Below are 56,987 nucleotides of genomic sequence, written 5' to 3'. Positions count from 1 at the left end.
GCGGGAGCGGGCGCGGCAGGAGGCCCAGCAGCTCGAGGAGTCGGCGCGGGCGCACGCGGACGCCGTGCTCCGGGCCGCCCGGGCGCACGCCGACGCCGTACGCGCCGAGGCCGAGGAACGGGCCAGGCAGCGGCTCCTCGCCGCCCAGGCGGAGGCCGAGGAGCTGCGGATCTCCGTCCGCCGCGAGGTGAAGGCGAGCCGGGGCGAGGCCATGGCGGCGCTGCGCGAGATGCGGCAGCGCACCTCCGGGATGCTCACCGAGCAGTCCCGTGAGCACGCCGCCCGGCTCGCCGAGGCGGAACGGGAGGAGAGCGGGCGTCAGGCCGCGCTGGAGGCCGAGCACGCCCGGCGGCTCGAGGCGGCCGAGGCCGCGCTGGCCGCGGCCGAGCAGGCCCTCGCCGACGCCCGGGAGCAGGAGCGGCGGGCGCCGGAGGAGGCGCGGGCGAGGGCGGCCGAGGTGCTGGCCGAGGCCCGGCTGCGCGCGGACCGGATCGCCCGCGAGACCGAACGGGTGCTGCGCGAGCACGGCGAGATGTGGGACGACGTACGGGCCCAGATGGACACCGTGCAGAACAGCATCACCGCGCTGACCGGGCGGGCCTGGGCCGAGTAGGGCCCGCCCGGCGCAGCACGGACGGGCCGTCCGCCCCTCGGGTCAGCTCCCCCTCCGTACCGCCCCCGCCAGGATCCAGCCCTCCACCGACTCGTACTGGTGCCGCTGCTCCTCCGCCTTCGCCCGGCCGGAGGCCAGCGTGCCCAGCCAGCCGAACAGGAAGCCGAGGGGGATGGTGACCAGGCCGGTCGTGGTGAAGGGGAAGTAGTTGAAGTCGGCGTCGGGGAAGGCGGCCACCGGCGAGCCGGAGACGAGGTTGGTGCCCGGCATCAGCAGCAGCACCGCGAGGGTGCCCCCGATCAGGGTGCTCAGCAGGCCCGTTCGGGTGTAACGGCGCCAGAAGAGGCTGTAGACCAGGGCGGGCGCGATGGCGGAGGCGCCCAGGCAGAAGCTCAGCGTCACCAGCGGCTGGAGGCTGCGGTGCTGGACCAGCGTGGCCAGCAGGATCGTGGGAACGCCCACCGCCAGCGCCGAGAGGCGGGCCAGCGTCATCTCGCGGCGCGCCGGCATCTCCTGCACGCGGGCGGCGAAGACGTCGTGGGCGAGGGAGTTGGCGCAGGCCAGGATCATTCCGGCGACCGAGGCGAGCAGGGTCAGGAAGAGGGCCGTGGTGACCGCGGTGAACAGGAACGTCTCCCCGGTGGAGACGTCCGCCCCGAACGCGGCCCGCGAGCCCAGCAGATAGGCGGTGTTGCCCTGCGGGTCGGCCCGCGCGATCACCGTGCGACCGACGAGCGCCGTGGCGCCGAAGCCGACCACGGTGATGACGAGCACGAACAGCGCCACGCTCGACACCGCCCAGGACATCGACCGCCGCACCTGCCGCGCGCTGGAGGCGGTGTACGTACGCATGGTGATGTGCGGCAGGCACGCACCGCCCAGGACCACCGTCAGCTCGGCGGTGATCATGTCCAGGCGGGGGCTGGCGCCGCCCGCGAACTCGATTCCCGAGTGCAGGAAGGCATCCCCGACCCCGCTCTGCTGCGCCGCCGCGTGGAAGAGCGTGCCGGGGTCCCAGTCGAACCGTTGCAGGATGAGCAGGGCGACCACGGCCCCGGACCCCAGCAGCATCACGATCTTCAGGATCTGGATGAGGGCCGTTCCCTTCATCCCGCCGATGGCCGCGTAACTGATCATCAGCGCGCCCAGGCCGATCACACAGCCCGTCTTGAGCGAGTCGTTGGAGAAGCCGAGGATGAAGGCCAGCAGCTGGCCCGTCCCGGCCAGTTGCACCAGCATCAGCGGCACCAGCGCGGCGATGGTCACCGCGCACGCGGTCATCCGCACGGCCCGCCCCGGCATCCGGCGCGCCAGCGCGTCCCCCATGGTGAACCGGCCCGCGTTGCGCAGGGGTTCGGCCAGCAGGAACATCATCAGCATCAGCGACAGCGCCGTGCTCAGCGCCAGCACGATCCCGTCGTAGCCGCACAGGGCGATCACCCCGCCCGTGCCCAGCACGCTGGCCGCCGAGATGTAGTCGCCCGCGATGGCCAGGCCGTTGCGCATGGGGGACAGGGAGCTGTAGCCGGTGTAGAACTCGTCGAGGTCGTCCCGGTCCGGGCCGGTCATCACGCACAGCAGCAGGGTGATGGTGGCGACGCTGGTGAACGCCACCAGGGACATCGCCTGGGGCGGGCCGTTGAAGAGGATCACCGTGTCGCCCCCCGCCTGCTGTCCAGCTCGGCCTGCCGGCGTATGCGGTCCGCGATCGGGTCGACGTACCGGCGCGCGGTGTACTCGTACAGCGAGATCGCCAGCAGGGTGACCAGGAGCTGGGCCAGGGCGAGCAGCAGCCCGACCGGCAGTCCGCCCGGGCCGTCGCCCGTCATGAAGGACGGCGCGAAGGCGGACAGGACGAGGAAGAGCGTGAAGTACCCGAGCGCGGTGAGCGTGGCCACGCGCCGCTGCCAGCGGTAGGCGCCGCGCAGGATCCGCAGGTCGCTGTGGTGCCCGAGCGCCTCCCGCCGCGGCGACCGTCGCGCGTCCGGCTCCGGTGCGGGCGGGGACGGCTGCCAGGGATACGTGGCGTACGGCGGCGAGGGGTGCGCGGCGTACGGCGGCGAGGGGTGCGCGGCGTACGGCGTCGGCGGATACGTGCCGTACGGCGGCGAGGGGTCGTGAGCGGGGTGGGACATCCCGGGCTCCTCGAGTGGCGGCTCTGGAACAGAGGTGCGGGGTGGGAGGTGGCGTGGGGAGGGTGCTGCGGGTCACGCACGCTACTCGGCGCCCCGGAACTGCGCTGCGTTTTCGCCAAACTGAGTGGTCGGTATGCGCTTACTGCGCCGCCCTCGGCCCTTCCACCGCCCCGATGTCACATCGCGGGGGCCCTTCACCCTCTGGTCCCTGGAAACGCGGAAACGACGCAACGTGCGTCGCAGTGGCCGAAGGGGAGTCCACCGTGCAGAGCATCAGGAACATCGTCGTCTTCGGGGCGAACGGCCCCACCGGGCGGCTGGTCGTCGAGCAGGCGAGCGCAGCCGGGCATCATGTCACCGCCGTCACCCGCCGTCCCGAGGCCTTCCCGGTGCGGGGAGCCCACGTGCGGGTGGCCGAGGCGGACGTGCTCGACCCGGACGCGGTCGAGGACGTGGTGGCCGGGCACGACGCGGTGATCTCGGCGCTCGGCGTGCCGTTCGGCCGCGAACCGGTCAGCGTGTACTCCGCCGGTGCCACGCACCTGATCAGGGCCATGACCGCGCACGGCGTGCGCCGCCTGGTCGCCGTCACCTCCACGATCATGTTCGGCACGCCCGCGCCCGGCGAGGGCTTCCTCTTCCGCCGGGTGCTGGAACCGGCCGTGGCGCGGTTCATGGGACGCACGGTCTACGACGACATGCGGCGCATGGAGGAGATCGTCCGCCGCAGCGACCTGGACTGGACGGTGGTCCGCCCCGGTGGGCTGTTCGACGCGCCGCGGGTCAGCGACTACCGGACCGGCACGTCACGGCTGCCGGGCCGCTACACCGCGCGCTGCGACCTGGCCCAGGAACTGCTGCGGCAGGCCGAGGACCGGCGGTACGTGCACCGGTTCGTCGACGTACGCACGACGGAGGGCACCCCGAGCTTCGTCCAGCTGATCCGCAAGGAGGCGCTGAACAAGTGAGCGGGGCCCACCGGCGGGGCCTCACTCCTGCAGCACGGGGAAGCGCCGCGGCGCCAGCGTGAGCAGGACCGCGAAGGCCAGCGCCGCCGCGCAACCCGCGCCCAGGTAGACCGCGTGCACCGCGTCCGCGACGGCCCGGCGGGTCGGTTCGGCCGCCGTGCCCGCGTCCAGCGCCCGGGTCACCGCGTCCAGGTCGCTCGCGCCGCCCAGGCGCGCGGACAGCACGCCGTTGGCGACCGCGCCGAACACGGAGGCGCCGAGCGTCTGGCCGGTCTGGCGGCAGAAGAGGACCGAGGCGGTGGCCGTGCCGCGCTCCGACCAGCCGACCGTCGACTGCACGCCGACGATCAGCGGCAACTGGAACAGGCCGAGGGCCGCGCCCAGGGCGAGCATCAGCACCGTCGGCTGCCAGGCCGCACCCGGATACGGCAGGAAGGGGAACGCGAACAGGAGCACGGCCGCCGTGCCGATGCCCAGCAGCGCGGTGTTGCGGAAGCCGATCCGGCGGTAGACGTGCTGGCTGAGCGCCGCCGAGATCGGCCAGCTCAGCGTCCACACCGACAGCACGAAGCCGGCGGCCACCGGCGCCAGGCCGAGGACCGACTGGGCGTAGGTGGGCAGGAAGACGGTGGGAGCGACCATCAGCAGTCCCAGGGCGCCCAGCGCCAGGTTCACCGCGGCGATCGTGCGGCGGCGCCACACCCACCCCGGGATGATCGGCTCGGCCGCCCGCCGCTCGATCACCACCACCAGCGCGGCCAGCGCCCCTCCCGTACCGAACAGCGCCAGGGACGGTGCCGACAGCCAGGGCCAGGCCACGCCGCCCTGGACCGTCGCGGTCAGCAGGGCGCCCGCGCAGGCGAACACGGCCAGCGCGCCGGCCCAGTCGACGCGCGGGCGCGCGGAGCGCTCCCGCTCCGGCTCGTGCAGATGGCGGACGATCAGCCACAGCGCGAGGGCGCCGACCGGCAGGTTCACCAGGAAGATCCAGCGCCAGTCGGCGTACGCCGCGAGCAGGCCGCCGAGTGCCGGGCCGGCGATCGCGGACACCGCCCACACGGTGGACAGCCTGGCCTGGATCCGAGGGCGCTGCTCCAGCGGGTAGAGGTCGGCGGCGAGCGTCTGGACGGTGCCCTGCAACGCCCCGCCGCCCAGGCCCTGGACGACCCGGAAGGCGATCAGCGCGCCCATGCCCCAGGCGCCGGCACACAGCAGCGAGCCGAGCAGGAAGAGGGCCGCGCCCGCGACGAGGACCGGCTTGCGGCCGAAGGTGTCGGAGAGCTTGCCGTAGACGGGCAGCGTCACCGTCACGGCCAGCAGATAGCCGGAGAACAGCCAGGAGAAGAGGGTGAAGCCGCCGAGGTCGCCGACGATCTGCGGGACGGCGGTCGACACGATCGTCGAGTCCAGCGCCGCCAGCGCCATGGCGAGCATCAGCGCGGCGACGACGGCGCCCCGGCGGTCGGGCGCGGTGCGCCCGGTGGCCCGGCGCAGCGCGGATTCGGTGCTGCCCACGGCGGATCCTTTCCCTGTGCATCTATCTTCGGCGGACAGCTTCGCACTTGATCCTCACGTGGCGGGAGGGTGGAGGCTCGCTGGGCCGGTGGGTGGACGCGACCCTGAGACGAGGTCCACCCGTCGGTGGAGAGCCCCTAGGGGTTGCTCCGTACCTGGGGTCGGGGAGGGTTCGTACCGGCGGAGGACGAGAGGGCACCGGGGCCGTCCTTAACCTGGCTTTACGCCACTGAGGGAGCGGCACGGCACCGCCGGGCGGCGGCGCACCGCACCAACGGGGGTGGGGTTTTCCCCCGCAGAAGACGGGGCCCGGCACCAGCGCGCCGGAGCCTCACGCCGACCAGACTCATGGGCGTACCGAAGCACCTCGCTCGACAGACGGGCGAAGGCACGACCAACCGCTGACCGACATAGGAGACTTACCGTGACATCGGCTGTGACCATTCCCAGGCACGGGGGTACTGGAGGGACTACGGCCGTTGCCGCGCGGGCGCGGCAGGTCGTGAAGGCCTACGGGGCCGGGGAGACCCGAGTCGTCGCCCTCGACCACGTCGACGTGGACATCGCCCGCGGCCAGTTCACCGCGATCATGGGCCCCTCCGGGTCCGGCAAGTCCACGCTGATGCACTGCCTGGCCGGGCTCGACACCGTGACGAGCGGTCAGATCTACCTGGACGAGACCGAGATCACCGGGCTGAAGGACAAGAAGCTCACCCAGCTCCGCCGGGACCGGATCGGGTTCATCTTCCAGGCGTTCAACCTGCTGCCGACGCTGAACGCGATCGAGAACATCACCCTGCCCATGGACATCGCCGGCCGGAAGCCGGACCGGGCGTGGCTGGACCGGGTGGTCGAGACCGTCGGCCTGGCCGGGCGGCTCAAGCACCGTCCCAACCAGCTCTCCGGCGGTCAGCAGCAGCGGGTCGCCGTGGCCCGCGCGCTCGCCGCCCGGCCCGAGATCATCTTCGGTGACGAGCCGACCGGAAACCTGGACTCCCGCGCGGGCGCCGAGGTCCTCGGCTTCCTGCGCCGCTCGGTCGACGAGCTGGGCCAGACGATCGTGATGGTCACCCACGACCCGGTGGCCGCCTCCTACGCGGACCGGGTGCTGTACCTCGCCGACGGCCGGATCGTCGACGAGATGCACCAGCCGACGGCCGATCAGGTCCTGGACCGCATGAAGGACTTCGACGCCCGGGGGCGTACGTCATGACCGTCCTGAAGACATCGATGCGCAACTTCTTCGCGCACAAGGGACGGATGGCCCTCTCGGCGATCGCCGTCCTGCTGTCGGTGGCCTTCGTCTGCGGGACGCTGGTGTTCACCGACACCATGAACACCACCTTCGACAAGCTGTTCCAGGCGACGTCGTCCGATGTGTCGGTGAGCGCCAAGGGCGCCTCGGACAGCGGTGAGACGACCGCCGACGACGGCAAGCCGCCGGTCATGCCGGCCTCCGTGCTCGGCAAGGTGCGCGGGGCGCAGGGCGTGAAGTCGGCGGAGGGGACGGTCTTCTCGACCTCCGTCACCGTCGTCGACGGCAAGAAGGACAACCTGTCGCCCTCCAGCGGCGCTCCGACCATCGTCGGCAGCTGGAACGGCAACGACGCACGCACCATGAAGATCACCTCCGGTACGGCGCCCAAGGGCCCGGACCAGGTGATGGTCGACGCCGACACCGTCGACAAGCACCACCTGAAGCTCGGTGACGAGATCGGCGTGATCAGCGCGGTCGGCACGCACCGCGCGAGGATCTCCGGCATCGCCGCCTTCCAGGTCACCAACCCCGGTGCGGCGATCTTCTACCTGGACACCAGGACGGCGCAGCAGACGCTCGTCGGCAGGACCGGCGTCTACACCAACATCAACGTCACGGCCGCCTCCGGGGTGACCGACCCGCAGCTGAAGACGAACGTGCTCTCGGCGATCGGCACCGGCTACAAGGTGCAGACCGCCAAGGAGACCGCCGACGCCAACCAGAAGGACGTCGAGGGCTTCATGAACGTCATGAAGTACGCGATGCTCGGCTTCGCCGGGATCGCCTTCCTCGTCGGCATCTTCCTGATCATCAACACCTTCTCGATGCTGGTCGCCCAGCGCACCCGCGAGATCGGCCTGATGCGGGCCATCGGCTCCAGCCGCAAGCAGGTCAACCGCTCCGTCCTGGCCGAGGCGCTGCTGCTCGGTGTGTTCGGCTCGGTGCTGGGTGTCGGTGCGGGCGTCGGCCTCGCGGTCGGGCTGATGAAGCTCATGGGCCAGATGGGGATGCACCTGTCGACCAGCGATCTGACGATCGCCTGGACGACCCCGGTGGTCGGTCTGGTGCTCGGCGTCGTCGTCACCGTCCTCGCCGCCTATCTGCCCGCCCGCCGGGCCGGCAAGGTCTCCCCGATGGCCGCGCTGCGCGACGCCGGAGCCCCGGCCGACGCCAGGGCCGGGCGGATCCGGGCCCTGGTGGGCCTGGTGCTGACCGGTGCCGGCGGCTACAGCCTCTACCAGGCCGCGGGCGTCGACAAGGCGAAGGACGGCTCGCTCTGGCTGGGCCTGGGCGTGGTGCTGTCGCTGATCGGGTTCGTCGTCATCGGTCCGCTGCTCGCGGGCGGCGTGGTGCGCGTCCTGGGCGCCGTACTGCTGCGGGCCTTCGGGCCGGTGGGCCGGATGGCCGAACGCAACGCGCTGCGCAACCCGCGCCGCACCGGTGCCACGGGCGCCGCGCTGATGATCGGCCTCGCGCTGGTCGCCTGCCTCTCGGTGGTCGGCTCCTCCATGGTCGCCTCCGCCACCGACCAGCTCGACAAGACCGTCGGCACGGACTTCATCATCCAGTCCGACAACGGTCAGCTGGTCACCCCGCAGGCGGTCGAGGCGATCAAGGACACGCCGGGGCTGGCGCGGGTCACCGAGTACAAGTGGACCAAGGCCGACTTCACCACCCCGGACGGCAAGACCCTCGACGACACGGCGATCACCGCGGCCGACCCGACGTACGCGACGGACCTGCGCACCAAGACCGTCGCCGGGAATCTGAAGGACGCCTATCTGCCGAACTCGATGTCCGTGCACGAGAAGTTCGCCAAGGACCACGACATCCACCTCGGCTCGAAGATCGCCGTCGCCTTCCAGAACGGCTCCACGGCCCATCTGACGGTCCGCGCGATCACCAGCAGCGACGTCGTCATCGACCAGGGCGCGATGTACACGTCGATCGCCACGCTCGCCAAGCACGTGCCCGCCGACAAGATGCCGCTGGACCAGCTGGTCTTCGCCAGCGCCAAGGACGGGCAGCAGGACGCCGCCTACAAGTCGCTGAAGTCCGCGCTGCACGACTACCCGCAGTACACGGTGCGTGACCAGACCGACTACAAGCAGGCGCTGAAGGACCAGATCGGCCAGCTGCTGAACATGATCTACGGCCTGCTGGCGCTGGCGATCATCGTCGCGATCCTGGGTGTGGTGAACACCCTGGCGCTGTCGGTGGTGGAGCGGACCCGCGAGATCGGCCTGATGCGGGCGATCGGCCTCTCCCGCCGTCAGCTGCGCCGCATGATCCGCATGGAGTCGGTGGTCATCGCCCTCTTCGGCGCCCTGCTGGGCCTGGGCCTGGGCATGGGCTGGGGCGCGACCGCCCAGAAGCTCCTCGCCCTGGAGGGCCTGAAGGTCCTGGACATCCCCTGGCCGACGATCACCGGAGTCTTCATCGGCTCGGCCTTCGTGGGCCTGTTCGCCGCCCTGATCCCGGCGTTCCGGGCGGGCCGGATGAACGTGCTGAACGCGATCGCCACGGAGTAGCGACCGCGACGACGCCTCCGTGGACGGGGGTCACGGGGAAGCCCGGGGTCGGCAAGCCAGGAGGCTTGCCGACCCCGGGCTCGTGCATGTCGGCGACCCCGCACACCACTCGTGCCGGACACCTGTTCGACGGTCGAGGCGCTGTTCACAGCCCCACCGGTCCGGCTGCCGGCGTCGTAGGCTGAAGGAAGCCCGCCCCGCACCCGAGTCGGGCCCTTCGCGTTGCCCACGCCCTGCCACCCCAGGATGGAAAGCCCTCCATGAGCCTGCACGGTCTGCTCGACGCCGTCGTCAAGGACCCCGCCCTCGCGGAAGCGATCACCGCGGCCGCGGACGGCAACCGGATGCACGTCGACCTCGTCGGCCCGCCCGCCGCCCGCCCCTTCGCGGTCGCCGCCCTGGCCCGCGAGGCCGCCCGCACCGTGCTCGCGGTGACGGCGACCGGCCGCGAGGCCGAGGACCTGGCCGCGGCGCTGCGCTCCCTGCTGCCGCCGGAGAGCGTCGTGGACTACCCCTCCTGGGAGACGCTTCCGCACGAGCGGCTCAGCCCGCGCAGCGACACCGTGGGCCGCAGGCTCGCCGTGCTGCGCCGGCTGGCCCACCCGAGCCCCGACGACCCCGAGACCGGCCCGGTCTCCGTCGTCGTCGCACCGATCCGCTCGGTGCTCCAGCCGCAGGTCAAGGGTCTGGGAGACCTCGAGCCCGTCGCCCTGAGAACCGGCCGGACCGCCGATCTGAACGATGTCGTCGAAGCCCTCGCCGCCGCCGCGTACGCGCGCGTGGAGCTGGTGGAGAAGCGCGGCGAGTTCGCCGTGCGCGGCGGCATCCTGGATGTGTTCCCGCCCACCGAGGAACACCCGCTGCGCATCGAGTTCTGGGGCGACGACGTCGAGGAGATCCGCTACTTCAAGGTCGCGGACCAGCGCTCCCTGGAAGTGGCCGAGCACGGCCTGTGGGCCCCGCCCTGCCGCGAGCTGCTGCTCACCGAGGACGTACGCGCGCGTGCGCGCGCCCTGGCCGAGCAGCACCCGGAGCTTGGCGAGCTGCTCGGCAAGATCGCCGAGGGCATCGCGGTGGAGGGCATGGAGTCCCTCGCCCCCGTCCTCGTCGACGACATGGAGCTGCTTCTCGACGTGCTGCCCAAGGGTTCGATGGCCGTGGTGTGCGACCCGGAGCGGGTGCGCACGCGCGCCGCGGACCTGGTGGCGACCTCCCAGGAGTTCCTCCAGGCGTCCTGGGCGGCCAGCGCCGGTGGCGGCGAGGCGCCGATCGACGTCGGTGCGGCCTCCCTGTGGTCGATCGCGGACGTCCGGGACCGGGCCCGCGAGCTGGACATGATGTGGTGGTCCGTCTCCCCGTTCGCCGCCGACGAGACGGCGTACGACGGGTACGCCGACGGCGGCGGGGACACCCTCAAACTGGGCATGCACGCGCCGGAGACGTACCGGGGCGACACCGCGCGGGCGCTCGCCGACACCAAGGGCTGGCTGGCCGACGGCTGGCGCACCGTCTACGTCACCGAGGGGCACGGCCCGGCCACCCGCACGGTCGAGGTGCTGGGCGGCGAGGGCATCGCGGCCCGTCTGGACGCCGACCTCGGGGAGCCGTCCCCGTCGGTGGTGCACGTGGCGTGCGGCTGCATCGACCACGGCTTCGTCGACCCCGCGCTGAAGCTGGCCGTGCTCACCGAGACCGACCTGTCCGGGCAGCGCGCGGCCACCCGGGACGGCGCCCGGATGCCGGCCCGCCGCCGCAAGACCATCGACCCGCTGACCCTGGAGGCGGGCGACTACATCGTCCACGAGCAGCACGGCGTAGGCCGCTACATCGAGATGGCGCAGCGCACCGTGCAGGGCGCCACCCGCGAGTACCTGGTGGTGGAGTACGCCCCGGCCAAGCGCGGCCAGCCCGGCGACCGTCTCTACATCCCCACCGACCAGCTGGAGCAGATCACCAAGTACGTCGGCGGCGAGGCGCCCACCCTGCACCGGCTCGGCGGCGCCGACTGGACCAAGACCAAGGCACGGGCGAAGAAGGCGGTCAAGGAGATCGCCGCCGACCTGATCAAGTTGTACTCGGCCCGGATGGCCGCCCCCGGTCACACCTTCGGCGCCGACACGCCCTGGCAGCGCGAGCTGGAGGACGCCTTCCCCTACGCGGAGACGCCCGACCAGCTGACCACGATCGCCGAGGTCAAGGAGGACATGGAGAAGTCGGTCCCGATGGACCGGCTGATCTGCGGCGACGTCGGCTACGGCAAGACGGAGATCGCGGTCCGCGCCGCCTTCAAGGCCGTCCAGGACGGCAAGCAGGTCGCGGTGCTGGTCCCGACGACCCTGCTGGTGCAGCAGCACTTCGGCACGTTCAGCGAGCGCTACTCGCAGTTCCCGGTCAATGTGCGGGCGCTCTCCCGCTTCCAGACCGACACCGAGGCGAAGGCGGTCCTGGAGGGCCTGCGCGAGGGCTCGGTGGACGTCGTCATCGGCACCCACCGCCTGTTCTCCTCCGAGACGAAGTTCAAGGACCTGGGCCTGGTCATCGTCGACGAGGAGCAGCGCTTCGGTGTCGAGCACAAGGAGCAGCTGAAGAAGCTGCGCGCCAACGTCGACGTGCTGACGATGTCCGCGACCCCGATCCCGCGCACCCTGGAAATGGCGGTGACGGGCATCCGCGAGATGTCCACGATCACCACTCCGCCGGAGGAGCGCCACCCGGTGCTGACCTTCGTCGGGCCGTACGAGGAGAAGCAGATCGGCGCGGCGATCCGCCGCGAGCTGCTGCGCGAGGGCCAGGTCTTCTACATCCACAACCGGGTGGAGACCATCGACCGGGCGGCTGCGCGGCTGCGCGAGATCGTGCCGGAGGCCCGGATCGCCACGGCGCACGGCCAGATGTCGGAGTCGGCCCTGGAACAGGTCGTGGTCGACTTCTGGGAGAAGAAGTTCGACGTGCTGGTCTCCACGACGATCGTCGAGTCGGGCATCGACATCTCCAACGCCAACACCCTGATCGTGGAGCGCGGCGACAACTTCGGCCTCTCCCAACTGCACCAGCTCCGCGGCCGGGTCGGACGTGGCCGCGAGCGCGGCTACGCCTACTTCCTCTACCCGCCGGAGAAGCCGCTGACGGAGACCGCCCACGAGCGCCTCGCCACCATCGCCCAGCACACGGAGATGGGTGCGGGCATGTACGTGGCGATGAAGGACCTGGAGATCCGCGGCGCCGGAAACCTGCTCGGCGGCGAGCAGTCCGGCCACATCGCGGGCGTCGGCTTCGACCTCTACGTCCGCATGGTCGGCGAGGCGGTCGCGGACTACCGCCGCCAGCTGGAGACCGGCGAGATCGAGGAGGAGGCGCCGCTGGAGGTCAAGATCGAGCTTCCGGTCGACGCGCACGTCCCGCACGACTACGCGCCCGGCGAGCGCCTGCGGCTCCAGGCCTACCGCTCGATCGCCTCCGCCAACTCGGAGGAGGACATCAAGGCCGTCCGCGAGGAACTCACCGACCGCTACGGCAAGCTGCCCGAACCGGTGGAGAACCTCCTCCTGGTCGCGGGCCTGCGCATGCTCGCCCGCGCCTGCGGGGTGGGCGAGATCGTCCTCCAGGGCAACAACATCCGGTTCGCCCCGGTGGAGTTGCGCGAGTCCCAGGAACTGCGCCTGAAGCGCCTGTACCCGGGCACGGTCATCAAGCCGGCCGTGCACCAGGTCCTGGTGCCCCGCCCGAAGACGGCGAAGGTCGGCGGCAAGCCGCTGATCGGCCGCGAACTGCTGGGCTGGGTCGGTGAGTTCCTGGCGTCCGTCCTGGGCTCGTAGCCCCGTCCGGGCACAGGATACAAAGCATCGCCGATACGCCCCATCTGCGCCGTTTGCCTCCTCGCGCCCCGCCCGAGCCGCACATCTTCCCGATTACCGTGGGCACGGGAAAGACAGGCCCGGCACACGAAGGTGGGGCCGCACGGCAAGGGGAGGGCTCATGCGCGCAGAGGTGCGCCGGGGTACGGAGGGGCTCGCGAGGCACCGTGGCGGGGCGCGCCCTCTGCTGCGGGCCGGCGGCGTGGCGGTGTGCGCCGCCGTGGCACTGGTCAGCGGGTGCGACGGCGGCGCGAACAGCGGCAGTTCGCCGACGGGGAGCGGAGCGCCCGCCCCGGCGTCGGACGGACACTCCGTCAGCCCGTTGAAGAACCCCGACGGCACGAAGCCGGGCCTGGCGCCCCTGACGAGCGAGGCCGACAAGGCCGCGGCCCGCGCGCTCATCGAGTCGCTGTCGACGAAGGGGCGCGGCCCGAAGACCGGCTACGACCGGGACAGGTTCGGCTACGCGTGGATGGACACCGCGGACGGCGTCCCGTGGGCGCGCAACGGCTGTGACACCCGCAACGACCTGCTGAAACGCGACGGCCAGGACGTGCGCTTCCGCAAGGGCTCCAACTGTGTGATCGTCTCGATGACCCTGGACGACCCGTACACGGGCCACACGATCCAGTGGACCAAGTCGCACGCGACCACCGTCCAGATCGACCACGTCATGCCGCTGTCCTACGACTGGCAGATGGGTGCCGCGCACTGGACGAAGGACAAGCGCGAGCAGATAGCCAACGACCCGCTCAACCTGCTCCCCGTGGACGGCCCCGCCAACTCCGCCAAGGGCGACTCCGGCCCGGCGACCTGGCTCCCGCCGAGCAAGGGCATCCGGTGCGCGTACAGCGTGCGCTTCGCCCAGGTGTCACGGAAGTACGAGCTGCCGGTGACGCCGGCGGACAAGCGGATGATGCTGAAGCAGTGCGGCGCCTGATCAGTCGCCGAAGCCCTCAAGTACCACACGCAGGGCGTCGGCTTCGGCGGCCCGAGCGTGTCAGCGCGTTGTCGGCAGGCCGGACACGAACCGTGGGCCGTCCGCGCGGTGCTGGACCGGGAACGTGATCTTCAGGCCCTTGTCCTGGCCGGCCACCGACAGATGGGTGACGTACTGCAGGCCGAGGAAGGCCTTCTTCGAGCCACCGACGGAGACATGGGGGCGGGGCAGGTCCAGTTGCGCCGGGCCCGGCTTGCCGCCGCGGTTTCCGTCGAAGAACAGCACCCGCTGGTCGGTGAGGACCAGGTACATCGGGCGGGGCGTGACCGTGGCCATCACCGTGCCCGCGCTGAGCACGCCCACCACGGCGGCGGTCAGCGCCTGCTTGCGCACGGAGACTGTGCCGACGCCGGCCAGGGTGGTGAGCTCGACCCGTTCGCCCTGAAGCAGCAACGGAGCGGCCGCCTCCAGCAGTTGACGGGTGCGTCGGGCGTTCAGGGCCATGGGGACTCCGGACGAAGAGGAACAAGTCGAAGAGGTACAAGACGAAGAGGTGCAAGACGAAGAGGTGCAAGACGAAGAGGCAGGTGGCCGGTTCCTACCGGCCGTAGGGATACCCGTACGGCTGCCCCTGCACGGGCGCCGACGGGACCCCGTACACCTGCGGGGCGGCGGCCTCTGCCGCCCGCCTGTCGAAGACGGCGAACAGCAGCATCAGCGCCGCGACCAGCAGACACGCGATGAGGACCAGGCCGAACAGGGTGTCGTCGCTGCCCTCCGCGGGCATGAGGGCCACCCAGGTCACCGTGACGCACTCGTACAGCAGGAACGAGGCGAACGCCCCCCAGTCCGAGCCCCGGCCGCGGCGGATCGCCACGTACAGGAACGGCACCCACACCAGCAGGCCCAGCGAGCCCCAGGCCAGGACCAGCCAGGCGATCCGCTGGAGCCAGCCGGCTTCCAGACGCTTTTCCATCTCCACCCCCACTTTCGCCCCCCACGGCATTGCAGGGGGCAAGAGTAGGGCACGGTCAGGACGTCTTCTCCAGGGATGTGACGATCCGCTGCGTCAGCTTCTTCGCCGTGGCGGCGCCGTTGTCGTGGCCGTCCGTCGAGAGCACGCTGACGAGGTCGGTGCCGACGCGGGCGGCGACGAGCGTGGTGCCGTTCTCCCAGGAGGCGTCCGTCAGGGTGATCGTGCAGGCCTCGTCGCCCAGGCCGGGCGTGGCCCGGGCGGCGACCTTCACCTTCGTGTGGGTCTGGGGGTCGGTGAAGGTCGCGCAGGTGGTCGTCGCGATCGTCTTCACCTCCTTCAGCACGCTCGCCGCCGTCGTGCCGCGGAAGGTGTCGATCTGCTGGGCGATCTCCTCGGACGTGTTCTCGCTGACGTAGTCGCCCTGGGCGAAGGACACCCCGGTGACACCGGCGATGTCGATCCAGGACGTGCCCCCCAGCCGCGTGCAGTCGGGCTTCGCCGGGCTCTTGGTGGCCGGCGGAACGTAGGTGTCTCCGGTGTCCCGGGTGGCGTCGGGGTCGGAGGTGAAACCGGCCCGGAAGAAGGACGCCGGGGCGAGCGCCTTCTTCAGCTGCGCACCGGTGGGCAGGCCGGCGTTCGGGTCCGCGGAGTGGGACGGGGACGCCGTGGCCTTGGCCGAGGAGCTCTCGGTCGAGCCGCAGGCCGCCAGGGCCAGGGGGAGCGCGGCCACGGCGAGAACGCGAGCGGCGCGGGACGGGATGTGCATGCAAGTCCTTCTGAACGAGCCGTGGGGGTGGCCAGCGGACCCTACGACGCTCAGAAGGCACACAGATCATGCACAGGTCAGGGGTTCGTCAACAGCCGGTCAAGGCCGAAGGCCTGACGTCCCGGGAGTGAGAGTGCCGCTGCGGGCACAGATGTTTTTGCCGTTGCTTGTGATAGTCATGTGCTGATCCAAAGGCTCCGTTTCCTGTTCACAGGAACCACATCGGTTACTTTGCGATCCGCCTCAGGCGCCGGGGGAGTGTCCGCAGCCGGACGCAGGCGCCGTATCAGGGGGCTCAGCAACGTATTCCAGCGGACGTACGTCGCGCGACCGTCGCCGTACGCCGCATCCGACACGCACGCGTGCCCGTGCACGCACGCACGCGCGCGTGCACACAGCCACAGACAGGGGTGGGGATGGCCGAGCACCGGCAGTCCAGGAAGCGCAGGTACATCACGTGGGGAGTGGCCGGTGCCGCCGTTCTCGCGGGTGCCGGGATCGCGGCGCAGACCTCGATGGCCGCGACCACCTGGCCGGCCCAGAAGACGTTCACCGGACGCGCCTTCGACACCTGCACCGCGCCCTCGCTGTCCACCATGAAGGCCTGGCACACCGGCTACTACGGTGCCGCAGCCGTCTACGTCGGCGGCAAGAACCGCGGCTGCTCCCAGCCCAACCTGACCGCCTCCTGGGTGAAGTCGGTCAGCTCGATCGGCTGGAAGCTCATCCCGATCTACGTCGGCGCCCAGCCGCCGTGCCAGACCAGCTCCAACCCGGAGAAGCTCACCGCCTCCACCGCGTCCACCCTGGGTACCGGCGACGCCAACGACGCCGTGTCCAAGGCCTCCGCGCTCGGCATGAAGGCCGGCAGCGCGATCTACCTGGACATGGAGCCGTACGACATCACCGACAAGTCGTGCAACGACGCCGTGCTCGCCTACGTCCGCGCCTTCGACAAGCAGCTGCGCACCAAGACCTACCGCGCCGGCTTCTACGGCTTCACCAGCTCCAGCGCCAAGGCCATCGCCACCGCCACCAACAAGACCGACCTGCCCGGCAACCTCTGGTACGCCCTGTGGGACAAGAAGGAGACCACGACCACGGACTGGCCGTGGGGCTCCACCCAGTTCACCAACCACAGCCGTGCCCACCAGTACATGGTGAACAGCAAGGAGTCGCACGGCGGCGTCACCCTCACCGTCGACCGCGACGAGTGGGACGCGCCCGTGGCCATCACCGGCTGAGCCGCCCGGGAGGCGGGGCAGAGTCTGAAACACCGGGCAGTACCTGAAACACCCGGGGAATCGTTGGTCGAATGGGTTGGCCGGAGGCCGCCCGCTGCCTAACATCGATCACCGCAAGACTTTGTGCACCGCCGCACAATCTCCAACGGGAGGTTCACTTGCACCGCCGCCGTCGCACCGCGCTCGTCCTGTCCGCCGCGATCGTCGCGGCACCTCTCCTCGCCGCCTGCGGAAACGACGCGCACCCCGGCGCGGCGGCCGTCGTGGACGGACAGCGGATCACCGTCGCCCAGCTGCAGAGCCGGGTGGACGAGGTACGCCGCGCGCAGCGGGCCGCGGTGGCCGACGAGACGCAGTACGAGCAGGCCGTCGCCCGGACCGGCACCCTCGCCCGGGACACCCTGCACCAGATGGTGCTCGACCGGGTGCTGGACCGTGCCGCCCGGGACGCGGGGGTCAGCGTCACCCCGCGCGAGGTGCAGGACATGCGCACCGGCCTCGAGCAGCAGGCGGGCGGCTCCAAGGGGCTCGAGACGGCCTGGCTCCAGCAGTACGGGGTGCCGCCGCAGCGCCTCGACGAGAACCTCCGCCTCCAGGTCGAGGCCCAGAAGCTGGCCATGGCCCTGCACACCGACACCAGCCAGCCGGCCTTCTGGAAGGCCCTGTCCACCGCCTCCCACGAACTCCGCATCGACCTCAACCCGCGCTACGGCGCCTGGGACGTCGAGAAGGGCGGCGTCGACGCCAAGACCCCGTGGCTGCGGAACGTCTCGGCGCCGGCGGCGCAGCAGACCGCCTGAGCCACGTGCGCCCCGGGGCGGGTGCGTTACGTTCGGAAGCGTGAACACCACCACCGACCACGCCTCCGCGACGACCCCACCGGCCCCCGGCCGCATCGTCCTGCTCACCACCAGCCACCGGGTCGCCCCCGGGCTGCTGTCCTGGCCGGCCTGGCAGGCGCTGCACGCGGCCGACGAGGTGCTGTGCGCGGACGCCGCACACCCGCAGCTGCCGTATCTGCGCGAGGCGGGCACGGCCGTGACCGAGGCGTCGCCGAGCGCCGAGGAACTGGTGGACGCCTGCGCCGGCGGGCGCACCGTCGTGGTGGTGGCGACCGGCGAGGGCGAGCCCGCCCTGACCGACGGCCTCGCCCGCCTCGCCGGCTCCGGGCGGGCCGTCATGCCGGAGCTGGAGCTGCTGCCCGCCTCCTACGACCTGCCCGGCGCCCGCCTGCTCGACCTCGTGCAGGTCATGGACCGCATCCGCGCCGAGTGCCCGTGGTCGTCCCGGCAGACCCACCAGGGACTGGCGAAGTACGCCATCGAGGAGGCGTACGAGCTGGTGGAGTCGATCGAGGAGGGCGAGCGGGAGGAACTGCGCGAGGAACTGGGCGACGTCCTGCTCCAGGTCGTCTTCCACTCGCGCATCGCCGAGGAGGACCCGGACGCGCCCTTCTCCATCGACGACGTGGCCGGCGGCATCGTCGCCAAGCTGATCCACCGCCACCCCCACGTCTTCGGCGAGGAGACGGCCACGACGCCGGAGGAGGTCAAGGAGCACTGGCTGCGCACCAAGGCCGAGGAGAAGCGCCGCACCTCCGTCACCGAGGGCGTCCCCCTCCACCAGCCCGGCCTCGCCCTCGCGGCCAAACTGGCCTCCCGCGTACGCACGGCGGGCCTGGAGGTCCCCTTCCCCAAGGGCGAGGGCATCGGCTACGAACTCCTGGCCCTGGCGGCCCGCGCCGAGTCGGAGGGCGTGGACCCGGAGGCGGCCTTGCGCGCGGCGGCGAGGGCATACCGGGACGCGATCAGGGAGACGGAAGAAAAGTAGGGCCCCGCCGGGGCCCGAGGGGCGCGGGGCTGTGTCGCTGTGCGGCGGGGGCGAAAACCCGAACGGCCACCCGCGACTAGGGTCAGCTCCATGCACGACCAGCCGACCGACCCCGCGGACACCCCGCCTCCCCTCTTCACCTGGGAGTTCGCGAGCAACCCCTACCCCGCCTACGCCTGGCTCCGCGAGCACGCCCCCGTGCACCGCACCCGCCTGCCCAGCGGAGTCGAGGCCTGGCTGGTCACCCGCTACGCCGACGCCAGGCAGGCCCTGGCCGACCAGCGCCTGAGCAAGAACCCGGCGCACCACGACGAGCCCGCGCACGCCAAGGGCAAGACCGGCATCCCCGGCGAGCGCAAGGCCGAGCTGATGACGCATCTGCTCAACATCGACCCGCCGGACCACACCCGGCTGCGCCGCCTGGTCAGCAAGGCGTTCACGCCCCGCCGGGTCGCCGAGTTCGCGCCACGCGTACAGGAGCTGACCGACGACCTCATCGACCGGTTCGCGGCCCGCGGCACCGCCGACCTCATCCACGAGTTCGCCTTCCCGCTGCCCATCTACGCCATCTGCGACATGCTCGGCGTCCCGCGCGAGGACCAGGACGACTTCCGCGACTGGGCGGGCATGATGATCCGCCACGGGAAAGGCCCGCGGGGCGGGGTCGCGCGGTCGGTGAAGAAGATGCGGGGCTACCTCGCCGAGCTGATCCACAGGAAGCGCGAGGCCCTGCCCGCCGAGCCGGCCCCCGGCGAGGACCTGATCTCCGGCCTCATCCGCGCCTCCGACCACGGTGAGCACCTCACCGAGAACGAGGCCGCCGCGATGGCCTTCATCCTCCTCTTCGCCGGGTTCGAGACGACCGTCAACCTGATCGGCAACGGCGTGTACGCCCTGCTCACCCACCCCGAGCAGCGCCACCGGCTCCAGGGCTCCCTCGCCCGTGGCGAGCGCGGCCCGCTGGAGACCGGCGTCGAGGAACTGCTCCGCTTCGACGGTCCCGTGGAGCTGGCCACCTGGCGGTTCGCCACCCGGCCGCTCACCATCGGCGGACAGGACATCGCCGCGGGCGACCCCGTGCTCGTCGTGCTCGCCGCCGCCGACCGGGACCCGGAGCGGTTCGCCGACCCGGACACCCTCGACCTCGGCCGGCGCGACAACCAGCACCTGGGGTACGGGCACGGCATCCACTACTGCCTCGGCGCCCCGCTCGCCCGCCTCGAGGGCCAGACCGCGCTCGCCACCCTCCTCACCCGGCTGCCGGATCTCCAACTCGATGCCGAACCGGCCGACTTGCGCTGGCGCGGCGGGCTCATCATGCGCGGACTGCGGACGTTGCCCGTCCGCTTCACCCCGGCAGCGCGGCCTTGAGGGATGCAAAGGTGACACACGTTCAACTATGTGATCTTCACGTGATCTGCGCGGCATGAACTTGTGACGGAGGATCGTCAGCCGATACGTTCACGCATCAGCGTGACGTACGAGCATCACCCGTCACGTCGGTCCCTGTTGTCGCCGAAAGGTCCTTGCATGCTCTCCGGGAACGGTCGCCACCGTCGCCCCCGTCAGGCTCCGGCCCTCTTCGTCACCGCCGGAGTGACCGGCTCCGCCATCGCCATCCCGCTGCTGGGCGCCACCGGCGCGCACGCGGCCGACGGCACCACGTGGGACAAGGTGGCGCAGTGCGAGACGGGCGGCTCCTGGAGCGCCGACAACGGCAACGGCTACTACGGCGGCCTTCAGCTGACCCAGGACGACTGGGAGAAGTACGGCGGCCTCGACTTCGCCCCGAGCGCCGACCAGGCCAGCCGGTCCCAGCAGATAGCCGTGGCCGAGAAGATCCTCGCCGACCGGGGCCCCGGCGCCTGGCCCACCTGCGGCCTGCTCTCCGGGCTCACCAGGGACTCCGGTGCCGCGAGGGTCGACACGGGTGTGAGCGGCGGTTTGTCCTTGGGATCCGGTTCCTCCGGTTCCTCGGACTCCTCCGGTAGGTCCGACTCGTCGCGTGCGTCCGGATCGTCGGGGTCGAGTGACACGTCCGGCTCGTCCCGTGTGGGTGACCCCGGGCTCGGCGACTCGTCGCAGGACGCCGGTAACTCCGGTTCGTCCGGATCCTCTTCGGATTCCGCCTCCGGTTCCGAATCCTCCTCTTCGGGCGATTCATCCTCCGAATCCCCCACGAATCCGTCCGATTCGCACTCTACGCCCGGAAAGGACGGCGACACCCACGAGTCCGGCGCGACGCCCGGATCGGGTGCGGAGGGTGCCGCGACGCCCGGGGCGTCGCCTTCGACCGCGCCCAACCGTGACGACTCGGACAACTACGGGCAGAGTGTCGGTTCTTCGGCCCTCGTCGACACCGGAGCCCTGGGCGCCGGCCGGCACCGCGGCGGCAGCGCCGCCGAGGACGCGACGGAGGGCTCGACGGCGGCCGGCGGCGGCCGGCACGCCTCCCGGGGCGACGACGGTACGCACACCGCCTCCGTCGACTCCTACACCGTCCACACCGGCGACTCACTGGCCTCCATCGCCGACTCCCTTGACGTCCACGGCGGGTGGCACGCGCTCTACGACGAGAACAAGGCGGCCATCGGCTCGGACCCGAACCACATCGTTGCCGGTCAGAGCCTGGATGTCCCGGTCGAAAACGCCCAGAACTAGCGGGAGTTCGCGTCATGGTTCGCGCCGAATGTCCCATTCGGTGAAAGTGTGGGATGAGTCTCAGAAGCCCTGATCGTCTTTGAAATCGGGCCGATCGCGTGTCTACGGTCATGACCGCTCGCCACCGCGAGCCCCGGCTGCCGCAACGCCGAATCCTGCCAGCGGCCGTACGGGAACAGTCGTCGCGTCGAGCGCCGTAGGCAGGAGCGGGGGACCCAAGGTAAGTGCCGCACCGGGCAGTTCGTCCGGAGTGGCTTGGGGTGAAGCCGTGCCTCTTCAGGGGCGCGGCCGGGCAACTCAACCGGCCCGAACCCGACAGCTCACCTCGCAGGCGTCGGTGAGGGGATCCATCCATGCTGTTTTCCGGCAAGGGCAAGCACCGTCGTCCCTCCAAGGCCACCCGCGCCATCGCACTCGCCGGTGTCGCCGGCGCCGCCGTCGCCGGCCCGCTGATGGCGGCCGGCAACGCCTCCGCCGCCACCGCCTCCGAGTGGGACGCGGTCGCCCAGTGCGAGTCCGGCGGCAACTGGTCCATCAACACCGGCAACGGCTTCTACGGCGGCCTGCAGTTCACCAACTCCACCTGGGCCGCGTACGGCGGCACCGCCTACGCCTCGCGCGCCGACCTGGCCACCAAGGCGCAGCAGATAGCCGTCGCCGAGAAGGTCCTGGCGGGTCAGGGCAAGGGCGCCTGGCCGGTGTGCGGCAAGGGCCTGTCGAGCACCCCGTACAGCGGTGCCGCGGCCTCCACCGGCAGCACCGCCAAGAGCACCACGACCAAGAGCACCACCACCCGCTCCACCGAGAAGCAGGCCGCCAACCGCTCCGCCACGCGTCCGGCACCGAAGAAGACCGTCACCACCCCGACCGGCAAGAAGGTCAAGAAGGGTGACGGCGAGTACAAGGTGGTCTCCGGCGACACCCTCAGCTCCATCGCCGCCGAGCGCCACGTCAAGGGCGGCTGGGAGAAGCTGTTCCAGCTGAACAAGGACATCGTCGAGGACGCGAACCTCATCTACCCCGGCCAGCAGCTGCACCTGAAGTAAGCAGCGGGCGGCGCGGGCCGCAAGCCGCAGGCCCGCCCCCCGTCCCGTGGGCTTCCCGTCCCACGGGCCCCCGTCCCCACGGACTCCCCGCCCCGGCGCGTGTTCCCCCGTACGCGCCGGGGCGGGGGCTTTTCTTCACCGGCCGTTCCTCTCGTCTTTCCGCATCTCCGCCCCGCCCCTTTGTTCCGAGCGGGAACAATGTGTACCGTCACCCTGTCCACGGGACGGTCGGTCGGTCGGCCGGGGCCCCGGGACGGTTAGGCTCTAGTCGCAAGGCTCACAAGCCCCGCACTCTCAGCGTCACATCCACGAAGGAGATGCTCGTGCCGTCCATCGACGTCGTCGTAGCCCGGGAAATCCTGGACTCCCGAGGCAACCCCACGGTCGAGGTCGAGGTCGGCCTCGACGACGGCAGCACGGGTCGTGCCGCCGTCCCGTCCGGCGCCTCGACGGGCGCCTTCGAGGCCATCGAGCTGCGCGACGGGGACCCCAACCGCTACCAGGGCAAGGGCGTCGAGAAGGCCGTCCTCGCCGTCATCGAGCAGATCGGCCCGGAGCTGGTCGGCTACGACGCCACCGAGCAGCGCCTGATCGACCAGGCCATGTTCGACCTGGACGCCACCGACAACAAGGGCTCCCTCGGCGCCAACGCCATCCTCGGCGTCTCCCTCGCCGTCGCCCACGCCGCCTCCGAGGCCAGCGACCTGCCCCTCTTCCGCTACCTGGGCGGCCCGAACGCGCACCTGCTGCCGGTGCCGATGATGAACATCCTGAACGGCGGCTCGCACGCCGACTCCAACGTGGACATCCAGGAGTTCATGATCGCCCCCATCGGCGCGGAGTCCTTCTCCGAGGCCCTGCGCTGGGGCACCGAGGTCTACCACACGCTGAAGAAGGTCCTGAAGACCAAGGGCCTGTCCACCGGCCTCGGCGACGAGGGCGGCTTCGCCCCGAACCTCGGCTCCAACCGCGAGGCCCTCGACCTCATCCTCGAGGCCGTCAAGCAGGCCGGGTACGTCCCCGGTGAGCAGATCGCCCTGGCGCTGGACGTCGCCGCCTCCGAGTTCTACAAGGACGGCAAGTACCTCTTCGAGGGCAAGGAGCGCTCCGCCGCCGAGATGACGGAGTACTACGAGGAGCTCGTCGCGGCCTACCCGCTCGTCTCCATCGAGGACCCGCTGTTCGAGGACGACTGGGCCGGCTGGAAGGTCATCACCGACAAGCTCGGCGACAAGGTCCAGCTGGTCGGCGACGACCTGTTCGTCACCAACCCCGAGCGCCTGGCCCGCGGCATCGAGGAGGGCACCGCCAACGCCCTGCTGGTGAAGGTGAACCAGATCGGCTCGCTGACCGAGACCCTGGACGCCGTCGAGCTGGCCCAGCGCAACGGCTTCAAGTGCATGATGTCCCACCGCTCCGGCGAGACCGAGGACGTCACCATCGCCGACCTGGCCGTCGCCACCAACTGCGGCCAGATCAAGACCGGCGCCCCGGCCCGCTCCGAGCGCGTCGCCAAGTACAACCAGCTGCTGCGCATCGAGGAGATCCTCGACGACGCCGCCGTGTACGCCGGCCGCAGCGCCTTCCCGCGCTTCCGCGGGCACGTCGAGGTCTCCAAGGGCTGACCTCCACCGGGCTGAGTCTTAGCCAGTCGTCCGTACGTCCCCGTACCCGGTCCCGTACCGTGTCCGGGGACGTACGCACGTGTGAAGGGGAGGCGGGGACCATGGCCGTGAAGGACCGGAGCGACCGGGACCGGTTCTCCACCGCGACCAGGCTCAGGCTGCTCGGGGAGCAGACCGCGGCCCGCGTCTACCGCTCCCAGACCCGGCGTCAGGCCCGCCGCTCCCGGCTCACCGGGCGCGCCGCGCTGCTCGCGCTCGTGGTCTGCTCGCTGGTGGTCGCCCTGGCCTACCCGATGCGGCAGTACGTCTCCCAGCGCGCCGACATCGCCGACCTGCAACGGCAGAAGCGGCAGGCCCAGCAGCGGGTCGAGCAACTGCGCGACCAGAAGGCGCGCTGGCAGGACGACGCGTACGCCGAGCAGCAGATCCGGCAGCGGCTGCACTATGTGCTGCCCGGGGAGACCGGCTACATCGTGGTCGACCCGGGTGCGGCCAAGCAGTCCCGCACCGAGCGGGGGACGACCCGCCACCCCTGGTACACCAACGTCTGGTACGGAGTCGACAAGTCCGACGCCGCCCACCAGTGAACCGACAGAGAGATTTCCCCACAGGCATGGAAACACCCCCGCCGCCCACCCCGCGCACCGAACCCACCGACGCGGACGTCGAGGCCTTCAAGCAGCAGCTCGGGCGGCCGCCGCGCGGGCTGCGCGCGATCGCGCACCGCTGCCCGTGCGGGCAGCCGGACGTCGTGGAGACGGCCCCCCGGCTGCCCGACGGCACGCCCTTCCCCACGCTGTACTACCTGACCTGCCCGCGGGCCGCGTCGGCGATCGGCACGCTGGAGGCCGACGGCGTGATGAAGGAGATGACCGAGCGGCTGGCGAGCGACCCGGAGCTGGCGGCGGCGTACCGGGCCGCGCACGAGGACTACATCCGGCGCCGGGACGAGATCGAGGAGCTGACGGGCTTTCCGAGCGCGGGCGGCATGCCCGACCGGGTCAAGTGCCTGCACGTCCTGGTCGCCCACTCGCTGGCGGCCGGCCCGGGCGTGAACCCGCTGGGCGACGAGGCGATCGCCATGCTGCCGGAGTGGTGGCGCAAGGGTCCGTGCGTGACGCTGCCGGACGAGCCGGGGAAGAACGAGCCGGGCGAGAACGAGTCGGGGAAGAACGAGGAGGACGCCCAGTGAGCCGGGTCGCCGCCATCGACTGCGGTACGAACTCCATCCGTCTGCTCGTCGCGGACGCGAACCCCCAGACGGGCGAACTCGTCGACCTGGAGCGGCGCATGACGATCGTGCGGCTCGGTCAGGGCGTCGACCGCACCGGCCGGCTCGCGCCCGAGGCGCTGGAGCGCACCTTCGCGGCCTGCCGCGAGTACGCGCAGGTCATCAAGGAGTACGGCGCCGAACGGCTGCGTTTCGTGGCGACCTCCGCCTCCCGGGACGCCGAGAACCGGGACGAGTTCGTGCGCGGGGTGGTGGGCATCCTCGGGGTCGAGCCCGAGGTGATCACCGGCGACCAGGAGGCCGAGTTCTCGTTCACGGGTGCGACGAAGGAACTGACGGGGCGTGACCACCTGGACAAGCCCTTCCTGGTCGTGGACATCGGCGGCGGCTCCACGGAGTTCGTCGTGGGCGACGACCACGTGCGGGCGGCGCGCTCCGTGGACGTGGGCTGCGTGCGCATGACCGAGCGTCACCTGCTGCGGGACGGCGTGGTGAGCGACCCGCCCACCGAGGCGCAGATCGCGGCGATAAGGGCCGACATCGACGCGGCGCTGGACCTCGTCGAGGAGACGGTCCCGCTGCGCGAGGCGCGCACCCTGGTGGGCCTGGCGGGGTCGGTGACGACCGTGTCGGCGATCGCGCAGGACCTGCCCGAGTACGACTCGGCCCGCATCCACCACTCCCGGGTCTCCCACGACCGCGTCCGCGAGATCACACGGGAACTGCTCCACTCCACGCACGCCGAGCGGGCGACGATCCCGTCCATGCACCCCGGGCGGGTCGACGTGATCGGCGCGGGGTCCCTGGTCCTGCTGGCCATCATGGAGCGGATCGGCGCGGAGGAGGTCGTGGTCAGCGAGCACGACATCCTCGACGGCATCGCATGGTCGGTGGCCTAGGCGGGCTGCCACCCGCCCGGGGGCCCGGCCGCCGGGAACCCGGCCGCCGGGCTCCGCTCCGTGCATGTATGCTACTGCTCGGTAACATCTCTTGAGCAGGGACGACGTCGTATGAGCGGGGCCGGCTCGGCCCTTCGGGCGACCGGGTGACATTCCGTCGGGAAAACTTCGTGAAGTTCTTCACAAGGAATTCGGTCCGAGAGGGGGGTCCGGCGGCCTTCACGGGGCCTTCTGGGCTCCCGGCGGGCCGTCGGGAGCGTCGGGAAGGGTGTCCGCGGAGGATTCCGCAAGGGCCGGACGGGACCCCTCGGTGAGGGCCGTGAGGGCTTGGAGTGGCAGCTCACGCGCCCTTGACAACGGTCGTTACCGGACGCCGGTTCCCTTCCGGTGTCATGACCTCCGTCACGCGGGTCGCGGAGTTTAGCACAGGGCCTGTGGAAGCTTGTGAAGGGGCGCACGAGGTACCCCCCTGAGCCGGGTGGATACTCGATGGCATGAGCACCACGGAGCGTCCCAGGATCCTCGTAGTAGGCGGTGGGTACGTAGGCCTGTACGCAGCTCGGCGCATCCTCAAGAAGATGCGCTACGGAGAGGCGACCGTCACGGTCGTTGACCCCCGGTCGTACATGACCTACCAGCCCTTCCTCCCCGAAGCCGCCGCCGGCAGCATCTCCCCTCGGCACGTCGTCGTCCCGCTGCGACGCGTGCTGCCGAAGGCGGAGGTCCTCACCGGCCGGGTCACCACCATCGACCAGGACCGCAAGGTCGCCACGATCGCCCCGCTGGTGGGCGAGGCGTACGAGCTGCCGTTCGACTACCTGGTCATCGCCATGGGCGCGGTCTCCCGCACCTTCCCGATCCCCGGCCTCGCCGAGCAGGGCATCGGCATGAAGGGCATCGAGGAGTCCATCGGCCTGCGCAACCACGTGCTGGAGCAGCTCGACAAGGCCGACTCCACCACGGACGAGGAGATCCGCCGCAAGGCACTCACCTTCGTCTTCATCGGCGGTGGCTTCGCCGGCGCCGAGACCATCGGCGAGGTCGAGGACATGGCCCGGGACGCGGCCAAGTACTACAACAACGTCTCCCGCGAGGACATGCGGTTCATCCTCGTCGACGCCGCGGACAAGATCCTGCCCGAGGTCGGCCCGAAGCTCGGCCAGTACGGCAAGGAGCACCTGGAGAGCCGAGGCGTGGAGATCTACCTCTCCACCTCCATGGACTCCTGCGTCGACGGCCACGTGGTGCTGAAGAACGGCCTCGAGGTCGACTCCAACACCATCGTGTGGACGGCCGGCGTCAAGCCGAACCCGGCCCTCGCCCGCTTCGGTCTGCCCCTCGGCCCGCGCGGCCACGTGGACACCGCGGCCACGCTCCAGGTCCAGGGCACCGACTACATCTGGGCCGCCGGCGACAACGCCCAGGTGCCGGACCTCGTCGGCCGCAAGGCGGGCAACGAGAACGCCTGGTGCCCGCCCAACGCCCAGCACGCGCTGCGCCAGGCCAAGGTCCTCGGCGACAACGTGGTCTCCGGCATGCGGGGCTTCCCGCAGAAGGAGTACAGCCACGCCAACAAGGGCGCGGTCGCGGGCCTCGGCCTGCACAAGGGCGTCGCGATGATCGTCATGGGCAAGATGAAGATCAAGCTCAAGGGCCGTCTCGCCTGGTACATGCACCGCGGCTACCACGGTCTGGCCATGCCGACCTGGAACCGCAAGATCCGCATCTTCGCCGACTGGACCCTCGGCATGTTCCTCAAGCGCGAGGTCGTCTCCCTCGGCGCCATGGAGAACCCCCGCGAGGAGTTCTACGAGGCCGCCAAGCCCGCGCCGGTCGCCGCCGCGAGCAAGCCGGAGGCCAAGGCCAAGGCCTCCTGACCGACGGTCACCGGTTCAGCCCTCGAAGGGGCCGCCCGCCATCCGTGGTGCGGGCGGCCCCTTCGGCGTTCCCGGCGCGACTCCGGGCCCCCGAATACATGTGTGCTGCAGCTGTTTTGCCCAGTCGTAACCCGCTTGCGGGACTGCGCGGAGGGCGTCCTGGTGTTTACGTGGTGGATGACATTCCGGCGTTCGTCGTCACGGAGGTGTGCACCATGCCCGACGCCGCGCTGCGGCTCACAGAACTGCTCGAACAGCTGCTGGGTGCCCCGGTACCGGTGCGCGTCCGCGCCTGGGACGGCTCGGAGTCCGGGCCGCCCGGGACGCCCACCCTCGTCGTGCGCAACCGCCGCGCGCTGCGCCGGTTGCTGTTCAAGCCCGGCGAACTCGGCCTGGCCCGTGCCTGGGTGGCCGGGGACCTGACGGTCGAGGGCGACCTCTACACCGCCCTGGGCCTGCTCTCCGGCCTGATCTGGGAGCGCGGGGAGGACGCCCGGGGCCTCGCCGGGACGCTGCGTGATCCCCAGGCGCGGGCCGCCGCCCTGGGCCTGGTGAAGCTGGCCGGGCCGCCGTTGCCGCCCGCCCCGCCCCCCGAGGAGGTCCGCCGTCCCGGCCATCTGCACACCCGGCGCTCCGACAAGCGCGCCATCAGCCACCACTACGACGTCGGCAACGACTTCTACGAACTCGTCCTCGGCCCGTCGATGGTGTACTCCTGCGCCTACTGGCCGGCCCCCGAACCCGGCGCCACCCTCGAACAGGCCCAGCACGACAAGCTGGAACTCATCTGCCGCAAACTCGACCTGAAGCCCGGTCAGCGCCTCCTCGACGTGGGCTGCGGCTGGGGCTCCATGGCCATCCACGCGGCCCGCGAGCACGGCGTGAGCGTCGTCGGCGTCACCCTGTCCCAGGAGCAGGCGGTGTACGCCCGCAAGCGCGTCGCCGACGAGGGACTGACCGACCGGGTCGAGATCCGCGTCCAGGACTACCGCGACGTGGCCGACGGGCCGTACGACGCGATCTCCTCCATCGGCATGGCCGAACACGTCGGCGCCGCCCGCTATCTGGAGTACGCGAACGATCTGTACGCGCTGCTCAAGCCCGGCGGACGGCTCCTGAACCACCAGATCGGCCGCCGCCCGCAGCGCGACGAGTCGGCGTACCACGTGGACGAGTTCATCGACGCCTACGTCTTCCCGGACGGCGAACTCGCCCCCATCGGCACCACCGTCACCCAGTTGGAGCGCGCCGGCTTCGAGGTGCGCGACGTGGAGTCGATCCGTGAGCACTACGCGCTCACCCTGCGCCGCTGGGTCGCCAACCTGGAGGCGAACTGGGCGCGGGCGGTGCAGCTGACCAGCCCCGGCCGCGCCCGGGTCTGGCGGCTGTACATGGCGGCCTCCGCCCTCGCCTTCGAGCGCAACCGCATCGGCGTCAACCAGGTGCTGGCCGTGAGGACCCCCGAATCCGGTGACTCGGGGATGCCACTGCGGGCCCGCACGTGGGGCACACCGGGCGGCTGACGGTCACGTGTGCGTACGCCGAGGGGCCCCGTTCCGTCGAGGAACGGGGCCCCTCGCGCAGCCGCGCCGCTACTCCGACTTGATGGCCTGCAGCATGTTCAGCCGGGCCGCCCGTCGGGCCGGCCACAGCGCTGCCAGCACACCGACCGTCGCCGCCAGCAGCAGGAAGACCCCCATCCGGGCCCAGGGCAGCACCAGTTCGTACGTCGCCATCCTTGCGCCGAGCAGCTCACCGGCCGCCCAGCCGAAGAACACGCCCAGGCCGATGCCGAGGACCCCGCCGAACAGGGAGATGACCAGGGACTCCAGGCGGACCATCCGCTTGATGCCCTTGCGGTCCAGGCCGATCGCGCGGAGCATGCCGATCTCCTGGGAGCGCTCGAACACCGACATCGCCAGGGTGTTGATGACACCGAGGACCGCCACGATCACCGCCATGGCGAGCAGGCCGTAGAGCATGTTCAGCAGCAGCGTGAAACTGCGCGCGATGGTGTTGGAGATGTCCTTCTTGTCCTGGATCTTGATCGCCGGGTTGGAGCCGAGCGCCTCGACCAGCCGGTCCTTGGTCGCGGCGGACGTGCCGTCGGCGGTCTTCACCATGACCTGCATGTCGGTCGGGTCCGACTGGTGCGGGGCGAGGGTGGCGTTGTCGAGCATGATCCCGCGGATCATCTCGTTGCCCTCGTAGATCCCGGCGACCGTCAGCTTCTGCTTCTTCCCGTCCTCGTAGGAGACGGTGAAACCGGAACCGGCCGTCCAGTGGTGGTGCTCGGCGGTGTCCTTGTCGACCACGACCCGGGTGCCGCCGACCGAGAAGGAGCCGTCGTCGACCTTCAGATCGGTCAGCCTGCCGATCACGGCGCCGTTCACGCCGGTCAGGAACTCCGTCTCGCCGTCGATGCGGGAGGGCGCGTTGCGCAGCGGGCTGGTGGCGGTGACGCCCTCGGTGGTCCTCAGCTTCCGGTCGACGTCCGGGGACAGGTCGTTGCCGTTCGCCATCGACACCACGTAGTCGGCGCGGATCGAGGAGGACGCCATCCTGTCGATCGCCTGCTGCAGGCTGCCCGCCATCACCGTCATGCCGGTGATCAGGGTCAGCCCGATCATCAGCGCGGACGCGGTGGCCGCCGTACGGCGCGGGTTGCGCACCGAGTTCTGCCGGGCCAGCCTGCCGGAGACACCGAAGACGCGCAGCACCGGGTCGGCGGCCGCGATCAGCGGCCGGGACAGCAGCGGGGTCAGGACGAACACACCGACGATCAGCAGCACCGCACCGAGGCCCATGGGGGCCTGACCGGTGTCGCCGTCCATCTTGGTGGCCGCCAGGATCACCACGATGCCGGCCGCCGAGAACAGGGCGCCGAGCGTGTTGCGCAGCACCAGCGACTTGGTGGTGGCCTGCGCGTGCACGCTGCTCATCGCCGCCACCGGCGGGATCTTCGCGGCGCGCCGGCCGGGCAGCCACGCGGCGAGCATGGTCACGAGGATGCCGACCGCGAGAGCGGTGGCGACGGTGCCGGGCGTGACGACCAGCGGCCCGTCCGGCACGGTGGCGCCCAGCGACCCCAGCAGGGACCGCAGCCCCGCGCCGATGCCGATACCGGCGACCAGACCGGTCACGGCGGCCACCGCGCCCACCACGAACGCCTCGATCAGCACCGACCGGGTGACCTGCCGGCGGGAGGCGCCGACCGCGCGCAGCAGCGCCAGTTCCCTGGTGCGCTGGGCGACCAGCATGGTGAAGGTGTTGGCGATGATGAACGTGCCGACGAACAGCGCGATCCCGGCGAAGACCAGCAGCCCCTGCTTCATGCTGCTCATGGACGAGGAGATCGCCCGCGCCTGGTCGTCGGCGAGCTGCCTGCCGGTGGTCGTCTCGGTCTTCCCCTTCGGCAGCGCCTCGTCCAGCTGCGCCTTCAGCGCCGTCTGGCTGGTGCCGGCCTTCGCCTTCACGTCGATCTCGTCGTACGTGCCCGGCTTGCCGAACAGCTTCTGCGCGGTGGTCGTGTCGAACAGGGCGAGGCTGCCGCCGGCGGCGACGTTGCCGTCGTCGGTGGTGAAGATGCCGCTGACGGTCGGGGTGAGGACGGGGCCGTCGACGGAGATCCGCACGGTGTCGCCGACCTTGTAGCCGGTCCGCCGGGCGGTCTCGGAGTCGATGAGGACCTGGCCCTTGCCGTGCGGGGCGGTGCCGTCGGTGAGCGGGTAACGGGGGTCCTTGCCGCCCCAGTAGTTCCCGCCCTCCGACTGGAAGCCGCCGCCGATCAGCTTGCCGTCCTTGTCGGCGATCGCGGTGAAGCCGCGCACGACACCGAGGGCGGAGGCCGCCCCCGGCACACGGGCGCTCTGCTCCAGCGTCGCCCGGGTCAGCTCCGGCGTCCTGCCGACCCGGTCGCCCTTGCTCTTCTGGTGCTTGGCCTCGACGGCCACGTCGACATGGTCGAAGCCCTTGGCGGCGCTGTTCTGGAAGGCGTCGGAGATGGTGTTGGTGAAGACCAGGGTCCCCGAGACGAATGCGACGCCGAGCATCACGGCGAGCACGGTCATGAGGAGCCGGGCCTTGTGCGCGAGCACGTTGCGCAAGGCGGTGCGGAACATGGAGGTTGTCTCTGTCCAGGTGTACGAGGTGGGGAGGGGCTTGTCCGGGGAGGTCAGCTGGTGCGGGCCTTGGCGTCGAATCCGGGCCTCTGGGGGCTGCCCCCAGGAAGATTCCGCATGCGGTCCAGCACGCTGTCGGCCGTCGGGCCGTACACCTCGTCCACGATCCGGCCGTCCGCGAGGAACACCACCCGGTCCGCGTACGCCGCCGCCACCGGGTCGTGGGTCACCATCACGACCGTCTGGCCGAGTTCGCGCACGGAGTTGCGCAGGAAGCCGAGCACCTCGGCGCCCGAGCGCGAGTCGAGGTTTCCGGTGGGCTCGTCACCGAAGATGATGTCCGGCCGGGAGGCCAGCGCCCGCGCGACGGCGACGCGCTGCTGCTGACCGCCGGACAGCTGCGAGGGCCGGTGCCCCAGCCGGTCGGCGAGCCCGACCATCGCGATCACCGTGTCCAGCCACTGCTTGTCCGGCTTGCGGCTCGCGATGTCCATGGGGAGCGTGATGTTCTCCAGGGCCGTCAGCGTCGGCAGCAGGTTGAACGCCTGGAAGATGAAGCCGATCTTGTCCCGGCGCAACCGGGTGAGCTGCTTGTCCTTCAGGGAGCCCAGCTCCGTCTCGCCGATGCGCACGGACCCGGAGGAGAAGGTGTCCAGGCCCGCCACGCAGTGCATCAGCGTGGACTTGCCGGACCCGGAGGGGCCCATGATCGCGGTGAACTCGGCCTGCCGGAAGTCGACGGAGACCCGGTCGAGGGCGACCACCTGGGTCTCGCCCTGTCCGTAGATCTTCGACAGATCCGTGGCGCGCGCGGCCACGGCGGTGGTCCGGCCGGCGATGGAAGAGGTGGTCACGGGTGAACGCTCCTGACGGGACGACGGATGATCGAGGGGTTCTCGAGGTCTTGGGGTTCTCGAGGCCCGGGGGTGCTCAGGCTTCTCGGAGATGTGACCATCGTCGTCGCCGGACGGGCCCGCCGAGTCAGCCGCTGCTCCGGTTCCGGGGGGCGACTCGGGTCGGACCGCACACGCCCGTGTCATACCTGGGGATGACTCCGGTCCCTGAGACGCGTCAACGTCGCTCCCCCGGAAGGGCGACGTCGGGACCGGGTGGAGTGGCGTTGTTCAGACGGTGAAATTCCGTCATTCCGCGTGCGCGCGTGGACTCGGCCCGTAAGGCTGTCGGCAGGTGCCGACCGGCGGTTAGGAGTGCTGATGGACCCTCAGGAGTCAATAAAATAAGACAACATAGGTCCGTCAGTCCGCTGTTCGGGGGACGCCTCCCGATAGGCTCGGAACCTCAGCGCGGAGCCCATGGCCTGCCCGGATGGTGGAATGCAGACACGGCGAGCTTAAACCTCGCTGCCCCTCGCGGGCGTACCGGTTCAAGTCCGGTTCCGGGCACCTCCACGTCACGGCACCTCACCTGTCCGCGGGCAGCGAGGTGCCGTTCCGCTGTCCGCGGGGGCGGGGAGGTGCCCTTCGGCCTTCGGTGTGGGTGGTCAGCCCTCATAGACCGTCAGGACGGCGCCGTCGATCTCGATGCGGCGGCCCGCGCGCATTCCGTTGCGGCGCAGGGTGCGCAGGCAGGTGTGGAACAGGACCAGCTCCTCCGCGTCCAATATCGCGGCGGCCAGGTCCAGGAGCTCGGCGAGGGCCTCGTCGGTGAGCACCTCGGGCAGTTCACCGGACAGCAGGACCATCGCGTCTCCGGCGGGATTCCGCACCACGGCCGTGGTCGGTCCGCCATGCACGAACAACACATGTCCCCCCTGGGAGCCCGGGGTCGTGCGGCTTTCGCGCCTCGGGCAGACGAGAGACTAGCGGCGGATCTCGATGGGTATCGGCTCGTCTGAATTCTTTTTCCGACTTGGCGGGAGAACGTCCGTTCGGTGGCGCCGGATGTCCGGCCCGTGCCCCGGGCTCTCAGTTCTCCCGTGAGGCGCGGTCCAGCAGCGACTCCACCAGGGCCGCGACATGGCGGCGGTCGTCGGCCGACAGCTTCTGCACGCTGGCGATGAGCAGGTCGACCTCGGGATCCGCGGGACGGGAGGCCTCCCCGTCGGCGCCCGGGGTGGTGGAGGGGCCGTAGACATGGATGCCGCAGGCCTCCGCGGCGGCCCGGCGGACGGTGTCCAACGGAAGTTCCAGGCCCTTGGACAGTCCCTCCAGCGTGGCCGGCTGGGGCATGCGCACCACGCGGTCGGCGGTGGCCAGGTGGTGGACCGTGGAGCGGGGAATGCCGCCGCGGCGCGCGACATCGCCGTAGGACCAGCCCTTGCGGTCGAGGCGCTCACGGATCAACTGCTGCAGTGCGTTGGCCACCGGTGGTCACTTCCTGCTCGCCGCCTGGCAAAACCCGTGGGAACCCTCCACGTGGGGCTCGATTCTACGGGCGTCGGCGCATACCGCCGAGAGGGGGATTCATGGACGGGGTTGCGCAAGTGCTTCACGAGGCCCTAGTGTCCAATCTCGTTGGACAGCTCGTCCGACCAAGTTGGACAGAGTCCGGGGGGAACCTGACTCTCTCCGACCGGACACGCCCATCCCTGAGGGGGAATTGACCATGATGGACGCCCACGAGCTCGAGGCCGAGTCCGCGGAGCTGCTGCCGGGCCGCGAGGCCCTCGGCCGCCTGAAGTTCAGCTTCACCAAGTCGGTGAACGTGACCAAGCACGTCGCGAACATCTCGGCCGCCAACCAGTCCGCCGCCCTGAACGACCACTCGTTCGGCTCCGTGGCCAGCTCCGGCGCCGGCCAGAGCATCAACGTCAGCCAGTAACACCTGCCCCACCTCTACCCAGACACTTAGCAATCGAAAGGACGTCCGTCATGAGCATGGACATGCACGAGCTGGACACCGAGTCGGCGGAGCTGCTGCCGGGCCGCGAGGCCCTCGGCCGGCTGAAGTTCAGCTTCACCAAGTCGGTGAACGTCACCAAGCACGTGGCCAACATCTCGGCGCACAACGAGTCCGCCGCGCTCAACGACCACTCCGCGTGGTCCGCCGCCGAGTCGCAGGCCGTCCAGAGCATCAACGTCTCGCAGTAGCGGCACCACTGCAGCGCCCCGAGCGGCGCTGACGACGACGCCACCGGGGGCGGACCGCGCGGGGGGTACGACGCGGTCCGCCCCCGGAGGGACGACGTGGGGGGAGATTACATATGACGGTGCTCGGAGACGGGGCGCCGACACTGCACGACACGGGCCCGGTCCCCGGGCCCGGCGGCTGGCCGGTGACCTACGAGCAGGTGGCGACGGGCACCCTGCCGGTCGTCGAGCAGCAGCCGCCGCCGCTCGTCCCACGCCTGAGCGCGGGACTGCGGCTGCACGGCGAGTACCAGGGGTCGGGCTTCACCGAGCCCAAGTACATCGCCCGTCGGGGGGACGGGCAGGTCGTGCAGCTGTCACGGCTGCTGTATCTCGTCGCCTCGTCCGTCGACGGCGTCCGCGACGCCGAGACCATCGCCCACCGCGTCAGCGCACGGTTCGGACGCGAGGTCAGCGGCGAGAACATCCGCTACCTGGTCGAGAACAAACTCGAACCGCTCGGGGTGACGGTCCCCGACGGCCAGGAGAGCGAGGAGGTCGACGCGCCGCGCTCCGATCTCCTGCTCGCCCTCAAGGGCCACCGGGTGATCTTCAACGAGCGCCGTACGGCGAAGATCGCCCGGACGTTCGCCTGGCTGCACCGGCCGGCCGTGGTCGCGCTGGTGCTCGCCTCGGCGGTCGTCATGGACGTCTGGCTGTTCGGCTTCTTCGGGGCGATCGAGCCGGTCCTGGAGGTCCTCGACCAGCCCGTCCTCATCCTCATCGTCTTCGTGCTCACCGTGGCCTCCCTCGTCTTCCACGAGTTCGGCCACGCCTCCGCCTGCAGATACGGCGGCGCCCACCCCGGCTGCATCGGCTGCGGGCTCTTCCTCATCTGGCCGTCGATGTACACCGACGTCACCGACGTCTACCGGATCGGCCGGGGCGGACGGCTCCGCACCGACCTGGGCGGGGTGTACTTCAACGTCGTCTTCATGCTCGCCATGGCCGGGGCGTACTTCGCCACCGGGGCACCGTTCTTCCTGGCCGCCGTCTACCTCGGCCACTTCGAGATCCTGGAACAGCTGATGCCGGCCGTCCGCCTCGACGGCTACTACATCCTCGGCGACCTGGCCGGGGTGCCCGACCTGTACGGCAAGATCAAGCCGATCCTGCTGGGCCTGGTGCCGGGCAGGAGGGGCCGGGCCGCCCGCAAGGAGGTCGCCGGGCTGAAGAAGTCGGCGCGCACCATCGTCGCCACCTGGGTGCTGACGATGGTCCCGCTGATCGTCGGCGAACTCGGCTACGCCCTGTGGAACCTGCCGCGGATCATCACGACCATGATCCGGTCGCTGACCGAGCAGATCGTCGGCACCGGCTCGGCGTTCGTCGACGGGCGCATCGTCGAGGGCCTGGTCGGCCTCATCGGCTGCGTCATGCTGCTGTGCCCGATGGCCGGCGTCGTCTATCTCTCCGTGAAGCTCGGCGGGCGGCTCTTCCGCGCCGCGAAGCGGGCCACGGCGGGGCGGCCGGTGCTGCGGCTGGCGGTGTGCGCGCTCACGCTGGCCGGGCTCGGCGGGCTCGGCTATGCCTGGGTGTCCGGGATGACACCGCAGCCGCTGCCGAAGAAACCGCCGATCGCGCCGATCCTCCAGCCCGGGGTGTCCACGCAGGAGCCGCAGCCGCGGCACGCCTCGACACCGGGAGGGCCGTCGTCGGGCGATCCGTCCGGCGGGGCCTCCGCGGTGCCGTCGGGGACGGCGGGGACGGCATCCGCCGGTACGACGGGGCCCAGTGACGGGCCGTCGGCGTCGGCGTCGGGCAGTGCGGCCGCCTCCGCCTCGGAGTCGGGTGCGGGCTCCGTGGAGCCGAGTGCCACGCGTCGGGAGGTGCCCAGCGGCGAGGGGACGGCGGGGGAGCCGGCGCCGTCCGTGTCGGCCGGGGGATCGGCGCCGGAGGTTTCGCCCACGGCGTCCGAGAGCGTGTCGGCCGTGCCGAGCGAGAGCACGTCCGCGGTGCCGCCGCCGTCCGGCAGCGGGTCCGCCAGTCCTGTTGCTGCCTCGCCCTGACTCACGCGCCGCCGCGCGACCCAACTGCGGGCAGTCGTGCCTCCCCCAGTGCCTGACGCCTGGGAGGCGCCGCCCAGGGCGGCACGGGTGGGCGATGGGGGTGCCCCCGCGCGAGCGCGTTCGAGCGCGGGAGAGGCACCCCGCACTCGCGGGCAGGCGCACCCACCGGACGGCCACCCCCACCGGGCCGCACATGCAACGCCACTTTCTCAATTCACCGCAGGAGAGCCCATGAGCAGTCATCGCAAGCCGCGTTCCTCCAGTCGTCCCCTTACTCAGCGAGCCGTGCGGATAGGGCTGTTCGCCGCCGGGGTCGCCGGGGTGGCGACCGCCGTGCCGGCGCAGGCGGCGACCGCCGCGCCGCATGCCGCCGTCGCCTCCGACGCCGTGTTCAGTCACGCCGACCGGGTGCACCACACACAGGCCAGGGACTCGTTCACCGTGCGCCAGTACGGCACGGTGAACGCCGCCGCCGTGCGCAACCAGGCCAACGCCGTCTCCGTCGGCTGCTCGGCCGACGACGCGTGCCGTTCCGTGGCGCTGTCCTTCCAGATCGTCACGTTCGCCGGCGAGCGCACGCACCTGAACGCGGTGAACCTCAGTGACGCCGCCAACAAGAAGTGCACGGGCTGTCAGACCCTGGCCGGCGCCTACCAGTTCGTCGTCTCCACGCCCACCCCGATCACCTTCGACGCCGCCACCCGGCGCAAGCTCGACGACATCCACCGCCGGCTCGACGTGCTGACCCGTTCCTCGCTCCCCGCCGCCGAACTGAGGTCGCGGGTCGACGGCCTGGCGACCGAGGTCGGCACCGTCCTGCACGACGCGGTCGCCGATGCCCCGAAGGGCGAGGCGCCGCCCGCCGTGACCCTGCACCGCCACCTGGACGGCTGGCCGGGTCACTGACCGCGCCGTAGTCGTCGCGGTCGTCCCCCTGGGCCGACCGCCGGATCCGCGACCGTGAACGCGGATCCGGCGGCCGGCCGTCGCCGTGTGGGGACGAGAACCATTGACATCGGCTGGGTGCGGGCGGAGACTCAGGCGAGGCGAAATCGGTGAATAAAACTTCACCACGCGAACGCGGCAACGACGCCCACCCGAAGGGAACGACCGATGCGCACCACCGTCGGCATCATCGGAGCCGGCCCGGCCGGCCTGCTGCTCGCCCGGCTGCTCCACAACGCCGGAATCGACTCGGTCGTCCTGGAGAGCCGTGACCGCGCCTACGTCGAGCAGCGGCAGCGGGCCGGAATCCTGGAGCAGGGCACGGTCGACGTGCTGCGCGCGGCCGGTGCCGGGGAGCGGATGGACCGCCGGGGGCTGCGGCACGACGGGATCGAGCTGCGGTTCGACCGTCGCCGGCACCGGGTGGACTTCCCCCGGCTGACCCGTGGGCGGTCCGTGATGGTCTACGCCCAGACGGAGGTCTGCAAGGACCTCATAGCCCTCCAGCTCAAGGAGGGCGGACCGCTGCTGTTCGAGGCGGAGGCGCTGGCCGTGGAGGGCGCGGAGAGCGACCGCCCGGCCGTCCGGTTCCGCCACGGCGGGCGCGAGGACGTCCTGGAGTGCGACTACGTCGTCGGCTGCGACGGCTTCTGGGGTGTGGCGCGGAAGGCCGTCCCCGCCGGGCTCTCCCGCGTGTTCGAACGGACGTACCCCTTCGGCTGGCTGGGGATCCTCGCCGACGTCGCCCCCTCCCACGACGAGCTGGTCTACGCCCGCCACGACCGCGGCTTCGCCCTGCTGTCCATGCGGTCCCCCTCCGTCTCCCGCCTCTACCTCCAGGTCCCCGCCGACACCGACGCGGAGACGTGGTCCGACGAAGAGATCTGGGACGAACTCGAGCGGCGGCTGGAGACGGACGACGACTGGACGCTGCGGCGCGGACCGATCACCCAGAAGTCCGTCACCCCCATGCGCTCCTACGTCCACGAGCCCATGCGTCACGGCCGGCTCTTCCTCGCCGGTGACGCCGCCCACATCGTGCCGCCCACCGGCGCCAAGGGCCTGAACCTCGCCGTCGGCGACGTCGTCACCTTCGCGCGGGCCCTGACGCACCGGCAGGAGACGGGGTCCACCGAGCTGCTGGACGCCTACTCGGCGACCTGTCTGCGACGGGTCTGGCAGGCCGAGCGGTTCAGCTACGACATGACGACGATGCTGCACCGTCACCCGGAAGCCACCCCCTTCGAGGAGCGGCTGCAACTGGCACGCCTGGACCGGATCGCCTCCTGCCGGGCGGCCGAGACGGACCTCGCCGAGGGCTACACCGGCTTCCCGATCGGCTGACGGAGTGCTTCTGGTCCCTCGGGATCTCCGGCTGATTCCAGCCATGTCGCAGGTTGGTCATGAATGGGCCCGCCCGTCGCCGGGAATCACCTGCCCGCGTAGCGTGTTCCGCAGCAGGACGAGGGAAAGATCCTTCCCAGGTATTAGGGTCGATCCTTTGCCGTTCCATTACTCTTGAGCCAAGGTCGCTTCGTGTCGGCCATGGAGGAGTGAGATGAGGAGCAGAAACCCGGTCTTCTCGCGACGGGGATTCAGCCGCGACAACGGCTACGCGGGCTTCAACACCGCGCCGCAGGCCGGGGGCCCCGCTGTCGGCACGCAGGGCAATCCGTACGCGCAGGGCAATCCGTACGCCCAGCCGAGCGGCAACCCCTACGCGCAGAATCCTTACGCTCAGCAGGACCTGCAGTACGGCGCGCCGCCGCAGGCCCCGGCCACCACCGGCCGCATGACGATGGACGACGTCGTCGTGCGCACCGCGTCCACGCTCGGCACCCTGGTCGTCACGGCCGCGCTCGCCTGGGCGCTGCTGCCGGTCGACGAGGCGCAGATCAGCCGGTCGTACGGCATCGGCATCGGTGCCGCGCTGATCGGCATGGTGCTGGCCTTCGTGCAGTCCTTCAAGCGCAAGGCCTCGCCCGCGCTGATCCTGTCCTACGCCGCGTTCGAGGGCGTGTTCCTCGGCGTCGTCTCCAACATCGTGGACACCCACATCGCGAACGGCGCGGCCATGCAGGCCGTGATCGGCACGATGGCGACCTTCGCCGCCGTGCTGGTCGCGTACAAGGCGGGCTGGATCCGCGTCAACCGGCGGTTCGCCGGCTTCGTGATGGCGGCCACGCTCGGCTTCCTGCTGCTGATGGTGGTGAACCTGCTGTTCGCCGCGATCGGCGGCGGCGACGGCCTCGGCTTCCGCAGCGGCGGGCTCGGCATCATGTTCGGTGTCATCGGCGTCATCCTCGGCGCCTGCTTCCTCGCCCTGGACTTCAAGCAGGTCGAGGACGGCATCGCCTACGGCGCGCCGCGCGAGGAGGCCTGGCTCGCGGCCTTCGGCCTCACCGTGACGCTGGTGTGGATCTACATGGAGTTCCTGCGGCTCATCGCGATCCTCAACAGCAACGACTAGCGGCCACGGCAACGACCGCCGGCGGTCGTCCGCAGCGGTCGTCCGCATGACGAAGGGCCCCGGTTCCCGCCGGGGCCCTTCGTCGTCTGCCGGTGCGCCGCGGCGCGCCTAGAGCAGTTTGCGCGCGGCCCTCCTCAGGTCGTACTCGTGGATGATCGCCTTGGCGTGGCCGTACGCGAGGTTGTGCTCGTGGCGGAGCCAGCTGAGCCTCTCCTCGAAGCAGAGTGCCGGGCCTTCTTCGACGGTGCGCAACCAGTCGGCGACTTCACGACCGGTGCACTGGGGGATGCGGGCGAGCAGGTTGCGATGGGTCTCTTCGGAGAAGACTTGGGACATCGGCGCCTCCGGACGCGTTCGATGAAGCCGGTCCTTCACGTCACCGTGCCTGAGCGTTCGCGTATTGGCAACAGTCCTCGTACGGCGCGTAGTCTCGCGGCGTGGTTGACACGACATCTCTGACCCGGGCAGTGGATCACTTCGCCGACCGACTGAGGGCGGCGCCGCAGAGCCGGCTGCAGCGGGCCGCGGCCGCCGAAGCGCTCGCGCTGGCAAGGGAGTTGGCCCGGCGGGCACAACTGCTGGAGGACCCCTCGGCGGAGCCGCGGGAGATGCCCGACGCCGGGATGTTCGCGGCCGCGGACCAGATCACCGTCGCCGGACACGACCTGGCGCTCGTACTCCAGAGCGAGGCCGAGGTCCAGGAGGCCGTCCGGCTGGTGGAGGAGGCCCAGAAACGCGCGGGCGTGTGACGGGGCGCGGGTGTGTGACCCCGTGTGAGTTCCGGCCGCCACGCACCGTCGCAGCGGCCGGCGGTCCGGCGCGGCGCACCGCCGCGCCGGTCGCTACAGCGAGGCGATGACCCGGTCCGCCAGGATGTACACGTTCTCCTCGCCGCAGGAGAAGGTCAGGGTGTAGGCGCCGGAGATGCCCGAGCCGCCCAGCAGGACGGGGGACCGGCCCGCGCGCAGGGCCTCGGCCAGGCGTTCGGCGGTCTCGCGGTGGCCCGGGGTCATGCACAGGGTCGTGCCGTCGGCGAAGACGTAGACGTCGAGGGTGCCCAGCGGGCCCGGGCGGACGTCGGCCAGCTCCACGCGGGAGGTCGCCAGCTCCTCCAGCGTGGCGACCGTGCGCTCGTGGTCGCCCACGACCGGGGACGGATGCGGGGTGAAGTCCGGGTGCGAGGGGTGGCGGCGGCGGGCCGCGGCCAGCTCGGCGGACTCGCCGGACGTACCGCCCTGGGCGGAGTCCCTGCCGGGGAGGCCGGAGAGCTCGTCGGCGTCGGCTCCGGTCTCGGCGACCGGCTCCAGATGGTCGAAACCCGCGAAGTCTGCCTGACGGGGCAGGAACAGCTCGCTGTCGGGCAGCCCCAGCAGGGAGGGCGCGTCGGCGGCGTCCCGCGCCTCCTGGGCGGCCCAGAAGGCCCGCGCCTCGGCCAGCTCCCGCTCCCGCTCCTCCGTCAGCGCCTGGATCACGGCGGCGCGTATCTGCTCGGCGTCCGCCTGGCCGCGGGCGGCGGGCAGCAGCGCCCGCGCCGTGGCGGCGTGGTTCTCGGCGAGCTGGTTCTGCAGAGCCGTGACCTGGCGGCGCAGCGCGAAGAGGGTGCGCAGGACGGCGACGCCCACGGCGCCGGTGGCGGCCGTGGTGAGCAGCAGGGCGATCGGCATGGCGCTCACTGACGTACTCCTGGGTTCAAGGTCGACCCCCGACTTCCTACATCAGCTTGAAGGGCGGACTATCCAGCTGTCAGTGCGTAACGTCACGAAACGGGCATGAATGCGGCTTGTGCGGCGCTCGAGTTGCCTGGCGTGACGCTGCTGACCTGCGGAGATCTCCTTCCCGAGGGAGATAGGTCACACTCTGGGGGAGATTGGATCACAGAACGGCCCGGAATCCGGGAGTTTCTTGGATTCCGGGCCGTTCGCTCACGCTGGGTGCTATGGCGGGCACTGACGGTCCCTCAAGCGGCCGTCCGGGACGGCCGGATGATCAGCTCAGGCGCTCGATGACCATCGCCATGCCCTGGCCGCCGCCGACGCACATCGTCTCCAGGCCGAACTGCTTGTCGTGCCACTGGAGGGAGTTGATCAGCGTGCCGGTGATGCGCGCGCCGGTCATGCCGAAGGGGTGGCCGACCGCGATGGCGCCGCCGTTGACGTTCAGCTTGTCGATGTCGATGCCGAGGTCGCGGTAGGAGGGGATCACCTGGGCGGCGAACGCCTCGTTGATCTCCACCAGGTCGATGTCGTCGATGGTCAGCCCGGCGCGCTTGAGGGCCTGCTTGCTCGCCTCGACCGGGCCGAGGCCCATGATCTCCGGGGAGAGGCCGGAGACGCCGGTGGAGACGATTCGGGCGAGCGGGGTCAGGCCCAGCTCGCGGGCCTTGGTGTCGGACATGATCACGACCGCGGCGGCGCCGTCGTTGAGCGGGCAGCAGTTGCCGGCGGTGACCAGGCCGTCGGGGCGGAAGACGGGCTTGAGGCCCTGGACGCCCTCCAGGGTGACGCCCGCGCGCGGGCCGTCGTCCTTGCTGACGACCGTGCCGTCCGGGAGGGTCACCGGGGTGATCTCCCGCTCCCAGAAGCCGTTCTTGATGGCCTCCTCGGCCAAGTTCTGCGAGCGGACGCCGAACTCGTCCATCTCCTGGCGGGTGACGCCCTTCCAGCGGGCCAGGTTCTCGGCCGTCTGGCCCATCGCGATGTAGGCGTCGGGGACGAGGCCGTCCTCGCGCGGGTCGTGCCAGGTGGTGCCCTCCTGCTGGGCGACGGCCGCGGTGCGCGCCTCGGCCTCGGCGAACAGCGGGTTGTGCGTGTCCGGGAGGCTGTCGGAGTTGCCCTTGGTGAAGCGGGAGACCGTCTCGACGCCGGCCGAGATGAAGACGTCGCCCTCTCCGGCCTTGATGGCGTGCAGGGCCATGCGGGAGGTCTGCAGCGAGGAGGAGCAGTAGCGGGTGACCGTACAGCCGGGCAGGTGGTCCATTCCCATCTGTACGGCGACGATCCGGCCGAGGTTGTTGCCCTGCTCGCCGCCGGGCAGGCCGCAGCCGAGCATCAGGTCGTCGATGTCCCTCGGGTCCAGCTCGGGGACCTTCGCCAGTGCCGCCTGGATGATCGTGGCGGTCAGGTCGTCCGGGCGCAGGTCCTTGAGGGAGCCCTTGAAAGCGCGGCCGATGGGGGAGCGGGCGGTCGAGACGATGACGGCTTCGGGCATCACGGCTCCAGTGGCATGCGAGGTATGAGGGGGCGGGGCTCTCTGGGAAGTTACCCGTACGTATGGCCCGGGTCACGGGAACGACGGTGTGATCCTCGCCGCAACTTTCTAAGCGCTTGCTTTCTCCCTGGGTCGTGAGATCAGGTCGGGGCCTGGACCGGCGCGGGGTCCGGTTCCGTGACCCGGCGCCGCCGGCGCCGCTTGAGCAGGGCCCACGGCCCCCGCGGTCCCGTCGGCATCGCGGCGGTGACCTCCGTGCCCGCCTCCGACGCGGCCTCCGCCGCCGCCCGGGCCACCGGCAGGAACCCCTCGCGCCGCGACACGTCCGGCCGCTCCTCCTCCGCCGGCCACAGTCCCAGCACCGCGCACACCGTCGGCAGCACCGCCATCGCCGCCGTGGCGTACCCCTCGGCCGAGGGGTGGTAGTTGTCCGGGCCGAACAGCTCCCGGGGATTCGCCTCGAACTCCGGGCCCAGCAGATCGCCCAGCGACACGGTGCGGCCCCCCTGCTCCACCACCCCGATCGTCTGCGCCGCCGCCAGCTGCCGGGAGGCCCGGCGGGCCAGCCAGCGCAGCGGCTGCTGCACCGGCTCGATCGTGCCCAGGTCGGGGCAGGTGCCGACCACCACCTCGGCGCCGGCGGTGCGCAGCCGCCGTACCGCCGCCGACAGGTGACGCACCGACTGGGTCGGGGGCATCCGGTGGGTGACGTCGTTCGCGCCGATCATGATCACGCAGACGTCGGGGACCTGCGCCGGATCGGCCGTGACCAGGGCCACCTGGCGGTCCAGGTCGTCCGACCGGGCGCCGGGCACCGCGACGTTGCGCAGCAGCACCGGCTGCTCGGCCACCGCCGCCAGGCCCGACGCCAGCAGCGCGCCCGGCGTCTGCCCGGAGCGGTGGACGCCCTGCCCCGCGGCCGTGGAGTCGCCGAGCATGGTCAGCCTCAGCGGGGGGTCGCCCGGGGCGTCGTAGACATGGCCGTAGAGCCCGTCCGCGACCGGTACGTGGTTGTCCGTGCCGTTGCCCACATGGCGCTTGGCCAGCTGCACCTCGGCCAGCAGCAGCCCCATGGCCGCCGCGCCGGCCAGGCCGAGCCCGCCGCCGCCGTACGCGGCGCCGGCCGCGATCCGCCGGGCCACCCTCGCCCTCGACATGCTCGTCATGCTGGCCGCCACCTCCCGCAGAGCCGTACATCCACTCCTTGCCCCGTACCGACCGTCATCCAATCGCGACGAAGAGTGAACGGCGCTCCGCGCCCACCCCTGGCCTTAGGCTGGCGGCACCACCACGACCACTTTGTGCAGCAACCGGAGACAACGGTGCGATTCCACGACTCGATGATCAGCCTCGTCGGCAACACGCCGCTGGTGAGGCTCAACAGTGTCACCAAGGGCATCAGGGCGACCGTCCTGGCCAAGGTCGAGTACTTCAACCCCGGCGGTTCCGTGAAGGACCGCATCGCCCTGCGGATGATCGAGGCGGCCGAGCAGAGCGGGGAGCTGAAGCCGGGCGGCACGATCGTCGAGCCGACCAGCGGGAACACCGGCGTCGGCCTGGCCATCGTGGCCCAGCAGAAGGGCTACAAGTGCATCTTCGTCTGCCCGGACAAGGTCTCCACCGACAAGATCAACGTGCTGCGCGCGTACGGGGCGGAAGTCGTGGTGTGCCCGACGGCCGTGGCACCGGAGCACCCGGACTCCTACTACAACGTCTCCGACCGGCTGGTCCGTGAGACCCCGGGAGCCTGGAAGCCCGACCAGTACTCCAACCCCAACAACCCGCTCTCCCACTACCACTCCACCGGCCCCGAGCTGTGGGAGCAGACCGAGGGGAGGATCACCCACTTCGTGGCGGGCGTCGGCACCGGCGGCACCATCTCCGGCACCGGCCGCTACCTGAAGGACGTCAGCGACGGCAAGGTCCAGGTCGTCGGCGCCGACCCCGAGGGCTCGGTCTACTCCGGCGGCTCCGGGCGGCCGTACCTCGTCGAGGGCGTCGGCGAGGACTTCTGGCCCACCGCCTACGACCGCACCGTCGCCGACGAGATCGTCGCCGTCTCCGACAAGGACTCCTTCCAGATGACCCGCCGTCTGGCCAAGGAGGAGGGCCTGCTGGTCGGCGGCTCCTGCGGCATGGCGGTCGTCGCGGCCCTGCGCGTCGCCGAGCGTCTCGGCCCGGACGACGTGGTGGTCGTCCTGCTCCCGGACAGCGGACGCGGATACCTCAGCAAGATCTTCAACGACGAGTGGATGGCCGACTACGGCTTCCTGGAGGACGAGGGACCGAGCGCCCGCGTCGGCGACGTGCTGCGCCACAAGGAGGGCGGCATCCCCTCCCTCGTCCACATGCACCCGGACGAGACCGTCGGCCAGGCCATCGAGGTGCTGCGCGAGTACGGCGTCTCGCAGATGCCGATCGTGAAGCCGGGCGCCGGTCACCCCGACGTCATGGCCGCCGAGGTGGTGGGCTCCGTCGTCGAGCGGGAACTGCTGGACGCCCTGTTCACCAAGCGCGCCTCGCTGGAGGACCCGCTGGAGAAGCACATGTGCGCGCCGCTGCCGCAGGTCGGTTCCGGCGAGCCGGTCGCCGACCTCATGTCGGTGCTCGGCGCGGCGGACGCGGCGATCGTGCTGGAGGAGGGCAAGCCCACCGGCGTGGTCAGCCGGCAGGACCTGCTGGCGTTCCTGGCCAAGACCGGGAAGCAGTGACGGAGAACGGGCGGTGACCCGCGGCTGAGAGGGAGTCGCGAAAGTGGTACGAGCGTGTCACATGCACGCAGTACCCGCTTAACACGGGTCAGGCAGATTATGGGTGTCGGCGGGAGGGAGCGGCTCCCCTCCAGGCCGGCGTCGTACGGCGTCCCGGACCTCCGGAGCGGCTCCCGGGCCTCCTTGGACGCCATGGACGCGCAAGCCCGGTCCTGACCCGGCCCGCGTCCCCCGCGGGGACCGCCGTCGTCCCGCCCCCCAGTGATGGGGGTGCGGCGGTCCCCGCGCACATCCGTGTCCGTCGTGTCAGTCCTCCCAGCGGTCGTCCTGGGCGGGCCTGGCGCGGCGGCTGCCGAAGAGGCCGGGGTTGGTGCGGGCGGCCTGGACGACGTTGACGCCGACGATGCCGGCCCAGGCGGCGATGAGACCGGGCAGGTGGGCCACGCCGCCGCCGATCGCGGAGAGCGGTACGGCCAGCACCAGCGAGACGATGCCGAAGCCGAAGCGCTCGCCCCAGGAGTCGGTGGCCTTCGGCGAACGGGCGTCGCGGGCCACCGTCATCTGCTGCTCGGCGAGCTGCCGGCGGACACGGCGGTCGACGGCGCCGTCGATGCGCTGGTCCACCTTCTCCAGGAACGAGTCGACCAGCGCGGACTCGTAGTCCTCGCCCAGTTCCCTGCGGGCCTGCAGGGTGGCGTTGAGTTCCTTCTTCAGGTCGGTGTCACGCGCGTCCATTCCGCTCATGCCGACCAGGCTAGGGAGCCGGGCCGCCGCCCGCACTGGGGCTAGCCCCCGACTTCTGCGGGGGAAGGCCGCCCGCCCTGCGGGGGAAGGCCGCCCGCCGTCGGCGGCGCCTGGGTGCGGCTGCGGTGCGGCGCGCGCCGACGGCGGTGGCTGCGTCCACGAGTAGCACACCGCCGGTCGCGACACGTGCGCGATCCGCTGCGCTTGGTCGATCCCTTGCCCGGCCTGTATGACCTCATGCAGAGTTCTTGGTATCTGAATAGGAACTGGTCGGGGAGTACTCTCCCGGGTCGTCGACGACTTCTGGAGGGGGAGCACGTCATGAGCGGGACCGACAGCCCTGCGGCACGGCTGCAGGCGCTCTTCGAGGGGCACCGGCTCACGCCGACCCAGCGGCGCATCGCGCACAGCATGGTCCGGCGGGCCGGCGACGTGCCGTTCCTGTCGAGCGTCGAGCTGGCCGAGCTGGCCGGGGTCAGCCAGCCGTCGGTGACGCGGTTCGCGGTCGCCCTGGGCTTCGACGGCTACCCGGCGCTGCGCCGGCACCTGCGCGAGGTCGCGCCGGCCGAGCCGGCCGCCGAGCCTGCGTCGCACAACGAGTACCAGCAGGCCGTCGAGGCCGAGATCGAGAACCTGCGCCACCTGGCGGAGGCGCTGGCCGATCCGGGGCCGGTGCGGCAGGCGGGCCGGATCCTCGCCGCCTCGCGTCCGCTGCCGGTCCTGGGCCTGCGGGCCGCGGCCTCCCAGGCCTACGGCTTCGCCTACTTCGCCGGCAAGGTCCACCCGGACGTACGGCTGCTCGACGAGGGCGGCACGATGATCCAGGACCGTGTCGACGGCGCCGTACGGGCGGGCGCGTCGGCGCTGCTGTGCTTCGCGCTGCCGCGGCATCCGCGCGAGGTGGTCGACACCCTCGCCTACGCCAAGGACGCGGGGCTGACCGTCGTCACGGTCGCGGACTCGGCCTTCGCGCCGGTCGCGAAGTACTCCGACCTGCTGCTGCCGGCGGCCGTCGGCACCGGGCTCGCCTTCGACACCGCGTGCGCGCCGATGCTGCTCGGGCGGGTGCTCCTGGAGGCCATCTGCGACGATCTGCCGGACGCGCAGGCGCGGCTGGAGGAGTTCGACTCACGGGCGGCGGCGCGCGGGCTGTTCGTGGACTGAACCGGCGGCGGCACCCGGCCGCCCGTGGCCCGTCGCGTTCCCGGACCCGCGGCCCGTCGTTCTCGGATCCGCGGTCCGTCGCTCTCAGATTCGTCTCACGAAGGCTCGCTAGCCTGCCCGCCCGAACGAAGGTGTGCCGGGGCGCGAAGGAGGCAGCAGGTGGCACGCGGAGGGCGCGAGGGGCGCGGAGGACAGGGGCTGGCCCGTGTGGCCGTCGTCGTACGGGCCGGGGCGGCGCCGCTGTGGTGGCTCGGGGTGGTCGCGGCGGGGGCCGGGTCGGCGTGGCCGGGACTGACCGGGCGTCGGATCGGTGTGTCGGCGGGCGCCGCGCTGTTCCTGGTGAGCGCGGCCGTCGTCGCCTGCACCCGGCGCCGCCGCTACACCGCCCTCGCCCGTGCCGCGAGCCGAGCCGGACGGCACGACGTGCTCCAGGACCGGGCGGTCAGTGCCCGCGCCTGGCGGCGGGGACACCGCTGGTGGCTGCTGCTGGCCTTCCTGGCCGCGCTGGGCAGCTCGTTCGCCGTGCCGGCGGCCGGCGGGATGCTGCTGGCCGGTGCCGGGACCGGGCTGCGGTTGAAGGCCGCCTGGCTCGGGCGGCGCGAGCGGGCCGACGACGTGCTGCTGTGGGTGCGGGTGGACTGGCTCGGCAGGTACGGCGGGCGCCCCACGGGCCCGGCGGTCAAGGGCTACCGCAGCACCGGCATCGCGGCGGGCGACGCGGCCCCGGGCGGGGCGCGCCGCCGCACCGCGGCGCTCGTCTGATCAGACCTCCAGGTCCTCCTCGATCCTCTTCAGCTGGTGGCGGGCCATCGCCAGGTTGGCCCGCTTGTTGTCCAGCACGAGGTAGAGGAAGAGGCCGTTGCCGCCGCGGCCGCCCACCAGCCGGATCAGGTGGTACTGGTCGTTGAGGGTGATCAGGATGTCCTCGATCTGCCCCTTGAGGCCGAGGTGCTCCATGGTGCGCATCTTGGCCCGTACGACGTCGGTGTTGCCGGCGGCGGCCACGTTCAGGTCGAAGGTCTTGCCGCCGCCCATCGTGCCCAGCGCCATGCCGCTGGTGTAGTCGACGAGGGCGACTCCGGTCGCGCCCTCGATGGAGGCGAGGGCTTCCTTCAGGCAGGTCTCGGTGTTGGCCATGGCCGGTCTCCTTGTTCGTTAACTTTCGGTGGTGGTAGGCGTGTTGGCGCCCGTGGCGCGTGGTACGCGCGTGGTTCTGGTCCGTGGGGCGGTGCTGCCGGCCTCCGGGGCCGGCTTCGTGGCCTTCGCCGGTGTCACCCGTCCGAGGCCCCGGGCCGCCGCCTCGGCGTCGACCAGTTCCCCGATGCGGGCTCCGGCCCTGCGTCCCTCCAGGTGGAGGCGGCCGACGTTGACGCGGTCCTGGGCGAGCAGCGTCAGCACGGCGGTGCGGCCCGCCGCATAGGTGGCGACATAGCCGTCGACGCCGCGCATCAGCAGTTCGCGCAGCTCGCCGCGGCCGGTCACGTCCGCCATGCGTACGGCGACGCCGAGCGCGGTCGCGGTCAGCGCCGCCACGCCCTCCGGTTCGACGCCCGGGGTGTCGTGGGCCAGGACGAGGCCGTCGGTGCTCGCGGCGAGGACGCCGGTGAGCTGGGGGACGCGGGCTCTCAGCCGGCGCAGTTCGTCCAGGATCTCGGGCTCGGCCGCCATCCGGTGTCTCCTTTCAAAGGGCCTCCAGCGCATCCCTGAGCCTCTTCAGCAGCGTGATGTGGGGGTCGGTGGTGCACGCGATCCGCTCGGTGATGCCGGGCGGCGGCCCGGCGCCGGACACCGCCGGTCCGGTGCCCTCCGCGGCCGGCCGCTCGTCGGCCGTTGTCGGTCCGTCGTCCGTGGCCGCCCGACCCTCGTCGGTCGCTGCCGGTCCGTCGTCCGTCGCCACCGGCCCGGTGGTGGCCTCCGGCGGGCGCGGAGCCACGAGGCCGGCGGACGCCAGGCGCCGTACGTCCGCCAGGGTGTGGAACGCCTGCCGGCCCAGCTCCCGGGCCAGTTCGGCGGCCGTGCGGGTGCCGTCGATCCGCTCCAGCAGGGCTTGCTGGCGGGCGGTGAGCTTCGGCGCCGCGGTGGTGCGCGTCCGCGCCAGTGGGGCGCTGTCCGCCCGTGGGTCGGGCCAGATGCGGCGCAGCAGATCGCGTCGGCGCAGGGTCTCGCGCTCCAGGGCGGCGACCGGGACCGGCAGGACGGGGCCGAGCCGGTGGGTGACGCCGTAGCGGAAACGGCCCGGTGCGCTGCTCGGGGCGAGCGCGAAGTAGGCGGCGTCGTAGAGGGCGCCCAGATGGCACAGTTGCAGCGCGCCCTCGGCCAGATGGCCACCGGCCAGCAGCAGGTGCGCGGCGCCGCTGCGCTCGTCGGCCCGGGAGACGGCGTCCCGCCAGGCCTCGGCCGTGAGCGTGCCGTGCGCGGTGAGGAGGGTGTCCAGGCCCGGGGCCAGCGGGCTTTCGGCGTGCACCACGCGGCCCTCGCTGAGGTAGAGCGTGCCGAGCTCGCGGACGAGGACGCCGCTGGCCCGCTCGGCGGCGAGCCGGGTCAGCATCGGCGACAGGCCGCCCCAGGCCCGCTCGGCGGCGGCCGTCCGGTCGCGCACCGGCAGCCGGGGCGGGGGAGTGGTGTCGACCACGGTCATCCCAGCACCAGCCGCTCGGCCATCTCGCCCAGGCGTATCCGGGCCAGCGCGAGGTTGCCCTCCGCACGGGTCAGCCACAGGTGCAGGAACACACTGCTGTCGAAGGTCGTCTCCACGAACCGCAGCAGGTGGTAGCTGTCCCGGTTGCTGACGATCAGGTCCTCGACCGGAGGGCGCTCGCCGTCGGGGTCGTCGGCGGCGAACGCCCCGTGCTCCGCGGCCAGCCGGGCCAGCTCGGCGGCCTCGGCCGCGGTGGTCTCGTGGTCGCCGCCCGGGGCCTCCCCGACGGTGCCCAGGGCCAGCCCGCTGGTCCAGTCGACCAGCGCGGCGCCTCGCGCGCCGGGCAGTCGCATGGCCTCCAGCAGGCACTCGTCGATTCCGGGCACCGTCGTTCCCCTCCCACCTGGTGTGTCGGCTGAGTGAAGGCGACGCTACGCAGGGTGTGCGAAGCTGGTGGGGGTTACGGCATTTTCCAGAGGAACATGCGACCGAGGGGCTAATGTGGGTCAACTGACCCGGGTTTCCGCCCAGTTGCACCCGTTGCTTCTGGCGTGCCTCAAGGGCGCTCGGGTGTGCGCAGGGTGGTGAGCGCCGACGCGTGCGCCCCTCCGGCCTCGGCCACGATCTCCTCGACCCCCTGCGGCGCGCGCACGGTCGCGAAGGCCACACCGCCGGCGCCGTCCGGCGCGTAGCCGTAGACGCCGGGCCGGGGCAGGGAGTTGTAGGCGTAGTGGTGCGCGAAGTAGTACGCGCCGGTGTCCAGCGCGGCCACGTGGTCGCCCGGTTCCAGCGGGGGGAGCGCGCGGGCCTCGGCGAGCAGGTCGCCCGCGAAGCACGCGGGTCCGGCCACGTCCTGGACCACCTCCGGGCCCGCCTTGGGCCGTCCCTTGGCGTCGTACGCGGCCAGCCGCAGCGGCCACGACCCCGGCGCGTACACCGTCCGGGTGGCGACCTGCACGCCCGCGTGCGTCACGGCGACCGGCCGCCCGCCGGCGCTCTTGGTGTACTCCACCCGCGCCACCATCGTGCCCTGCTTGGCCAGCAGCGACCGCCCGAACTCGGTCACCAGCCCGTACCGCCCGTCGAACAGTCCCGGCACCACCTCGCCCAGCAGCCGTGCGTACTGCGCGTACGTCGGTGTCGTCGCCTCCGAACCGAAGTTCACCGGCAGCCCGCCGCCGATGTCGAGGGTGTCGATCTGCCGCCGCCCCGCCCGCTCGTTGATCTCCTCGGCCAGCGCGTACATCTCCGCCACGCCCCGCGCCATCAGGGACAGCGGGATGCCCTGCGAACCGGTGTGGGCGTGCAGCCGGGTCAGCCACGGCCGGTCCAGGTAGGCCCGTACGACCCACTCGCGCGCTCCCTCGTCGAGCAGCGCCACCCCGAACTTCGAGGTCGCCGTCGCCGTCGACAGCGCCCCGATGGAACCCCCGCCGACCTGCGGATTCACCCGTATGCCGAGCGGGGAGCGAGGCGTGGAGGACCGGACGAGGGCGTCGATGCGGTCCAGCTCCTGCGGGCTGTCGGCGTTCACGGCGATGCCCAGGGCCAGCGCCTCGCGCAGCTCGGCGGGGGTCTTGGCGGGCGAGTCGAGAACGGTGCGGTCGGCCGGCACCCCGGCCGCCCGGGCCAGCGCCAGCTCTCCCGGGCTCGCCACCTCGGCGCCGATGCCCTCCTCGCGCAGCAGCCGCAGCACGGGCACCAGCGGGGTCGCCTTCACCGCGAAGGCGTGCAGCACCGGTGTGCCCGGCGCCACGACCGCGGCGAACGCCGCCGTGAGGTCCGCCGCCGCCTCCCGGATGCCCTGGACGTCCAGCAGTCCCACGAGCGGGGAGTCGGGCCCGAGCAGCCCCTGCTCCACCGCGGCCCGCACCGCCTCGTCCCGCCGTACGGCCCGCTCGCCGTCCGTACGGCCCGCCCGGTCCTCGTCGCCGTAGCCGCCCATGTCCTCGTCCCCCGTTCCCCTGCTGCCGGCAGTCGTCCACACCATGTGTCCAGCCAAACATCCGTGGCGCGCCGATGTCGGCACACCGACGTATTGACTAGTTCTATTCAGCAAGCCAGGATGTGAATAGACGTAGCAACAATCCATCGGGAGCAACCGCCAGGAGGCAGACCATGTCAGGACCCCGCCCCGTACGAGCGCCGCGCGGTACGGAACTGAGCGCCCTGGGATGGCAGCAGGAGGCCGCCCTGCGGATGCTCCAGAACAACCTCGACCCCGAGGTCGCCGAGCACCCCGACAAGCTCGTGGTCTACGGCGGCACCGGCAAGGCGGCCCGCGACTGGCGCTCCTTCGACGCCATGGTCCGCACCCTGAGGACCCTCAAGGCCGACGAGACGATGCTCGTCCAGTCCGGCCGCCCCGTCGGCGTCATGCAGACCCACGAGTGGGCGCCGCGCGTCCTCCTCGCCAACTCCAACCTCGTCGGCGACTGGGCCAACTGGGAGGAGTTCCGCCGCCTGGAGGCCCTCGGCCTGACCATGTACGGCCAGATGACCGCCGGCTCCTGGATCTACATCGGCACCCAGGGCATCCTCCAGGGCACCTACGAGACCTTCGCCGCCGTCGCCGCGAAGAAGTTCGGCGGCACGCTCGCCGGGACCATCACCCTCACCGCCGGTCTCGGCGGCATGGGCGGCGCCCAGCCGCTCGCGGTCACCATGAACGACGGCGTGGCGATCTGCATCGACTGCGACCCGCGCGCCATCGAGCGCCGCATCGAGCACCGCTACCTGGACGTGAGGGCCGACTCCCTCGACCACGCCCTCCAGCTGGCCGTCGAGGCGCGCGACCAGCGCAAGCCGCTGTCCATCGGTGTCCTCGGCAACGCCGCCGAGCTGGTCCCGCAGCTGCTCGCCATGGGCGCGCCCATCGACATCGTCACCGACCAGACCTCCGCCCACGACCCGCTGTCCTACCTGCCGCTCGGCATCGCCTTCGAGGACATGGCCGACGAGGCCGCCAAGGACCCGGCCGGCTTCACCACCCGGGCCCGCGAGTCCATGGCCCGCCACGTCGAGGCGATGGTGGGCTTCCAGGACGCCGGCGCCGAGGTCTTCGACTACGGCAACTCCATCCGCGGCGAGGCGCAGCTGGCCGGGTACGACCGGGCGTTCGCCTTCCCCGGCTTCGTCCCCGCCTACATCCGGCCGCTGTTCTGCGAGGGCAAGGGCCCGTTCCGCTGGGCCGCGCTGTCGGGCGAGGCCTCCGACATCGCCAAGACGGACAAGGCGATCCTGGAGCTGTTCCCCGAGAACGAGTCCCTGGCCCGCTGGATCAAGATGGCCGGCGAGCGCGTCCACTTCCAGGGCCTGCCCGCGCGCATCTGCTGGCTCGGCTACGGCGAGCGGGACAAGGCGGGCGAGCGGTTCAACGACATGGTCGCGAGCGGTGAGCTCCAGGCGCCTCTCGTGATCGGCCGCGACCACCTCGACTGCGGCTCCGTCGCCTCCCCGTACCGCGAGACCGAGGCCATGCTCGACGGCTCCGACGCGATCGCCGACTGGCCGCTGCTGAACGCCATGGTGAACGTCGCCTCGGGCGCCTCGTGGGTCTCCATCCACCACGGCGGCGGCGTCGGCATGGGGCGGTCCATCCACGCCGGGCAGGTGACCGTCGCCGACGGCACGGCGCTGGCCGGGGAGAAGATCCGCCGGGTGCTGACGAACGACCCCGGGATGGGGGTCATCCGGCACGTGGACGCCGGGTACGACATCGCGGAGTCCGTCGCCGGCGAGCGGGGCGTGCGGGTGCCGATGCGTGAGGGTGACGACGCGTGACCGTGGGGGACGGCGGGCGCAGCGGCAGCGGTCCGGTGCGGGCTGAGGCCCCGTCGCCGGGTGCGGGTCCGGCTGTGCCCACCCGTGCCTCCCTGCGGCACGACTGCCCACAGCCTGTGCCGGATGCCGGCCCACAGCCTGTGCCGGTGGCTGGTACCTCCTTTCAGGAGATGTGGCGGGAGCTCGCGCCCGTCGGGCGGCACGCCGACTCCGGCGGGTACCGGCGCTTTGCCTGGACCGGGGCCGATGTCGAGTGCCGGGCCTGGTTCAGGGAGCAGGCCGAGGCGCGGGGTCTGGCGTACGAGGTCGACCGGAACGGGAACCAGTGGGCCTGGCTCGGGGATCCGGACGGTGAGGACGCCGTCGTGGCCGGGTCGCATCTCGACTCCGTGCCCGACGGCGGGGCCTTCGACGGGCCGCTCGGCGTGGTGTCCGCCTTCGCCGCGCTCGACGAACTGCGCGGGAGGGGAGCGCGGTTCGGCAGGCCGTTCGCCGTCGTCAACTTCGGCGACGAGGAAGGCGCCCGGTTCGGGCTGGCCTGCGTCGGGTCGCGGCTGACCGCCGGTCAGCTCACCGTGGAGCAGGCGCACCGGCTGACCGACGCCGACGGGATCACGCTGCCCCGGGCCATGGAGGCCGCCGGGTACGACCCGGACGCCATCGGCCCGGACCCGGAACGGCTCGCGCGCATCGGGGCCTTCGTCGAGCTGCACGTCGAGCAGGGCCGCGCCCTCGACCTCACCGGGGACGCCATCGGGGTGGCCAGCGCCATCTGGCCGCACGGGCGGTGGCGGTTCGACTTCCGCGGCGAGGCCAACCACGCCGGCACCACCCGGCTGGCCGACCGGCGCGACCCGATGCTGTCGTACGCCGAGACCGTGCTGGCCGCCCGGCGCGAGGCGGAGCTCGCCGGTGCCGTCGCCACCTTCGGCAAGATCGCCGTGGAGCCGAACGGCGTCAACGCGATCCCGTCCCTGGTGCGCGGCTGGCTCGACTCCCGTGCCGCCGACCAGCAGACCCTGGACAAGGTGGTCAGCGGTGTGGAGGAGGCGGCCCGCGCGTACGCCGCCGCGCACGGGGTCGACCTCGACATGGTCCGCGAGTCCTTCACCCCCGTCGTCGAGTTCGACCACGCCCTGCGCGACGAACTCGCCAGCATCCTGGGCGGCCGGACGGATCTGAAGGTGCCCGTGCTCGGCACCGGAGCGGGACACGACGCCGGAATCCTCTCCGGGAGCGTCCCGACCGCCATGCTGTTCGTGCGCAACCCCACCGGTGTCTCGCACTCCCCGGCCGAGTTCGCGGCCGAGGACGACTGCATGGCGGGTGTGCGCGCACTCGCCGACGTACTGGAAGGACTGGCCTGCACGTGATGCCCACCCAGCGGACGCGGACGTACTGGCTGGAGCACGCCTGGCTCGGCACCCACGCCGAGCCGGGCGTGGCGCTCGACGTGCGGGACGGCCGCATCGCGGCCGTCCGCACCGGCGTGCCCACCCCGCCCCCGGAAGCCGAACCCCTGCGCGGGCTGACGATCCCCGGGCTGGCCAACGCCCACAGCCACGCCTTCCACCGCGCCCTGCGCGGCACCGTCCAGGTCGGCTCCGGAACCTTCTGGACCTGGCGCGAGGTCATGTACGCCACCGCCGGGCGGCTCACCCCGGAGACCTACCACGCACTGGCCCGCGCGGTGTACGCCGAGATGGCCCTCGCCGGGATCACGTCCGTCGGCGAGTTCCACTACGTCCACCACGCCCCGGGCGGCTCCCCGTACGCCGACCCGAACGCGATGGGCGAGGCACTGATCGAGGCCGCCGCCGAAGCCGGTATCCGCATCACCCTCCTGGACGCCTGCTATCTCTCCGCCGGCTTCGGGCAGCCGCCCGACCGGCACCAGCTCCGCTTCTCGGACGGGACGGCCGAGGCCTGGGCCGAACGCTGTTCACTTCTCAAGGAACGGGATCACGCGCGGATCGGTGCCGCCGTCCACTCGGTGCGGGCCGTACCCGCGCCCGAGCTGGCGACCGTGGCGCGGTGGGCCGGGGAGCGGCGGGCCCCGCTCCATGTGCACCTGTCGGAGCAGACCGCCGAGAACGACGCCTGCCTCAAGGCCCACGGGTGCACCCCCACCCGGCTG

51 protein-coding genes, 1 tRNA gene and 1 riboswitch (2 of these 53 cut by a window edge) are annotated in these 56,987 nt (G+C 71.6%); of the genes, 32 read left to right on the top strand and 20 right to left on the bottom strand.

The window, feature by feature from the left end; translation table 11 throughout:
• Window positions 1-613 carry the 3' portion of a coiled-coil domain-containing protein gene (locus IE318_RS12380; protein ID WP_030164025.1) on the top strand. Its footprint begins 284 nt before the window's first position, so 613 of the gene's 897 nt are visible here — the last part of the coding sequence; its start codon lies off the left edge, out of view; its stop codon occupies window positions 611-613.
• A 42-nt stretch (window positions 614-655) separates the two neighbouring features.
• Here IE318_RS12380 and IE318_RS12375 read toward each other — a convergent pair whose 3' ends face one another.
• Both IE318_RS12375 and IE318_RS12370 read right to left on the bottom strand, forming a co-directional pair.
• Window positions 656-2,236 (bottom strand): sodium/solute symporter, encoded by a 1,581-nt coding sequence (locus tag IE318_RS12375; RefSeq protein WP_030164027.1) that lies wholly within the window; start codon window positions 2,234-2,236, stop codon window positions 656-658.
• Window positions 2,237-2,262: 26 nt separating this feature from the next.
• Window positions 2,263-2,748 (bottom strand): DUF485 domain-containing protein, encoded by a 486-nt coding sequence (locus tag IE318_RS12370; RefSeq protein WP_189899613.1) that lies wholly within the window; start codon window positions 2,746-2,748, stop codon window positions 2,263-2,265.
• A 263-nt stretch (window positions 2,749-3,011) separates the two neighbouring features.
• Here IE318_RS12370 and IE318_RS12365 point away from each other — a divergent pair, with 263 nt between their 5' ends.
• The gene (locus IE318_RS12365) at window positions 3,012-3,716 is read left to right on the top strand and encodes an NAD(P)-dependent oxidoreductase (RefSeq protein WP_229903482.1); all 705 of its coding nucleotides are present in this window, start codon (window positions 3,012-3,014) and stop codon (window positions 3,714-3,716) included.
• Between the two features lie 21 nt (window positions 3,717-3,737).
• On the opposite strand, the gene IE318_RS12360 is transcribed toward IE318_RS12365, so the two are convergent.
• Window positions 3,738-5,231: an MFS transporter gene (locus tag IE318_RS12360; protein WP_229903481.1), complete on the bottom strand. Its 1,494-nt coding sequence runs from the start codon at window positions 5,229-5,231 to the stop codon at window positions 3,738-3,740.
• A gap of 424 nt (window positions 5,232-5,655) precedes the next feature.
• On the opposite strand from IE318_RS12360, the gene IE318_RS12355 reads away from it, so the two are divergent.
• The 4 genes from IE318_RS12355 to IE318_RS12340 all read left to right on the top strand — a co-directional run bounded on the left by IE318_RS12355 (window position 5,656) and on the right by IE318_RS12340 (window position 13,814).
• On the top strand, window positions 5,656-6,444 hold the full coding sequence (locus tag IE318_RS12355) for an ABC transporter ATP-binding protein (RefSeq protein WP_030164036.1): 789 nt from the start codon (window positions 5,656-5,658) through the stop codon (window positions 6,442-6,444).
• On the top strand, window positions 6,441-9,020 hold the full coding sequence (locus IE318_RS12350) for an ABC transporter permease (protein WP_189899609.1): 2,580 nt from the start codon (window positions 6,441-6,443) through the stop codon (window positions 9,018-9,020). The genes IE318_RS12355 and IE318_RS12350 overlap by 4 nt, the downstream gene beginning before the upstream one ends.
• Window positions 9,021-9,280: 260 nt before the next feature.
• The gene (mfd, locus tag IE318_RS12345) at window positions 9,281-12,835 is read left to right on the top strand and encodes a transcription-repair coupling factor (RefSeq protein ID WP_189899607.1); all 3,555 of its coding nucleotides are present in this window, start codon (window positions 9,281-9,283) and stop codon (window positions 12,833-12,835) included.
• Window positions 12,836-12,995: 160 nt separating this feature from the next.
• Entirely contained in the window at window positions 12,996-13,814 is an 819-nt protein-coding gene (locus tag IE318_RS12340; RefSeq protein ID WP_078916893.1) for an HNH endonuclease family protein, read from the top strand.
• 60 nt (window positions 13,815-13,874) lie between these two features.
• Here IE318_RS12340 and IE318_RS12335 read toward each other — a convergent pair whose 3' ends face one another.
• The 3 genes from IE318_RS12335 to IE318_RS12325 form a co-directional block, all read right to left on the bottom strand.
• A complete protein-coding gene (locus IE318_RS12335) occupies window positions 13,875-14,318 on the bottom strand; it encodes a hypothetical protein (protein WP_030164046.1) in 444 nt (147 codons plus the stop codon).
• 94 nt (window positions 14,319-14,412) lie between these two features.
• Window positions 14,413-14,790: a hypothetical protein gene (locus tag IE318_RS12330; RefSeq protein ID WP_030164048.1), complete on the bottom strand. Its 378-nt coding sequence runs from the start codon at window positions 14,788-14,790 to the stop codon at window positions 14,413-14,415.
• 55 nt (window positions 14,791-14,845) lie between these two features.
• Window positions 14,846-15,556 carry a hypothetical protein gene (locus IE318_RS12325; protein WP_189899605.1) on the bottom strand — a complete coding sequence of 237 codons (711 nt, stop codon included), beginning with the start codon at window positions 15,554-15,556 and terminating at the stop codon, window positions 14,846-14,848.
• Between the two features lie 416 nt (window positions 15,557-15,972).
• Here IE318_RS12325 and IE318_RS12320 point away from each other — a divergent pair, with 416 nt between their 5' ends.
• The 12 genes from IE318_RS12320 (at window position 15,973) to IE318_RS12265 (ending at window position 29,492) form a co-directional block, all read left to right on the top strand.
• Window positions 15,973-16,800, top strand: a complete 828-nt coding sequence (locus IE318_RS12320) for a glycoside hydrolase domain-containing protein (protein ID WP_189899604.1) — start codon at window positions 15,973-15,975, stop codon at window positions 16,798-16,800.
• Between the two features lie 158 nt (window positions 16,801-16,958).
• Window positions 16,959-17,600 (top strand): SurA N-terminal domain-containing protein, encoded by a 642-nt coding sequence (locus IE318_RS12315; RefSeq protein WP_189899602.1) that lies wholly within the window; start codon window positions 16,959-16,961, stop codon window positions 17,598-17,600.
• 40 nt (window positions 17,601-17,640) lie between these two features.
• Window positions 17,641-18,630: a nucleoside triphosphate pyrophosphohydrolase gene (locus IE318_RS12310; RefSeq protein ID WP_030164057.1), complete on the top strand. Its 990-nt coding sequence runs from the start codon at window positions 17,641-17,643 to the stop codon at window positions 18,628-18,630.
• A gap of 90 nt (window positions 18,631-18,720) precedes the next feature.
• On the top strand, window positions 18,721-20,001 hold the full coding sequence (locus IE318_RS12305) for a cytochrome P450 family protein (RefSeq protein ID WP_189899600.1): 1,281 nt from the start codon (window positions 18,721-18,723) through the stop codon (window positions 19,999-20,001).
• Window positions 20,002-20,160: 159 nt separating this feature from the next.
• Window positions 20,161-21,291 carry a LysM peptidoglycan-binding domain-containing protein gene (locus IE318_RS12300; RefSeq protein WP_189899598.1) on the top strand — a complete coding sequence of 377 codons (1,131 nt, stop codon included), beginning with the start codon at window positions 20,161-20,163 and terminating at the stop codon, window positions 21,289-21,291.
• Between the two features lie 182 nt (window positions 21,292-21,473).
• Window positions 21,474-21,640, top strand: a riboswitch (cyclic di-AMP (ydaO/yuaA leader).
• Between the two features lie 4 nt (window positions 21,641-21,644).
• Window positions 21,645-22,337: a LysM peptidoglycan-binding domain-containing protein gene (locus tag IE318_RS12295; RefSeq protein WP_189899595.1), complete on the top strand. Its 693-nt coding sequence runs from the start codon at window positions 21,645-21,647 to the stop codon at window positions 22,335-22,337.
• A gap of 317 nt (window positions 22,338-22,654) precedes the next feature.
• On the top strand, window positions 22,655-23,962 hold the full coding sequence (eno, locus tag IE318_RS12290) for a phosphopyruvate hydratase (protein WP_030164070.1): 1,308 nt from the start codon (window positions 22,655-22,657) through the stop codon (window positions 23,960-23,962).
• A 101-nt stretch (window positions 23,963-24,063) separates the two neighbouring features.
• The gene (locus IE318_RS12285) at window positions 24,064-24,549 is read left to right on the top strand and encodes an FtsB family cell division protein (protein ID WP_189899593.1); all 486 of its coding nucleotides are present in this window, start codon (window positions 24,064-24,066) and stop codon (window positions 24,547-24,549) included.
• 26 nt (window positions 24,550-24,575) lie between these two features.
• Window positions 24,576-25,154 (top strand): DUF501 domain-containing protein, encoded by a 579-nt coding sequence (locus IE318_RS12280; protein WP_030164072.1) that lies wholly within the window; start codon window positions 24,576-24,578, stop codon window positions 25,152-25,154.
• Window positions 25,151-26,092, top strand: a complete 942-nt coding sequence (locus IE318_RS12275; RefSeq protein ID WP_189899591.1) for a Ppx/GppA phosphatase family protein — start codon at window positions 25,151-25,153, stop codon at window positions 26,090-26,092. Before IE318_RS12280 ends, IE318_RS12275 begins: the two co-directional genes overlap by 4 nt.
• 494 nt (window positions 26,093-26,586) lie before the next feature.
• Window positions 26,587-27,969 carry an NAD(P)/FAD-dependent oxidoreductase gene (locus IE318_RS12270; protein ID WP_078916895.1) on the top strand — a complete coding sequence of 461 codons (1,383 nt, stop codon included), beginning with the start codon at window positions 26,587-26,589 and terminating at the stop codon, window positions 27,967-27,969.
• Window positions 27,970-28,184: 215 nt separating this feature from the next.
• Window positions 28,185-29,492 carry an SAM-dependent methyltransferase gene (locus IE318_RS12265; protein WP_189899772.1) on the top strand — a complete coding sequence of 436 codons (1,308 nt, stop codon included), beginning with the start codon at window positions 28,185-28,187 and terminating at the stop codon, window positions 29,490-29,492.
• Between the two features lie 69 nt (window positions 29,493-29,561).
• Here the strand turns inward: IE318_RS12265 and IE318_RS12260 are convergent, their stop codons facing one another.
• Window positions 29,562-32,090 carry an ABC transporter permease gene (locus tag IE318_RS12260; RefSeq protein ID WP_189899589.1) on the bottom strand — a complete coding sequence of 843 codons (2,529 nt, stop codon included), beginning with the start codon at window positions 32,088-32,090 and terminating at the stop codon, window positions 29,562-29,564.
• 53 nt (window positions 32,091-32,143) lie between these two features.
• A complete protein-coding gene (locus tag IE318_RS12255) occupies window positions 32,144-32,944 on the bottom strand; it encodes an ABC transporter ATP-binding protein (protein WP_189899587.1) in 801 nt (266 codons plus the stop codon).
• 466 nt (window positions 32,945-33,410) lie between these two features.
• Here IE318_RS12255 and IE318_RS12250 point away from each other — a divergent pair.
• Window positions 33,411-33,493, top strand: a tRNA-Leu gene (locus tag IE318_RS12250).
• Between the two features lie 98 nt (window positions 33,494-33,591).
• Here the strand turns inward: IE318_RS12250 and IE318_RS12245 are convergent.
• Window positions 33,592-33,852: a hypothetical protein gene (locus IE318_RS12245; protein WP_229903480.1), complete on the bottom strand. Its 261-nt coding sequence runs from the start codon at window positions 33,850-33,852 to the stop codon at window positions 33,592-33,594.
• Between the two features lie 163 nt (window positions 33,853-34,015).
• Complete coding sequence (locus IE318_RS12240; RefSeq protein WP_030164087.1) at window positions 34,016-34,414, bottom strand: helix-turn-helix domain-containing protein; 399 nt, start codon at window positions 34,412-34,414, stop codon at window positions 34,016-34,018.
• A gap of 241 nt (window positions 34,415-34,655) precedes the next feature.
• Here IE318_RS12240 and IE318_RS12235 point away from each other — a divergent pair, with 241 nt between their 5' ends.
• The 6 genes from IE318_RS12235 to IE318_RS12210 all read left to right on the top strand — a co-directional run bounded on the left by IE318_RS12235 (window position 34,656) and on the right by IE318_RS12210 (window position 40,603).
• Entirely contained in the window at window positions 34,656-34,871 is a 216-nt protein-coding gene (locus IE318_RS12235; protein ID WP_030164090.1) for a hypothetical protein, read from the top strand.
• A gap of 50 nt (window positions 34,872-34,921) precedes the next feature.
• A complete protein-coding gene (locus tag IE318_RS12230) occupies window positions 34,922-35,140 on the top strand; it encodes a hypothetical protein (RefSeq protein ID WP_189899585.1) in 219 nt (72 codons plus the stop codon).
• Window positions 35,141-35,253: 113 nt separating this feature from the next.
• Window positions 35,254-37,188, top strand: coding sequence for a zinc metalloprotease (locus tag IE318_RS12225; RefSeq protein ID WP_189899583.1), 1,935 nt, complete (start codon window positions 35,254-35,256; stop codon window positions 37,186-37,188).
• A gap of 231 nt (window positions 37,189-37,419) precedes the next feature.
• Window positions 37,420-38,094, top strand: a complete 675-nt coding sequence (locus tag IE318_RS12220) for a hypothetical protein (protein ID WP_189899581.1) — start codon at window positions 37,420-37,422, stop codon at window positions 38,092-38,094.
• A gap of 207 nt (window positions 38,095-38,301) precedes the next feature.
• A complete protein-coding gene (locus IE318_RS12215; protein WP_189899579.1) occupies window positions 38,302-39,477 on the top strand; it encodes a 4-hydroxybenzoate 3-monooxygenase in 1,176 nt (391 codons plus the stop codon).
• Between the two features lie 214 nt (window positions 39,478-39,691).
• Window positions 39,692-40,603, top strand: a complete 912-nt coding sequence (locus IE318_RS12210) for a Bax inhibitor-1/YccA family protein (protein ID WP_030164106.1) — start codon at window positions 39,692-39,694, stop codon at window positions 40,601-40,603.
• Window positions 40,604-40,711: 108 nt separating this feature from the next.
• On the opposite strand, the gene IE318_RS12205 is transcribed toward IE318_RS12210, so the two are convergent.
• Window positions 40,712-40,939: a DUF4287 domain-containing protein gene (locus tag IE318_RS12205; RefSeq protein WP_030164109.1), complete on the bottom strand. Its 228-nt coding sequence runs from the start codon at window positions 40,937-40,939 to the stop codon at window positions 40,712-40,714.
• Between the two features lie 101 nt (window positions 40,940-41,040).
• Between IE318_RS12205 and IE318_RS12200 the strand changes: the two genes are divergently transcribed.
• On the top strand, window positions 41,041-41,352 hold the full coding sequence (locus tag IE318_RS12200; RefSeq protein ID WP_189899577.1) for a hypothetical protein: 312 nt from the start codon (window positions 41,041-41,043) through the stop codon (window positions 41,350-41,352).
• 93 nt (window positions 41,353-41,445) lie between these two features.
• On the opposite strand, the gene IE318_RS12195 is transcribed toward IE318_RS12200, so the two are convergent.
• The 3 genes from IE318_RS12195 to IE318_RS12185 form a co-directional block, all read right to left on the bottom strand.
• Window positions 41,446-42,276, bottom strand: a complete 831-nt coding sequence (locus IE318_RS12195) for a hypothetical protein (RefSeq protein WP_189899575.1) — start codon at window positions 42,274-42,276, stop codon at window positions 41,446-41,448.
• A gap of 313 nt (window positions 42,277-42,589) precedes the next feature.
• Window positions 42,590-43,810 (bottom strand): acetyl-CoA C-acetyltransferase, encoded by a 1,221-nt coding sequence (locus IE318_RS12190; RefSeq protein ID WP_030164118.1) that lies wholly within the window; start codon window positions 43,808-43,810, stop codon window positions 42,590-42,592.
• A gap of 140 nt (window positions 43,811-43,950) precedes the next feature.
• Complete coding sequence (locus tag IE318_RS12185; protein WP_030164120.1) at window positions 43,951-44,976, bottom strand: SGNH/GDSL hydrolase family protein; 1,026 nt, start codon at window positions 44,974-44,976, stop codon at window positions 43,951-43,953.
• Between the two features lie 156 nt (window positions 44,977-45,132).
• On the opposite strand from IE318_RS12185, the gene IE318_RS12180 reads away from it, so the two are divergent.
• Window positions 45,133-46,521 carry a cystathionine beta-synthase gene (locus tag IE318_RS12180; protein ID WP_189899573.1) on the top strand — a complete coding sequence of 463 codons (1,389 nt, stop codon included), beginning with the start codon at window positions 45,133-45,135 and terminating at the stop codon, window positions 46,519-46,521.
• A gap of 306 nt (window positions 46,522-46,827) precedes the next feature.
• Here the strand turns inward: IE318_RS12180 and IE318_RS12175 are convergent, their stop codons facing one another.
• Window positions 46,828-47,256 carry a hypothetical protein gene (locus tag IE318_RS12175; RefSeq protein WP_189899769.1) on the bottom strand — a complete coding sequence of 143 codons (429 nt, stop codon included), beginning with the start codon at window positions 47,254-47,256 and terminating at the stop codon, window positions 46,828-46,830.
• 330 nt (window positions 47,257-47,586) lie between these two features.
• Between IE318_RS12175 and IE318_RS12170 the strand changes: the two genes are divergently transcribed.
• Window positions 47,587-48,429: a MurR/RpiR family transcriptional regulator gene (locus IE318_RS12170; protein ID WP_030164128.1), complete on the top strand. Its 843-nt coding sequence runs from the start codon at window positions 47,587-47,589 to the stop codon at window positions 48,427-48,429.
• A gap of 159 nt (window positions 48,430-48,588) precedes the next feature.
• Window positions 48,589-49,191 carry a hypothetical protein gene (locus IE318_RS12165; RefSeq protein ID WP_229903479.1) on the top strand — a complete coding sequence of 201 codons (603 nt, stop codon included), beginning with the start codon at window positions 48,589-48,591 and terminating at the stop codon, window positions 49,189-49,191.
• On the opposite strand, the gene IE318_RS12160 is transcribed toward IE318_RS12165, so the two are convergent.
• From IE318_RS12160 to IE318_RS12140, 5 genes are all read right to left on the bottom strand, one after another.
• Window positions 49,192-49,566, bottom strand: a complete 375-nt coding sequence (locus IE318_RS12160; RefSeq protein ID WP_189899571.1) for a roadblock/LC7 domain-containing protein — start codon at window positions 49,564-49,566, stop codon at window positions 49,192-49,194.
• A gap of 18 nt (window positions 49,567-49,584) precedes the next feature.
• A complete protein-coding gene (locus IE318_RS12155) occupies window positions 49,585-50,097 on the bottom strand; it encodes a roadblock/LC7 domain-containing protein (protein WP_189899569.1) in 513 nt (170 codons plus the stop codon).
• A 13-nt stretch (window positions 50,098-50,110) separates the two neighbouring features.
• Window positions 50,111-51,067 carry a hypothetical protein gene (locus IE318_RS12150; RefSeq protein WP_189899567.1) on the bottom strand — a complete coding sequence of 319 codons (957 nt, stop codon included), beginning with the start codon at window positions 51,065-51,067 and terminating at the stop codon, window positions 50,111-50,113.
• Window positions 51,064-51,453, bottom strand: coding sequence for a hypothetical protein (locus IE318_RS12145; RefSeq protein WP_030164133.1), 390 nt, complete (start codon window positions 51,451-51,453; stop codon window positions 51,064-51,066). The genes IE318_RS12150 and IE318_RS12145 overlap by 4 nt, the downstream gene beginning before the upstream one ends.
• A gap of 170 nt (window positions 51,454-51,623) precedes the next feature.
• Window positions 51,624-53,123: a type III PLP-dependent enzyme domain-containing protein gene (locus tag IE318_RS12140; RefSeq protein ID WP_373311154.1), complete on the bottom strand. Its 1,500-nt coding sequence runs from the start codon at window positions 53,121-53,123 to the stop codon at window positions 51,624-51,626.
• Between the two features lie 62 nt (window positions 53,124-53,185).
• Here IE318_RS12140 and hutU point away from each other — a divergent pair, with 62 nt between their 5' ends.
• The 3 genes from hutU to IE318_RS12125 all read left to right on the top strand — a co-directional run.
• Window positions 53,186-54,850, top strand: coding sequence for a urocanate hydratase (gene hutU, locus IE318_RS12135; protein WP_189899563.1), 1,665 nt, complete (start codon window positions 53,186-53,188; stop codon window positions 54,848-54,850).
• A gap of 116 nt (window positions 54,851-54,966) precedes the next feature.
• Window positions 54,967-56,223, top strand: a complete 1,257-nt coding sequence (locus IE318_RS12130) for an allantoate amidohydrolase (RefSeq protein WP_268256736.1) — start codon at window positions 54,967-54,969, stop codon at window positions 56,221-56,223.
• Window positions 56,223-56,987: the 5' portion of a formimidoylglutamate deiminase gene (locus IE318_RS12125; RefSeq protein ID WP_189899561.1), read on the top strand. The gene runs 582 nt beyond the window's last position; the window shows 765 of its 1,347 coding nt (coding positions 1-765); its start codon is at window positions 56,223-56,225; its stop codon lies beyond the right edge, outside the window. Before IE318_RS12130 ends, IE318_RS12125 begins: the two co-directional genes overlap by 1 nt.

Origin of the sequence: Streptomyces spiralis, from assembly GCF_014654675.1 — a bacterium.
GTDB classification, from domain to species: domain Bacteria; phylum Actinomycetota; class Actinomycetes; order Streptomycetales; family Streptomycetaceae; genus Streptomyces; species Streptomyces spiralis.
This window is presented reverse-complemented; position numbering and strand designations above follow the sequence as displayed.

What these genes read in the sequence shown, in the direction of transcription:
- IE318_RS12375 (WP_030164027.1), bottom strand. Translation starts at nt 2,236, where the DNA reads ATGTCCCTGGTGGCGTTCACCAGCGTCGCCACCATCACCCTGCTGCTG.
- IE318_RS12370 (WP_189899613.1), bottom strand. Translation starts at nt 2,748, where the DNA reads ATGTCCCACCCCGCTCACGACCCCTCGCCGCCGTACGGCACGTATCCG.
- IE318_RS12350 (WP_189899609.1), top strand. Translation starts at nt 6,441, where the DNA reads ATGACCGTCCTGAAGACATCGATGCGCAACTTCTTCGCGCACAAGGGA.
- mfd (WP_189899607.1), top strand. Translation starts at nt 9,281, where the DNA reads ATGAGCCTGCACGGTCTGCTCGACGCCGTCGTCAAGGACCCCGCCCTC.
- IE318_RS12340 (WP_078916893.1), top strand. Translation starts at nt 12,996, where the DNA reads ATGCGCGCAGAGGTGCGCCGGGGTACGGAGGGGCTCGCGAGGCACCGT.
- IE318_RS12335 (WP_030164046.1), bottom strand. Translation starts at nt 14,318, where the DNA reads ATGGCCCTGAACGCCCGACGCACCCGTCAACTGCTGGAGGCGGCCGCT.
- IE318_RS12330 (WP_030164048.1), bottom strand. Translation starts at nt 14,790, where the DNA reads ATGGAAAAGCGTCTGGAAGCCGGCTGGCTCCAGCGGATCGCCTGGCTG.
- IE318_RS12325 (WP_189899605.1), bottom strand. Translation starts at nt 15,556, where the DNA reads ATGCACATCCCGTCCCGCGCCGCTCGCGTTCTCGCCGTGGCCGCGCTC.
- IE318_RS12320 (WP_189899604.1), top strand. Translation starts at nt 15,973, where the DNA reads ATGGCCGAGCACCGGCAGTCCAGGAAGCGCAGGTACATCACGTGGGGA.
- IE318_RS12305 (WP_189899600.1), top strand. Translation starts at nt 18,721, where the DNA reads ATGCACGACCAGCCGACCGACCCCGCGGACACCCCGCCTCCCCTCTTC.
- IE318_RS12300 (WP_189899598.1), top strand. Translation starts at nt 20,161, where the DNA reads ATGCTCTCCGGGAACGGTCGCCACCGTCGCCCCCGTCAGGCTCCGGCC.
- IE318_RS12295 (WP_189899595.1), top strand. Translation starts at nt 21,645, where the DNA reads ATGCTGTTTTCCGGCAAGGGCAAGCACCGTCGTCCCTCCAAGGCCACC.
- eno (WP_030164070.1), top strand. Translation starts at nt 22,655, where the DNA reads ATGCTCGTGCCGTCCATCGACGTCGTCGTAGCCCGGGAAATCCTGGAC.
- IE318_RS12285 (WP_189899593.1), top strand. Translation starts at nt 24,064, where the DNA reads ATGGCCGTGAAGGACCGGAGCGACCGGGACCGGTTCTCCACCGCGACC.
- IE318_RS12280 (WP_030164072.1), top strand. Translation starts at nt 24,576, where the DNA reads ATGGAAACACCCCCGCCGCCCACCCCGCGCACCGAACCCACCGACGCG.
- IE318_RS12270 (WP_078916895.1), top strand. Translation starts at nt 26,587, where the DNA reads ATGAGCACCACGGAGCGTCCCAGGATCCTCGTAGTAGGCGGTGGGTAC.
- IE318_RS12265 (WP_189899772.1), top strand. Translation starts at nt 28,185, where the DNA reads ATGCCCGACGCCGCGCTGCGGCTCACAGAACTGCTCGAACAGCTGCTG.
- IE318_RS12260 (WP_189899589.1), bottom strand. Translation starts at nt 32,090, where the DNA reads ATGTTCCGCACCGCCTTGCGCAACGTGCTCGCGCACAAGGCCCGGCTC.
- IE318_RS12235 (WP_030164090.1), top strand. Translation starts at nt 34,656, where the DNA reads ATGATGGACGCCCACGAGCTCGAGGCCGAGTCCGCGGAGCTGCTGCCG.
- IE318_RS12230 (WP_189899585.1), top strand. Translation starts at nt 34,922, where the DNA reads ATGAGCATGGACATGCACGAGCTGGACACCGAGTCGGCGGAGCTGCTG.
- IE318_RS12225 (WP_189899583.1), top strand. Translation starts at nt 35,254, where the DNA reads ATGACGGTGCTCGGAGACGGGGCGCCGACACTGCACGACACGGGCCCG.
- IE318_RS12220 (WP_189899581.1), top strand. Translation starts at nt 37,420, where the DNA reads ATGAGCAGTCATCGCAAGCCGCGTTCCTCCAGTCGTCCCCTTACTCAG.
- IE318_RS12215 (WP_189899579.1), top strand. Translation starts at nt 38,302, where the DNA reads ATGCGCACCACCGTCGGCATCATCGGAGCCGGCCCGGCCGGCCTGCTG.
- IE318_RS12210 (WP_030164106.1), top strand. Translation starts at nt 39,692, where the DNA reads ATGAGGAGCAGAAACCCGGTCTTCTCGCGACGGGGATTCAGCCGCGAC.
- IE318_RS12205 (WP_030164109.1), bottom strand. Translation starts at nt 40,939, where the DNA reads ATGTCCCAAGTCTTCTCCGAAGAGACCCATCGCAACCTGCTCGCCCGC.
- IE318_RS12190 (WP_030164118.1), bottom strand. Translation starts at nt 43,810, where the DNA reads ATGCCCGAAGCCGTCATCGTCTCGACCGCCCGCTCCCCCATCGGCCGC.
- IE318_RS12185 (WP_030164120.1), bottom strand. Translation starts at nt 44,976, where the DNA reads ATGACGAGCATGTCGAGGGCGAGGGTGGCCCGGCGGATCGCGGCCGGC.
- IE318_RS12175 (WP_189899769.1), bottom strand. Translation starts at nt 47,256, where the DNA reads ATGGACGCGCGTGACACCGACCTGAAGAAGGAACTCAACGCCACCCTG.
- IE318_RS12170 (WP_030164128.1), top strand. Translation starts at nt 47,587, where the DNA reads ATGAGCGGGACCGACAGCCCTGCGGCACGGCTGCAGGCGCTCTTCGAG.
- IE318_RS12160 (WP_189899571.1), bottom strand. Translation starts at nt 49,566, where the DNA reads ATGGCCAACACCGAGACCTGCCTGAAGGAAGCCCTCGCCTCCATCGAG.
- IE318_RS12155 (WP_189899569.1), bottom strand. Translation starts at nt 50,097, where the DNA reads ATGGCGGCCGAGCCCGAGATCCTGGACGAACTGCGCCGGCTGAGAGCC.
- IE318_RS12150 (WP_189899567.1), bottom strand. Translation starts at nt 51,067, where the DNA reads ATGACCGTGGTCGACACCACTCCCCCGCCCCGGCTGCCGGTGCGCGAC.
- hutU (WP_189899563.1), top strand. Translation starts at nt 53,186, where the DNA reads ATGTCAGGACCCCGCCCCGTACGAGCGCCGCGCGGTACGGAACTGAGC.